Source organism: Flavobacterium ginsengiterrae (assembly GCF_039539785.1).
Taxonomy (GTDB): domain Bacteria; phylum Bacteroidota; class Bacteroidia; order Flavobacteriales; family Flavobacteriaceae; genus Flavobacterium; species Flavobacterium ginsengiterrae.
The window spans coordinates 173,015-230,685 of record NZ_BAABDU010000003.1 but is presented as its reverse complement, the minus strand read 5'-3'; the positions used below and the strand labels follow the sequence as shown (position 1 = coordinate 230,685).

51 protein-coding genes and 1 tRNA gene (2 of these 52 running past the window's edge) are annotated in these 57,671 nt (G+C 33.1%); 34 read left to right on the top strand and 18 right to left on the bottom strand.

Annotated features, from left to right (window positions below):
• A protein-coding gene (locus ABD859_RS03895; RefSeq protein ID WP_345140516.1) for a PD-(D/E)XK nuclease family protein crosses the window boundary here: on the top strand, positions 1-1,321 show its final stretch. The gene continues 1,442 nt to the left of window position 1, outside the view; 1,321 of the gene's 2,763 nt are visible here — the last part of the coding sequence; its start codon lies beyond the left edge, outside the window; its stop codon occupies positions 1,319-1,321.
• 428 nt (positions 1,322-1,749) lie between these two features.
• On the opposite strand, the gene ABD859_RS03890 is transcribed toward ABD859_RS03895, so the two are convergent.
• Complete coding sequence (locus tag ABD859_RS03890) at positions 1,750-1,893, bottom strand: hypothetical protein (protein ID WP_159436622.1); 144 nt, start codon at positions 1,891-1,893, stop codon at positions 1,750-1,752.
• Positions 1,894-2,175: 282 nt separating this feature from the next.
• Between ABD859_RS03890 and ABD859_RS03885 the strand changes: the two genes are divergently transcribed.
• Positions 2,176-2,496: a roadblock/LC7 domain-containing protein gene (locus ABD859_RS03885; RefSeq protein ID WP_345140506.1), complete on the top strand. Its 321-nt coding sequence runs from the start codon at positions 2,176-2,178 to the stop codon at positions 2,494-2,496.
• A 25-nt stretch (positions 2,497-2,521) separates the two neighbouring features.
• Entirely contained in the window at positions 2,522-2,896 is a 375-nt protein-coding gene (locus ABD859_RS03880) for a hypothetical protein (RefSeq protein WP_345140503.1), read from the top strand.
• A 79-nt stretch (positions 2,897-2,975) separates the two neighbouring features.
• Here the strand turns inward: ABD859_RS03880 and ABD859_RS03875 are convergent, their stop codons facing one another.
• Entirely contained in the window at positions 2,976-3,752 is a 777-nt protein-coding gene (locus ABD859_RS03875) for an alpha/beta fold hydrolase (RefSeq protein WP_345140500.1), read from the bottom strand.
• Positions 3,753-3,954: 202 nt separating this feature from the next.
• Between ABD859_RS03875 and ABD859_RS03870 the strand changes: the two genes are divergently transcribed.
• From ABD859_RS03870 to ABD859_RS03860, 3 genes are all read left to right on the top strand, one after another.
• Positions 3,955-7,476, top strand: coding sequence for a T9SS type A sorting domain-containing protein (locus ABD859_RS03870; RefSeq protein ID WP_345140497.1), 3,522 nt, complete (start codon positions 3,955-3,957; stop codon positions 7,474-7,476).
• Between the two features lie 205 nt (positions 7,477-7,681).
• Positions 7,682-8,038, top strand: coding sequence for a hypothetical protein (locus ABD859_RS03865; RefSeq protein WP_345140493.1), 357 nt, complete (start codon positions 7,682-7,684; stop codon positions 8,036-8,038).
• Between the two features lie 88 nt (positions 8,039-8,126).
• On the top strand, positions 8,127-8,645 hold the full coding sequence (locus tag ABD859_RS03860; RefSeq protein ID WP_345140491.1) for a ferritin: 519 nt from the start codon (positions 8,127-8,129) through the stop codon (positions 8,643-8,645).
• Positions 8,646-8,983: 338 nt separating this feature from the next.
• Here ABD859_RS03860 and ABD859_RS03855 read toward each other — a convergent pair whose 3' ends face one another.
• Complete coding sequence (locus ABD859_RS03855; RefSeq protein ID WP_345140488.1) at positions 8,984-10,276, bottom strand: aminopeptidase P family protein; 1,293 nt, start codon at positions 10,274-10,276, stop codon at positions 8,984-8,986.
• A gap of 329 nt (positions 10,277-10,605) precedes the next feature.
• Between ABD859_RS03855 and ABD859_RS03850 the strand changes: the two genes are divergently transcribed.
• On the top strand, positions 10,606-11,784 hold the full coding sequence (locus tag ABD859_RS03850; RefSeq protein WP_345140485.1) for a DUF5018 domain-containing protein: 1,179 nt from the start codon (positions 10,606-10,608) through the stop codon (positions 11,782-11,784).
• A 59-nt stretch (positions 11,785-11,843) separates the two neighbouring features.
• Here ABD859_RS03850 and ABD859_RS03845 read toward each other — a convergent pair whose 3' ends face one another.
• Positions 11,844-12,251, bottom strand: a complete 408-nt coding sequence (locus ABD859_RS03845; protein ID WP_345140480.1) for a helix-turn-helix domain-containing protein — start codon at positions 12,249-12,251, stop codon at positions 11,844-11,846.
• Positions 12,252-12,387: 136 nt separating this feature from the next.
• Between ABD859_RS03845 and ABD859_RS03840 the strand changes: the two genes are divergently transcribed.
• The 5 genes from ABD859_RS03840 to ABD859_RS03820 all read left to right on the top strand — a co-directional run bounded on the left by ABD859_RS03840 (position 12,388) and on the right by ABD859_RS03820 (position 17,553).
• Complete coding sequence (locus tag ABD859_RS03840) at positions 12,388-13,002, top strand: hypothetical protein (protein WP_345140477.1); 615 nt, start codon at positions 12,388-12,390, stop codon at positions 13,000-13,002.
• A complete protein-coding gene (locus ABD859_RS03835) occupies positions 13,003-13,614 on the top strand; it encodes a hypothetical protein (protein WP_345140474.1) in 612 nt (203 codons plus the stop codon).
• Positions 13,615-13,617: 3 nt separating this feature from the next.
• A complete protein-coding gene (locus ABD859_RS03830; protein WP_345140472.1) occupies positions 13,618-14,055 on the top strand; it encodes a GNAT family N-acetyltransferase in 438 nt (145 codons plus the stop codon).
• A gap of 838 nt (positions 14,056-14,893) precedes the next feature.
• Complete coding sequence (locus ABD859_RS03825; protein ID WP_345140470.1) at positions 14,894-16,171, top strand: hypothetical protein; 1,278 nt, start codon at positions 14,894-14,896, stop codon at positions 16,169-16,171.
• Positions 16,168-17,553 carry a hypothetical protein gene (locus tag ABD859_RS03820; protein WP_345140468.1) on the top strand — a complete coding sequence of 462 codons (1,386 nt, stop codon included), beginning with the start codon at positions 16,168-16,170 and terminating at the stop codon, positions 17,551-17,553. The genes ABD859_RS03825 and ABD859_RS03820 overlap by 4 nt, the downstream gene beginning before the upstream one ends.
• A 58-nt stretch (positions 17,554-17,611) precedes the next feature.
• Here the strand turns inward: ABD859_RS03820 and ABD859_RS03815 are convergent, their stop codons facing one another.
• The gene (locus ABD859_RS03815; RefSeq protein ID WP_345140466.1) at positions 17,612-18,973 is read right to left on the bottom strand and encodes a hydroxymethylglutaryl-CoA synthase family protein; all 1,362 of its coding nucleotides are present in this window, start codon (positions 18,971-18,973) and stop codon (positions 17,612-17,614) included.
• A gap of 355 nt (positions 18,974-19,328) precedes the next feature.
• Between ABD859_RS03815 and ABD859_RS03810 the strand changes: the two genes are divergently transcribed.
• From ABD859_RS03810 to ABD859_RS03790, 5 genes are all read left to right on the top strand, one after another.
• Complete coding sequence (locus ABD859_RS03810) at positions 19,329-19,994, top strand: succinate dehydrogenase cytochrome b subunit (RefSeq protein ID WP_345140463.1); 666 nt, start codon at positions 19,329-19,331, stop codon at positions 19,992-19,994.
• Positions 19,995-20,009: 15 nt separating this feature from the next.
• Positions 20,010-22,010 (top strand): fumarate reductase/succinate dehydrogenase flavoprotein subunit, encoded by a 2,001-nt coding sequence (locus tag ABD859_RS03805; protein WP_345140460.1) that lies wholly within the window; start codon positions 20,010-20,012, stop codon positions 22,008-22,010.
• A gap of 49 nt (positions 22,011-22,059) precedes the next feature.
• Entirely contained in the window at positions 22,060-22,806 is a 747-nt protein-coding gene (locus tag ABD859_RS03800; RefSeq protein WP_345140458.1) for a succinate dehydrogenase/fumarate reductase iron-sulfur subunit, read from the top strand.
• Positions 22,807-23,098: 292 nt separating this feature from the next.
• Positions 23,099-25,516, top strand: coding sequence for a hypothetical protein (locus ABD859_RS03795; protein WP_345140455.1), 2,418 nt, complete (start codon positions 23,099-23,101; stop codon positions 25,514-25,516).
• A gap of 328 nt (positions 25,517-25,844) precedes the next feature.
• Positions 25,845-26,426, top strand: coding sequence for a DUF6707 family protein (locus tag ABD859_RS03790; protein WP_345140452.1), 582 nt, complete (start codon positions 25,845-25,847; stop codon positions 26,424-26,426).
• Between the two features lie 140 nt (positions 26,427-26,566).
• Here the strand turns inward: ABD859_RS03790 and ABD859_RS03785 are convergent, their stop codons facing one another.
• Positions 26,567-28,870 carry a family 20 glycosylhydrolase gene (locus tag ABD859_RS03785; protein ID WP_345140449.1) on the bottom strand — a complete coding sequence of 768 codons (2,304 nt, stop codon included), beginning with the start codon at positions 28,868-28,870 and terminating at the stop codon, positions 26,567-26,569.
• A gap of 187 nt (positions 28,871-29,057) precedes the next feature.
• Between ABD859_RS03785 and ABD859_RS03780 the strand changes: the two genes are divergently transcribed.
• Positions 29,058-29,834 (top strand): DeoR/GlpR family DNA-binding transcription regulator, encoded by a 777-nt coding sequence (locus tag ABD859_RS03780; protein WP_345140446.1) that lies wholly within the window; start codon positions 29,058-29,060, stop codon positions 29,832-29,834.
• Here the strand turns inward: ABD859_RS03780 and ABD859_RS03775 are convergent.
• The 8 genes from ABD859_RS03775 to ABD859_RS03740 all read right to left on the bottom strand — a co-directional run bounded on the left by ABD859_RS03775 (position 29,831) and on the right by ABD859_RS03740 (position 40,513).
• Complete coding sequence (locus tag ABD859_RS03775; protein ID WP_345140444.1) at positions 29,831-30,901, bottom strand: dipeptidase; 1,071 nt, start codon at positions 30,899-30,901, stop codon at positions 29,831-29,833. The genes ABD859_RS03780 and ABD859_RS03775 overlap by 4 nt on opposite strands.
• 18 nt (positions 30,902-30,919) lie before the next feature.
• Complete coding sequence (locus tag ABD859_RS03770; RefSeq protein WP_345140442.1) at positions 30,920-32,035, bottom strand: D-TA family PLP-dependent enzyme; 1,116 nt, start codon at positions 32,033-32,035, stop codon at positions 30,920-30,922.
• Between the two features lie 3 nt (positions 32,036-32,038).
• Positions 32,039-32,686 carry a bifunctional 4-hydroxy-2-oxoglutarate aldolase/2-dehydro-3-deoxy-phosphogluconate aldolase gene (locus ABD859_RS03765; protein ID WP_345140441.1) on the bottom strand — a complete coding sequence of 216 codons (648 nt, stop codon included), beginning with the start codon at positions 32,684-32,686 and terminating at the stop codon, positions 32,039-32,041.
• Positions 32,687-32,695: 9 nt separating this feature from the next.
• Positions 32,696-33,727 carry a PfkB family carbohydrate kinase gene (locus ABD859_RS03760; protein ID WP_345140439.1) on the bottom strand — a complete coding sequence of 344 codons (1,032 nt, stop codon included), beginning with the start codon at positions 33,725-33,727 and terminating at the stop codon, positions 32,696-32,698.
• 257 nt (positions 33,728-33,984) lie between these two features.
• Entirely contained in the window at positions 33,985-34,452 is a 468-nt protein-coding gene (locus ABD859_RS03755) for a RidA family protein (RefSeq protein WP_345140438.1), read from the bottom strand.
• Between the two features lie 4 nt (positions 34,453-34,456).
• The gene (locus ABD859_RS03750) at positions 34,457-35,776 is read right to left on the bottom strand and encodes a GntP family permease (protein WP_345140436.1); all 1,320 of its coding nucleotides are present in this window, start codon (positions 35,774-35,776) and stop codon (positions 34,457-34,459) included.
• 17 nt (positions 35,777-35,793) lie between these two features.
• Positions 35,794-37,323: a SusD/RagB family nutrient-binding outer membrane lipoprotein gene (locus tag ABD859_RS03745; RefSeq protein ID WP_345140434.1), complete on the bottom strand. Its 1,530-nt coding sequence runs from the start codon at positions 37,321-37,323 to the stop codon at positions 35,794-35,796.
• A gap of 34 nt (positions 37,324-37,357) precedes the next feature.
• Entirely contained in the window at positions 37,358-40,513 is a 3,156-nt protein-coding gene (locus ABD859_RS03740) for a SusC/RagA family TonB-linked outer membrane protein (RefSeq protein WP_345140432.1), read from the bottom strand.
• Between the two features lie 234 nt (positions 40,514-40,747).
• Between ABD859_RS03740 and ABD859_RS03735 the strand changes: the two genes are divergently transcribed.
• Positions 40,748-41,515, top strand: a complete 768-nt coding sequence (locus ABD859_RS03735) for a nitrilase family protein (RefSeq protein WP_345140430.1) — start codon at positions 40,748-40,750, stop codon at positions 41,513-41,515.
• Here ABD859_RS03735 and ABD859_RS03730 read toward each other — a convergent pair.
• Positions 41,512-43,200 carry an Ig-like domain-containing domain gene (locus tag ABD859_RS03730; RefSeq protein WP_345140429.1) on the bottom strand — a complete coding sequence of 563 codons (1,689 nt, stop codon included), beginning with the start codon at positions 43,198-43,200 and terminating at the stop codon, positions 41,512-41,514. The two genes, ABD859_RS03735 and ABD859_RS03730, sit on opposite strands and share 4 nt — an antisense overlap.
• 171 nt (positions 43,201-43,371) lie before the next feature.
• On the opposite strand from ABD859_RS03730, the gene ABD859_RS03725 reads away from it, so the two are divergent.
• The 6 genes from ABD859_RS03725 (at position 43,372) to ABD859_RS03700 (ending at position 48,833) form a co-directional block, all read left to right on the top strand.
• Positions 43,372-44,376, top strand: coding sequence for a hypothetical protein (locus ABD859_RS03725; RefSeq protein WP_345140427.1), 1,005 nt, complete (start codon positions 43,372-43,374; stop codon positions 44,374-44,376).
• On the top strand, positions 44,336-46,705 hold the full coding sequence (locus ABD859_RS03720) for a hypothetical protein (RefSeq protein ID WP_345140425.1): 2,370 nt from the start codon (positions 44,336-44,338) through the stop codon (positions 46,703-46,705). Before ABD859_RS03725 ends, ABD859_RS03720 begins: the two co-directional genes overlap by 41 nt.
• Before the next feature lie 6 nt (positions 46,706-46,711).
• Positions 46,712-47,116: a methylmalonyl-CoA epimerase gene (gene mce / locus ABD859_RS03715; protein WP_345140423.1), complete on the top strand. Its 405-nt coding sequence runs from the start codon at positions 46,712-46,714 to the stop codon at positions 47,114-47,116.
• A gap of 146 nt (positions 47,117-47,262) precedes the next feature.
• Positions 47,263-47,336: transfer RNA gene (locus ABD859_RS03710), tRNA-Ile, on the top strand.
• A 217-nt stretch (positions 47,337-47,553) separates the two neighbouring features.
• Positions 47,554-47,964, top strand: a complete 411-nt coding sequence (locus ABD859_RS03705; RefSeq protein ID WP_345140421.1) for a helix-turn-helix domain-containing protein — start codon at positions 47,554-47,556, stop codon at positions 47,962-47,964.
• Between the two features lie 131 nt (positions 47,965-48,095).
• Positions 48,096-48,833 carry a hypothetical protein gene (locus ABD859_RS03700; RefSeq protein WP_345140419.1) on the top strand — a complete coding sequence of 246 codons (738 nt, stop codon included), beginning with the start codon at positions 48,096-48,098 and terminating at the stop codon, positions 48,831-48,833.
• 11 nt (positions 48,834-48,844) lie between these two features.
• On the opposite strand, the gene ABD859_RS03695 is transcribed toward ABD859_RS03700, so the two are convergent.
• Entirely contained in the window at positions 48,845-49,159 is a 315-nt protein-coding gene (locus ABD859_RS03695) for a peptidyl-tRNA hydrolase (RefSeq protein WP_345140417.1), read from the bottom strand.
• A gap of 116 nt (positions 49,160-49,275) precedes the next feature.
• Here ABD859_RS03695 and ABD859_RS03690 point away from each other — a divergent pair, with 116 nt between their 5' ends.
• Together ABD859_RS03690 and ABD859_RS03685 are read left to right on the top strand one after the other, a co-directional pair.
• Positions 49,276-49,692: a very short patch repair endonuclease gene (locus tag ABD859_RS03690; protein ID WP_345140415.1), complete on the top strand. Its 417-nt coding sequence runs from the start codon at positions 49,276-49,278 to the stop codon at positions 49,690-49,692.
• Positions 49,692-50,912 (top strand): restriction endonuclease, encoded by a 1,221-nt coding sequence (locus tag ABD859_RS03685; RefSeq protein WP_345140413.1) that lies wholly within the window; start codon positions 49,692-49,694, stop codon positions 50,910-50,912. Before ABD859_RS03690 ends, ABD859_RS03685 begins: the two co-directional genes overlap by 1 nt.
• On the opposite strand, the gene dcm is transcribed toward ABD859_RS03685, so the two are convergent.
• Complete coding sequence (dcm, locus tag ABD859_RS03680; protein WP_345140411.1) at positions 50,896-51,885, bottom strand: DNA (cytosine-5-)-methyltransferase; 990 nt, start codon at positions 51,883-51,885, stop codon at positions 50,896-50,898. The two genes, ABD859_RS03685 and dcm, sit on opposite strands and share 17 nt — an antisense overlap.
• Before the next feature lie 544 nt (positions 51,886-52,429).
• Here dcm and ABD859_RS03675 point away from each other — a divergent pair.
• Positions 52,430-52,642, top strand: coding sequence for a hypothetical protein (locus ABD859_RS03675; protein ID WP_345140409.1), 213 nt, complete (start codon positions 52,430-52,432; stop codon positions 52,640-52,642).
• 32 nt (positions 52,643-52,674) lie between these two features.
• Here the strand turns inward: ABD859_RS03675 and ABD859_RS03670 are convergent, their stop codons facing one another.
• Positions 52,675-53,265 (bottom strand): riboflavin synthase, encoded by a 591-nt coding sequence (locus ABD859_RS03670; protein WP_345140407.1) that lies wholly within the window; start codon positions 53,263-53,265, stop codon positions 52,675-52,677.
• A 57-nt stretch (positions 53,266-53,322) separates the two neighbouring features.
• Between ABD859_RS03670 and pdxA the strand changes: the two genes are divergently transcribed.
• The 6 genes from pdxA to accC all read left to right on the top strand — a co-directional run.
• Positions 53,323-54,372 carry a 4-hydroxythreonine-4-phosphate dehydrogenase PdxA gene (gene pdxA / locus ABD859_RS03665; protein ID WP_345140403.1) on the top strand — a complete coding sequence of 350 codons (1,050 nt, stop codon included), beginning with the start codon at positions 53,323-53,325 and terminating at the stop codon, positions 54,370-54,372.
• A 105-nt stretch (positions 54,373-54,477) separates the two neighbouring features.
• Positions 54,478-55,020: a YceD family protein gene (locus ABD859_RS03660; protein ID WP_345140400.1), complete on the top strand. Its 543-nt coding sequence runs from the start codon at positions 54,478-54,480 to the stop codon at positions 55,018-55,020.
• 9 nt (positions 55,021-55,029) lie between these two features.
• Complete coding sequence (gene rpmF, locus ABD859_RS03655) at positions 55,030-55,224, top strand: 50S ribosomal protein L32 (RefSeq protein ID WP_008465217.1); 195 nt, start codon at positions 55,030-55,032, stop codon at positions 55,222-55,224.
• A 172-nt stretch (positions 55,225-55,396) separates the two neighbouring features.
• A complete protein-coding gene (locus ABD859_RS03650) occupies positions 55,397-56,395 on the top strand; it encodes a beta-ketoacyl-ACP synthase III (protein WP_345140398.1) in 999 nt (332 codons plus the stop codon).
• A gap of 23 nt (positions 56,396-56,418) precedes the next feature.
• Positions 56,419-56,907 carry an acetyl-CoA carboxylase biotin carboxyl carrier protein gene (gene accB / locus ABD859_RS03645; protein WP_345140395.1) on the top strand — a complete coding sequence of 163 codons (489 nt, stop codon included), beginning with the start codon at positions 56,419-56,421 and terminating at the stop codon, positions 56,905-56,907.
• 85 nt (positions 56,908-56,992) lie between these two features.
• Positions 56,993-57,671, top strand: the 5' portion of a protein-coding gene (gene accC, locus ABD859_RS03640; RefSeq protein ID WP_345140392.1) for an acetyl-CoA carboxylase biotin carboxylase subunit. The gene runs 671 nt beyond the window's last position; 679 of the gene's 1,350 nt are visible here — the first part of the coding sequence; its start codon is at positions 56,993-56,995; its stop codon lies off the right edge, out of view.

The window sequence follows — 57,671 nt, the reverse complement described above, 5'->3', positions numbered from 1 at the left end:
GCATATTGATAATATTGACACACTTCATGCTATTTACAAACAAATTATTGATGTAGCAGAAGTTTCGTTTGAAGGCGAGCCTTTGCGCGGACTTCAAATTATGGGAGTTCTTGAAAGTCGTGTTCTTGATTTTGAAACTGTAATTGTTACTTCGATGAACGAAGGGAAATTCCCGGCAGGAAAATCCCAAAATTCATTTATTCCTTATGATGTTAAAAAAGAATTAGGTCTGCCAACTTTTAAAGAAAAAGATGCAATTTATACCTATCATTTTTATCATTTACTACAGCGTGCAAAGAATATTTATTTAATTTATAATACCGAAAATGACGGATTAGATGCCGGCGAAAGAAGCCGTTTTATAACGCAGCTTGAAGTCGAAAAAAAATCCAGACATAATTTGACTTTTGATATTTACAACCCAGTTCTGCCTTCTACGGCTTACCAGCCAATGGTCATTCCTAAATCAGAAGCGGTTATGGAACGATTAAAAGAAATTGCGTCAAAAGGGTTTTCGCCTTCGGCATTAACAAGTTATATTCGTAATCCTATAGATTTTTATTTTCAAAAAATCCTTCGTATTCGCGAGGTAGAAGAAGTAGAAGAAAATATTGCATTAAACACACTCGGAACTATTATTCACGAAACATTAAAAGCTTTATATGACCCTTTTGTTGGAAAGTTTATTTCTGAAACGGATATTTTAAATTGCTTTAAATTGCTGGATGATGAAGTTTTAAAACAATTTAAACTGGTTTACAAAGAAGGTGAAATTAAAAAGGGAAGAAATCTTCTTGCGTTTGAAGTAGCAAAACGAAATGTCTCTAATTTTTTGAAAATTGAATTAGAATCAATTAAAAATGGCGATGCGATTCAGATAATTGCATTGGAGAAAACTTTTGAACGTGAATTAACTCATCCAAAACTGCCATTTCCGGTTTTAATTAAAGGAAATGTAGATAGAATTGAACTTCGCAACGGAAAAATAAGAATCGTTGATTATAAGACAGGAAAAGTAGAAAAAGCCAATGTTGTACTTAAATCCTGGAATGGTTTAACACAAGAGCTTAAAAACGACAAAATCATTCAAGTGTTAGCTTATGCTTTTATGTACGAAGAACTGGCTGGAGAAACGCCAATTGAAGTTGGTATTATCTCTTTTAAAAATTTAAAATCAGGATTTTTGCCATTTGGATTTAAAGAAGAAAAAGACCTGGAAATTACGGTTTCTAAGGCTGTTTTAAATTCTTATGTTGAAGAAATTGTATTGCTTTTAAGCGAGATATTTAATATTGAAATTCCTTTCGAAGAAAAAATCTAAATCGTTTTTCTGAATTTTAAATAGTTTGCGATTATATTCTGTATTCTAAAAAAGCGATTTAAAAATTGGTGCGCTAAACAAAATAAGGGAATTTTTCAAATTTATATGTTTTATCTTACTCACTTTAGACATGAGCTTTTTAGTCGCTTTTTAAGAAAAAGTTCTGCTTTAAACTAAAAATGGAAATTGTTTAGTTTTCTTATCATTTTAGTTTTTTTGCTTCACATCTTAAATCAGGAATTCTAAAGGTTACACTTAAAAAATAAATTCTTTTGAAGCGAAGAAATATGACGGATATAAATTTTACTAAAAAAATGTAGTCCTGTTCTTTTAGCAGTTTTTTCTCTTGTTGAAGTTAAGATTCAGAACATAAAGGAAAAAGCTGCAATTTAGATTGAAAAATCATTGCAGCTTTTTGTAAGTGGTTTTTAACTAAATATTTTTTTGAAGAAACCTTTTTTTGCAGGTTCTTCTGAAATTGAAGCATTTATTGGTCCATTTTCAAAACGAAATCTTCTAAACTTCATCAATTTTACATTTAAGTCAAAACGTAATTCATCTACAGTTTTCATCGGAAATATTTTTTGCAAATTTAGAAAAAAGTTCTATTAAACTGACTCTCTGCATAAAGCGAAAGTATGTTTTGAATTTTATGAATTAAAATGTTTCAAATTTGAGTAAATATCTTTTTTCTGTTAAATTTTTTTAAAGATTTTCTTTTAAAAATTAGGTTTAATTATATGATAAATAAAAGTTACTCAGCTAGTTGTGTTTAAGGTTTTTTTTAACAAGTGTTTATGGAACAATTCTCTTTATTAAAAATAACTTTGACCTTCTTAAAAAATTAATGTTATATGATTGATTTAAATACACTTGTTGAAGAAACTGGAGCTGAGTCTGGAATTACTTTTAATATTGACGGAATTTTATTGGAATCGGTTAATTTAGAATATGACGGAAATGTTGCCGCAATGATTGGAATGATTTTGAAAATGTGTTTGGAAATGTCTGAAGATGTTAATAATGGTGACTTAAAACAAGTTATGATTAAAAATAATGACGGAATTGTAGTAGCAAACAAAAGCGAGGATGATAATTGCGTAGCATTGCTTTCTAAAGATATAAGTAAAATGGGACTTTTACTTAGAAAAATGGATACCGTTTTCAATAATTAATTTAAACCAATATTTTATATAAAACATGTCAGATTTTTTACAAAATTTTCAAAATGATTTAAAAGAGAATGTTCACGGATTTATTGCAGTTTCAGTAACTGAAGTTGAGACAGGAATGTCTTACTGCTCACTTTCTGTAAAATCAGATTTTGATCCTGAATTAGCATCTGCTTACAATTTAGAAGTTGTAAAAGCAAAATTGAATGCCATTAAAGCTTTAGGATTAGAACAAAAAATCAACGATATTTTAATTACATTGACGGATCAAATACACATTATAGATGTTTCTGAAGACGGACAGTATTTTATTTACTTAGCTGTCGACGCTAAAAAAGCAAATCTTGGATTAACAAGAGCTACTTTGGCAAAATTCAAAAAAGACATTATTACAAAATTATAATTTTTTGCCCCCACAATGAAGAAAAGGCTGTTTCGTAATTTTTCGAAATGGCCTTTTCTGCTTTTGGTATTTTCTGTTTTTACTCGAAGTAGTTTACTAAAATGGATTTCAACTCGTCTTTATTTTCTATCTGGCTCATATGTCCATCTTCAAAAGAAACTAATTTTACAGATGTATTTTGAGTTTGGGAAAGACTTTCTTCGTAGTTTAAAACAGGATCTTTTTTTCCTAAAATTAATAATACCGGAAAACGATTTTCTTTTAAAAGCCATTCACGATCTTTTCGAATTTTCATTCCTTCCAGCGATGCGATAATTCCCTGCAAAGGCGTTTTTAAAGCTTCGGTTTTTACTTTTTCGATTTCTTCGGTTAATCTTGTTCTGTTGTTTTCGCTGAATAAATTCGCAGCTGCCAAACTAACAAAACTTATATAATTTTGTTTTACTGCTTTTATGGCGCGGGTTCTGTTGAGTTTTTTTTCTTGGCTGTCTTCTTTTGAAGTTGAATTCTGTAAAACTAATTTCAGGATTTTTTCAGGATACAATTCGGCGAAAGCCAAACCAACATAACCACCCATTGAATGCCCCAAGATAATTGCTTTTTCGATTTTTAAATGTTCTAAAACATGATTGACAACATTGGCGTTTTCTTCCATTTCATGAACATAGCCTAAAGAATCAGATTCGCCGTGACCTAATAAGTCGATTGTAATAACACGGTTTTTTTTTGAAAAAAGATCGACATATTCTGTCCACATTTTTTTGTTTTCAAGAAACCCATGAAGTAAAACTACTGCAGTTCCTTCTCCAGAATCTGTAAAAGAGATATTAGTGTTTTTATATAGAATATTTTTCACGATAATAATTTTTACAAAAATAACTGTTTTGAATTTTTGAGCTTTATATAATGTTTTTAGATTTCTTTTTTAAAGCTATAATAGGAAATTTGAATTGCTAAAATATTGATAATGAGTCCTATGATGTGTAAAATATTTTTTGTTAAAACATGTTTAAAATTTATTAGTTTTACCAGATTTTTAATAATTAACCTACTAAAATATGAAAAGAACTTTACTCTGCTTATTCTTATTGTTTAATATTCATTTTTCATTTAGCCAGTGGGTTAATTTAGATACAGGTTTAACTGATAATTTAACCGGTGTAGTTTTCTTTGGTAATAATGGATTAGTATCTGGAGAAAAAGGCTTGTACTTTACAACTAATGGAGGTCAAGGTGCAGAGAGCTGGCAACAATTTAAAATAATTGATAATGCTGGTAATGCAATAATTTATGACAATACCAAATTTACACACTGTTATGCTGAGGATAGTGGTTCTGCTTCAACAGGAATTGTTTTTGCATGTGGACAGAATACACTAACAAGTCAGGCAATTATAATGAAAATAGAATTGCCAGCGCTTAAATATGAAATTTTATATGTTGGTGCAATCAATTCAAAACTAAATAATATTTCTTATTCCAGAATAAATGGTGAGTACGTTGCAGTAGGTAATAACGGGTTAGTTGTAACTTTTAATGCTTCTAAAATAAAAGATGCAGTGAAGCTGAGTGATGATGATTTTACTTCAATATCTTTCTATAATAGTAAATGTAAAATAGCTGCAAACGGAAAATTATTTTATTTTGAATATTTTGATAATAAGTATAATTTTCAGGAAATGAAAACGCCAAACTCGACTAACAACGCTGTAGCGTATGGAACGGGGCTATATAATAATGGCAGAAGTTATGCAGTTGGTGACAGATTTTTGCATTTCAATATTTACAACGAGCTTTACAATAATCATACAAACTATTATAATGGGGTATTAAATGCAAAATGTATCTCGGCAAATTCAGATAGTGAATACATAGGAACAGATCATGGTATTTATTATAATTATGGTAATAATGTTTTAGAATGGCAGACTACGTCATTAAATTATTCCATTAATTCTTTTTGGAAACAGGTGGCAAATGCTGCGATATATGCATGTGGTAATTCAGGTGTGATTTTAAAAACTGTTAATGGAGGAGGAGAACGCGTTCCTTATGTGAATATTTCATCTCTAACGGGAGTTTGTGTTGGCGATAATTTAAAATTAGATGGCATAAGAGGAGCAACTTCAAGTTGTAAATGGTTTGTAAACGATGTTCAGGTAAGTACTGTATGTGGAAGTGTTTTTTATAGTTTTAAAACAGCGGGAAATTACGATATAAAGTATATTGTAAAAAACAGTTATGGCATAGAATCTACCGATACCAAAAAGATTTATATAAGCCCAATTCCAATAATTAATCTTCCGGTAAAAATTAGTGATAATATTTTATGTAAAAGTGAATCAATAGATGTAGAGATTCAAAATTCTGAAGTTGGGGTAGTATATACCCTAAGAAGAAATGGAGATGCTGGATCTTATGGAACAAGCGGACCTGGTAATGGACATACAATTTCTTTTAAAAGTAATTTAATAAGCAAAACTGGAGATTATTATCTACAGGCAAAAAATGGAGATGCGGCTTGTTATAAAGAATTTAATGATAGAATTCATATTACAGTAGAACATACTCAGGCTGATTTTTATGCAGATATAATAAATGCAAATCCAGATGAAAAAGTAACATTTTATGAAAAAGCAATAGATGCACAAAATTATAAGTGGGATTTTTTACCTAATGCCTCCCTATTAACTTCCGGCTTGGCACAAGATAAGACAAGTTTTTCAAAAGAAGGTAATACAAAGATTGATCTCGAAGTTTGGTCTGATAATGGCTGCTATGATAAAATAGAAAAAGATGGACCTTATATTTATAAAGATTCAGAAACATCAAATAATTGTTGGGCACTCATAAATGACGGGGTTGATTCTCAGTGGAATGGATATGAATATGAAGGTAATTATGGATTAACTTCAACTGAGGATGGCTTTTTGGTTTCTGGAGGATTTAATGATCAGATATTTGATTCCAAGATTGGGGTAAAGCCTAACTTTAGAAATAAAATAGGAAGCTTTTTAACTAAGTATGACAGAAAAGGAGTTTTAAAATGGATGTTAAGTACTGAACATGCGCTGACAAATAGAGATAGAGATATTATATTTTCTTCTGTAGTTGATCATGATGGAAACATTTATATATGCGGTACACATGATGGTACATTTATAGATAATAAAGGAGAAAGAATAAAAGTCAGTGTTGTAACAGGGGCAAATGTAAATTACGGTTATATTATGAAACTAGATAAGCAAGGTAAACTTATCTGGATTTTAAATAGCGAGACAAGCGGCCCATTGGCAAAAAAACTATATATCGATAATGACAACAATTTAATTACAACAATTAATTTAAACTCTGCTTATACAAACCAATATCAGCTATATTTTAATGGTGTTAAGTCAACAATGATTAACCAGCCAATGGAAACAACACAAGCAGATAATTTAACATTGTTGAAAATATCACCTCTTGGTAATGTTATCTGGTACGCAGGAATTACTCTTTATCATGTTAATAGTGCAGGAATTGAGAGTCTCGGTATAGATAAGGATAATAATATTTATTTTGGAGGAAATTATGAATTTGATTTAAAATTGTATTCTGCAGGAAATAATGCAGCGCCCCAAGTATTGAAACGTTTTGCTGGATACGGTCAAAGAATGTTTTTAGTAAAATATAATAAGGATGGTATTCTTCAGTGGAAAACAAGAAGCAGTACAGAAAATAATGAAATCAAAAATAATGTGACATTTGGCTCAATGGTTACAGACAAAGAAGGAAATAATTATATTACAGGAAGTAATAATTGTACCAATGCAAATGCAATGCATGTTTTTGAAAATGCTGATGGTTCAATTACTCAAAATAATATTGGCAGTTTCTTTTTAACAAAAGTTAATTCTGCAGGAAAATGTGAATGGATAACGGGGAGTAAATATGCAAATAGCGGAGGAAATAAAATTATTAAAGACAATAATAAATTGCATATTATTGGAGGAATTTCAGAAACTGGAGATTTTATTATTGGTAATGGACAGAGCTATAAGCTGACAATGAGCAATTATGATTTCTTTATGGCAACTTATGATCTATCTGGCAATTTAAAAAAGATAACTGCAAATGGAGACAATCGAAATCATATTAATGTGCCTTTAATCAATATCTATGATTTCTTTAAAGCCGAAGATGGTTCATTTTATTTATGTGCTAATATGAGAGCAAATAATTATACAAGTTTTGGAAGTGTAATAACTACTAATGAAATAGATGGAACTGTAATTCATTTTAATGAAGATTGTGGAATTGTTAAGTATGAAAGTACATTGTCGACAGATGATTTTGTAAAAACTTCAAACGCTGTTGTTTATCCTAATCCAACTTCTGGAAAGATTTCAGTAGATCTGAAAAGTTATACAGGAGGAGGCACAATACAGCTTTATGATACTAACGGAACAAAATTAACAGAAAAGGTATTTTCTGATTCTTCAAAAACAGATCTTATGATTAACGGAAGTACCGGGGTTTATTTTGTGAAAATAAAAGCTGATGAAAAGACACAGACTTTTAAAGTTTTAAAGCAATAATGATACTTAAAAAAAAAATAAAAACGGTTTTCAGTAATGAAAACCGTTTTTTATTTTTTCTCATATCGAACCGTTCGTAATGCTAAAAATGACTCACAATCCCAAAGTTTTTTAGTTTTAAAAAAAATGTTATTTTAAATTAGTCTTAATTATGTATTTAATTCACTGAAATTATATATTTTTGCATCGTTATAATTTTATCAGAATGGCATTAGTTAGTGATTTGACCACCAAAGTATTATTTGAAACCGAAAAAGGATACAGTTACCAATGTGATTTGACCAATAGTATAATTATCAATTTTGTTGATACAGTGTCAAGTTATAAAATTCAGGATTTTTTGCTTTTTCAAAGAAAGGTTAATAACGTTGACATTCTTAATATGCTTTACGACTTGTCTGATAAGTCAGATGCGCAATTGATTGAAACTACCAAGAGAAATTTTTCAAGAAATCTTACAATCTGCGAAATAGTGCAGTTGAGAGAATTATTAAACGGAACAAAATTTACCCTGAATCTGCATTCTATGCTTTGCAATATGGTAAACGTAGAGCTTATTTAGATTCTTACTTAGATTAAATCCAAATTTTCAGGCACTTAGGACTCTTCCGTCTAATTTTAGTAATTTTACATTATTAAAATTTAAGACTATGAAAGATTTACTAAGAACTAGCACTTCATTAACTGAAGGCATAGAAAATATATTGAATTTACAGGCAAAATTAGAAAGCGACGCTTCAAACAAATATTTAGCTATGGCTGCATGGTTAGATAGAAACGGTTATGCAAATACAGCAGGATATTTATATAAGCAAGCTGAAGAAGAAAGAGAGCACTTTCTAAAAATCTTTAAATTCATTACAGATATGGGAGGGATTGCTGTTACGCCGTCTGTGGGAGAAGTTCAGCAAGAATTTGCTTCTTTTAGAGAAGTGTTTGAAATTGCTTTGCAAAACGAAATTGCAGTTACTCAGGCAATCAATAAAGTGGTTGCAAAATGTAGAGCTGAAAACGACTACGCTACAGAAGATTTCATGATGTGGTACGTAGCAGAACAAAGAGAAGAAGAGAAAAACGCAAGAAGAGCTTTAGAGCTTTTTGAGTTAATCAACGAAAATGAAGCTACAGGCAAATTCGAATTAGATGTGCAGATAGCAAAAATCGGATAATATTCGATTTGTAAATAAAATAAAAAGGGTTGTCTAAAGTAGACAACCCTTTTTATTTTACATATTTCTTTATTCCGTAGGAACATTTCGTCGGTAGAAAATTATAATGTTAATATGGTTTACGTTCCACAGGAACGTTTGGTTTTGATATCATTTTTAACAATTGAATGCATCAAACGTTCCTACGGAACGTAAATGCTGCGATCTTTATTTTTTTACCGACCAAACATTCCTAACGGAATGATAACTGTGATATTAAAAAATTAAACATTAAGTTTTCAATAAAATATTTATAAACAAAAAGAGCTGTCTAAAATCTAGGCAGCTCTTTTTTTTATTTATTCATTCATCAAAGTTTCAATCTCATCAGCTTCAACAGGAATGTTTCTCATTAAGTTGAAGGGTTCTCCTTTTTCCTGAACCACAACATTATCTTCTAAACGAATTCCAAATTTTTCTGCCGGAATGTAGATTCCTGGTTCAACTGTAAAAACCATATTTGGTTTCATTGGTTCGTGAAGCAATCCGTAATCGTGCGTGTCAAGTCCCATGTGGTGAGACGTTCCGTGCATGAAATACTTTTTGTAAGCCGGCCATTCTGGATTTTCGTTCTGAACATCGGCTTTGTCTAATAAACCTAGACCAAGTAATTCAGAAGTCATGATTTTACCCACTTCAACATGATATTGTTTCCAAAGTGTTCCTGGAGTCAACATTTTTGTAGCTTCGTTTTTAACTCTTAAAACGGCATTGTAAACCGCTTTCTGACGATCTGTAAAACGTCCTGACACAGGAATCGTTCTTGTCATATCGCTAGAATAATTCGCATATTCTGCAGCAACGTCTAATAATAATAAATCGCCGTCTTTACATTGTTGGTTATTTTCGATATAATGCAAAACATTCGCATTGTTTCCAGAAGCGATAATTGGTGTATAAGCAAAACCTTTAGAACGGTTACGGATAAATTCGTGAGCTAATTCGGCTTCAACCTCATATTCTGTAACATTTGGTTTTACAAATCCTAATAATCTGCGGAAACCTTTTTCAGTAATATCGCAGGCGTGCTGAATCAAATCGATTTCTTCACTTTCTTTTACAGAACGAAGTCTTTGTAAAATTGGGTTGCTTTTTGCCACATTATGTGCCGGATAACGCTCTTTCCACCATTTTACAAAACGAGCTTCGCGTGTTTCTGTTTCAACAGATGCGCGGTAATGTTCGTTAGTGTTGATGTACATCGTATCGGCATACGTCATCATTTCGTTCAAAACTTTATGAAAATCCTGTAACCAATAAACCGTTCTAATTCCCGAAACCTGAAAAGCGCGTTCTTTAGTCAGTTTTTCACCTTCCCAAACCGCGATATGATCGTTCGTTTCTCTTAAGAAAAGAATTTCTCTCTGGCTTTCGTAAGGCGCATCTGGAAACAAAAGCAAAACACTTTCTTCCTGATCTACACCACTTAGATAAAAAATATCTCTGTGCTGCGCAAAAGGTAAAGTACTGTCGGCACTAATTGGGTAAATGTCATTTGAATTGAACACGGCAACAGAATTTGGTTTCATTTCTGCCATGAACTTTCTGCGGTTTTTTACAAAAAGACCACTGTTTATTTGATGATATTTCATAATTATTTCATTTTTGAACTTCGAATTTCAAAATTACATATTTTAAATAAACAGCGTGAAATTGATTTACTAAAGTTTTCTTATTTATTGAGCTTTTGTTACAATGACATGCAGTTGAAAAGTTTGGTTTTTTCTTTGTGTATTAAGTAGAAGAATTGAGTGGTTAATTTTGCTGTTCTCAAATGAAAGATTATATCTATGATTTAAATAAATATTCCGGGAAACAATATGAATTTTATCTTCTTAATTTTGAATGAATACGGTTTCCCGTATAGAAATTGAATTGTAAATGATAATATTTGCAGCCAATAAACTAACTCTGAAAATTTATGAAAACTAAAATTACCCTATTTTCAACCTTCTTTTTTGTTTCTCTTTTAATGATATCCTGTGTTTCAGAAGTGAGTTTAAGTAAAGAAAATACAATTCAGTCTTTTACAATCACAAAAGGAGATATTACCAAAGAATTTTCAATTGAAGAAAATTCGATAAGCGGTATTGTTGAGAGTACATTTGAATTAGAAAATATAAATTTAAATATTTCGATCCCTAAAGGAGCAACAATAAGCCCAGATCCAGTAACGGTTAAATCTATTAATGGACCTGTTATTTTTATAGTGACGGCAGAAAATGGAGATGTCAAAAATTATAATGTAGATATAAAAAGAGAGCCAAGTACAGATAATTTCATCTTGGAAGTAAATGTAAAAACTCCAAATTTAGTATTAAGCACTGATATTAATAACGAAAACGGATTAATAACGAAAAGAATTCCTGAAAGCAATGATCTTAAAAATTTAAATGTTGAGTTTAAATTTTCAAAATATGCAACCGTAACACCGGACCCAAAAACGATTAAAGATTATTCTGAACCAGTAAATTTTACAGTTAAGTCTGAATCTGGTGCAGAAAAGATTTATGAAGTAAAAATAGAGCATATGAACACTAAAATATCAAGATCATGTACAGATACAAATGCATCAAAGTGGTTTGGCGGTGATAACAGAACTAATGCTCCAGATGATATATTACCTTATGATAGAAATGTTGGAACTGGACAAATAGTAATAGTTGATAAAAATTTAGTTCCTTCAGCTTTTAGTATTCACCTTCAAGAAGGATTTGCTTATTATGAAGGTAAGCAAAAGTATAATAAGCGAGTAACATTGAAATTAATTATCAAGGATTCAAATTTTAATATTTTAGCGACTACAACTACTGAAGTTTCACAGTCTTTTAATGGAGGTTTTATTCCATTTGATCTGCAAAATCTAAATCTTTATTTTGAAGCTAATAAAGCATATAGCTTTTATTGGTATTTAGTTGATGGAGATAAATTAGGTGTCTCCTCAGGCAGTTCAGCTGATACTAAAACTGGAAGTGGTTTCTGCTATAATAGTGGTTATGGAGGACAAGCCAGAATTAGCAGAAATAATAGCCTTGAAGATGCTAATGTTTGGTTTCAACATGAATGGCACTTTAATATAGCATTAGAAGGAAAAGAATAAAAACTAAAAAAATAAAAAACCGAAGTCCAATTGACTTCGGTTTTTTTATATCGTAAATTCTATTTTTTATCAAGTAACTTCTCCAAAAGCGCCACTTTCTCTTTTTCACTTTCAACCAAACGCTCATAAAGTTTTTCATTCTTTTCGATAATTTCAATAAGTTTATCTAAAGGATTAAAAGTGCAATTATGATTTTTGATAGAAGAAGAATCATTATGATAAGTATTCCCCATAATATTAAAAACAGCTTCTTCCGAAAAATTTCTAATTACTTCGGCAGGAACTCCTAGAGCTTCTGCAATTTTTTTTAATTTTTCATCGTCAACGCTTTCACTTCCTTCAATAATAGAGATCGATTGCTGATTTGTACCAATTGCCTGCGCAAGCGCTTCCTGCTTCATGTCTCTCAATTCTCTTATTCGGCTAATGTTTCTGCCGATATGTCTGGGTTTTGGTGTTGTGCTCATAATTCAAAGATATTTAAAAATTCTTTTATATTTTTAAGGATATTTCCTAAATGCAAAAATACAATTTTTCTGACTATTTGAGTTTGGTTTTGAAGATAGAATTGTGTAATCTTGAAGTAGACTTTATTGTGATAAAATGAAAGAACTTCTATTAGAAAGTAAAGGAATAAGAACCGACCAATATTTTATACCGCCTTTTGAGTTAAGAGAAGGAGAATTGGTCGTGATTAATCTGCATGGCGGACCTCATTATTATGAATTTAAAAGAATTCTTATTGATATACTGATAGGTAAAACTAAGACTGAGAATGTAAAGATAAAACGACCTCTGCTCTATGATAATTATTATAAAGAATCTAAATTTAGAAGAATATTTTTTCCCACGACAGTTGAAGCGTATTTAGAAAAAAATGCAAATTTAGAAAGTGAATTTATTCAAAAAATCTACAGTTTTCCTTGGGTAAATAAAAAGACAAAATTTAAAGAGTTTTATTGGGGATATCAAAAAGTAGTTTTTTTGTGTTCGACGCTTTCCAAAACAAAAGATATCGTTTTTGATTTGGCAGGTCAGCATCCAGAATCAGCAAAAATTAGTTATGAAATAGTGAAAGATATGGTGAGAAATGGAGGATCTGCTATATTAATAGATTCGGAGTCAGAATTTAAAGAGGAATGTGATGAATTTATAACTCTCGAATGGCTGGTGCCTTATGAAGAAGTATATAAAAAACTGAAATTTGAATATCTTTAAATGAATAGCGAAAACATAAAAATATTAAGAAGTAAAATTTCTATTCCTTTAAACAAAGCGATTGAACTTCTTAAAAAGAATAATGGCGACGTTGAACTTTCTGAAAAGGATTTTCACAATGAAAATATTATCGAGATCTGTAAAACGACCGATTGCGATAAAGAAACGGCAACAAAAGAATATCAAATTTGTAATTACGATGTGGTAAAAACTATAGAAAGAATTAATCAAAAACCTGTGAAAATAGAAACAGGAAAATATTCTGCTGAAAAAATTGGATTTGTTTTGTGGCCAGCAAATGAAGAAGGACACTTTTTTAAAACAGCAAAAAGAAATGATGCTTTTATTCCATGGCAGGATTTTGAGATTGTTATAACGGTTTTTGAATCAGTTTTTCCATTTCAAAATTATAAATATGATAGAATAGAAGACGGATTTGATAGGGTTGGTCATAATTTCTTTAATAAGAAAACAAGCGAAATTATCTTGGAAAAATTAAAAATCATTGAAGGAAAAGACGAACAGGAAAAAGCTTTTCTTGCAGAACTTATAAACTGGTTTGATGATAAATTAACGTATGCGCATCATATTATAGTTTATGGCAATTTATAGATTATGCAGTTAAACATCAACATAAGAAAAATCCAAATACAAGACCTAGACTTCGTCTACAAATCAATATGTGAACTCGAAAATGAAGTTTTTGATTTCGAAACATTCAAAAATATATTCATTGAAAATATTTCAAACCCCAATTATCTGTATTTAATAGCCGAAAGCGAAAACGAAAGTTTAGGTTTTATTACGTTTCATATTCAAAATTTACTGCATCATTGTGGTTTGGTAGGTGAAATTCATGAATTTTTTATTGATAAAAACCATCGTGGAAAAGGAGTTGGAAGAAAATTGATTGATGAAATAGTTCGATATTCAGAACAAAATAATTTAAAAAGCATTGAAGTAACCACAAATAAAAAGCGAGTAGAAAACGTTGCGATTTATGAAAACTTAGGTTTTACTTTGAGCCATAATAAGTTTACGATTTCTAAGTAATTTATATTTGAAGTAGTAAAAAAACAGTTTGAAAATTGAACAACCATTTAAAACACCTAATTTTCTTCTTTCTCGCTTTAGTTGCGATTGCGGGCGATTGTGTTTTAAATTCTCAGTCAAAATCGGCAGAATATTATCAATCTTCGCGAGTTATTGTAAACAGAGAGCTAGATTTTAAAAATTCTCGTGTATACAAAAACTCAAATTATTCTAAAAATCTGTAAAAATCTTCATCAAAACATAATTTCATTTATAAAGCAATTAGTTTTTGTGAATGAAATAATTACTTCTGGTAACTTCAAGAAAAGTTTATACACCGCTTAAGAAATTTCTTTTTCTGAGCTTTTATGCTATTTCATGGCATAAGATGATACTATAATGTCTAATCATTTATCATTTTAAAATGTATAAACAAACTCATAAAAAAGGTTTAGAACAATCTAAACCGCGACTTCATTGGTTAAAACGAAAAATTATATTAATAATGACAGCTTTCATGCTTGGAATGGCAAACGGAATGAATGTAGAAGATACAAGAATAAAAGGAAATCAAAATTATACGGAGCAACATAAAAAGGATTAATTTTTTGATACCTGCAGAGTTAGTTCTAAAAACCAAAGCCATCTGAGCTTTGGTTTTTTAGTTTAATCTATAAAATTTAGTTTTAAATTATTTTTTTATACGAAATATCTGCAAATCATGCAGTTGTAGAAACTGTTTTGTAAATGTTAAAATTGGCAGTACTTTCTTTCTTTAAAAATACGGTTTCCCTCAAAAAATGTTAAAATTTTTTTAATAGTTTTGGGCAATTTTCTTACATAGCCGATTAGTTTAATTATGGATAAAAAAACAAGATTTTTTAAAACTGTATTATTAGTTCAATTTATTCCAGCCCTTTTATTAGGAGTTTTAATTTTAATGAATTTTAGAAGTCAAAAGATTCTTAAAATCCGTGGACTTCATCCTTATGAATTCAATTATGGACATATCGCTCCCTTATTATTTTTTGGCATCGCTCTTCTAATAGGTATTTTGACATTGTTTTTCAAACCTCAGGAGACTGAAAACGTTGAAGAAGATACTCAGAAAATCATACGTCAAAAAAACTTCTGGAAATTTGCCTTTTATAGTAATATATTCTTTTTAACAATTATAGCGGTTTTCTCAATCGCTATTTATTTTAAAAAACCAATTGTAGTTCAAGAAGTTGTTTTCTTTTATAGTTTGGTTTTTTCGAGGCTGCTTTTGGTTGTTATTTTAAGTTTATTACTTGGTGCGTTTTTGCTCACGACAGGAATTTATTGGAAAACCAATAAAACAATGGGAGTGATTGTTTTTTTCTTCGGTTTTTTTATAGCTCTTGCGGCGTTTGCTTACGAAGTTGCTTTTGTAGATGAATTTATGAGTGCATCTTTAAGATATGATTATTATAAAGATTTAAAAAAATCTACTCCGAATGAAGTTGAAGAAACAGGAGATTATGAAGATGGTTATGATAATAATGATTATACCTATAAGGAACACGAATCTAAATTAATTGCTTCATGGAAATCACTGATTCAGGATTGGGGAGGCCTTGAGGGAAAATATGATTTTTATGACGTGAGGATTTTATTCAACAGAAGTATGGAAGATCATATTACTATTAATGATTACTACTATTTGGTACAGGAGATTGATGATTCGCGAGAAAAAAATCCTGAAGGACTTTATTCGTCATTTGAAAATTACCGTTCTGCATTCTTTAATCTTATTTCGCCGGAAACTTATCGCATGGCCAATTTTGATAAAATTGTTGAAGGACTTTTGTTGACTTATGATGATATTGGTTCAGATGATCAAAAATTAGAGGAGATTTATAATGCTATGAATGTTTCTAATGATGCTCCTGGACCTACTATGGAAGGATATTATGCTCAGTTTGAAAACAACTTCTCATTGTCAACAATTCAAAAGCTTCAGGATTATAAATTAACAAATGGTGACGGATTTAAAGATTCTGATTTAATGTGGTTTTATAGCTTTTGGGCAAGAAGAAACAATGAAGGAACGGCAAAAGATGTTGCCATAATTTTAAATGAAATAAAAGAATATTATAATAAAATACAAGAATGATAAAGTCATACAAAATAGTTCTAATAATTCAAACTGTAATAATACTGATTGGGTTTTTTGCATTCAAAAAATTCTATTATACAGATTACGAACAGATTTCAAGAGCTTTGGTAGTAATCTTTGGCTTTTTGGCCTTAGTCATATCGGCATTTTCTGTATTGATCCAAAGAATAATAGTTGGAGTTATTGATTCGGATTCGACAATTGAGGAAGTTAATAATCAGACGCCAAATGACAAATTTTGGAAAAATTCCTTTTTAATTAATATCATACTGGGGGTCTTAACTCTTATTATCTCTATTACTGGTCTTTGTTCAGAAATTGAGATAGGAGTTCAGAATGGTAATTTTGTGTTTGATTTTTTTTCTTCATTACTAATTTTAACTGTCTCTAGCATAACGATCGGCCTTTTGTTAAGAGTAAGGGAATCGATAAATGAAATAACAAAATTTTTTGGGTTTTTGATGGCGGTTATTTCAGTAATTATTTTTTCAGGATCTTTATTTGCCGTTTCAAGCGAATCTCTATGGGTGACTTCTTATAGTAGTGATAGTTTATATGGCATTGTCCACAATTTATTAAAAAAAGAAGATTCTCATATAGGGACATTACCTCAAGTCGCTGTTGTAGATGAATCTGCAGCCAGAGCAGATATAGAAAGAGAAAGTGAGGGCGAAGGTGAAAGAGAAGAAGCAGACTCTGATTATTACGGATTTAATGAGATGAGCTTTCCTGATGTTGAAACAGAAGGATATTTTAAGAATTTGTTTAATGATGAAAAATATGATGATGCCAAAGTTCAGGGTTTAGCAAAACTATTTTTATCGAATTTTTTGGCCTTAGAAAAAGGTAAATCATTTACAGGAATAAGAAAAGCTGCAGAAAGCGGTTTTTATTATGAAGAATATGATGAGATAAACAAAGTTGATAAGAAAATAAGAAGGAATTCAGAAGCAATTCGTAATACTTTTGATAGTTATAATGTATTGCTGTATGCTTTTTTATCTGAGAAAAACTACTATGATTCGAGTTTGAATGAAATGATCAACATGTTAATAACTAGCCATGATGATATTTATAACACTGAAAATCCTGAGCAATCTTTAGATAAAATTTATAAAACGATGATTTTCGGTTTAAAAAAAGAATTTCCTGAATATTATTTTGATAATTTAAGTTCGTTTGCATCTGAAAATGCTTTGAGTTCAATAAATAAAAATGCTAACATGAATTCAGATGATAATAATGGTTCTCCAGATTATAATTCAAAATTAAATACGGTTTGGTTTTATAGTTTTTGGGCAAGAAGATATAAAGAAAAAAATATCGATGTTGTGTATGAGATTTTAAAAGAAATAAAGGCACATTACGAAGATAATTGATAGTCATAAAAAAAAACCGAAGCTTAAACTTCGGTTTTTTTTATGACTGGAATTTTAACTAGTCAATCCATTTATAATATCTCGCGCCAATTAAAACTGGGATTTCTTTTTCGATTCTATCTAAAACCCATTCATGTTTTGGAGTTCTTACGCTTTGTTTTAGTTCTTTTTTGTGAAGACCTTCGTAAGTATTGAAATCAATTTCTACGCTTTCCGCTAAATTTTCAAAAAGCTTCACATTTGCTAAAGCTGATTTCCATTCCGGCTGAATTGTTCCTTCAAAAACTTTCGATTTCGATCCGCTTCCGTAAGCTAAGAAACCGAATTTTTCTCCGGCAACTTCTTTATTTGTATCATGAAAATGAGCCAAAGTCGATAATAATCCCATGAAAATAGAACCTGTGTACAGATTTCCAATTAAAGACGAAGCCAATTCTGCAGGTTGTAATTTCTCTGTTACAAAACTTCTATAATCATCAGATTTTGCAACTTCTTTAATTTTTGTCTGATAATCTGCAGGCGCAATATCATCGGCAATAATTTTTTCTGCACTGTCTAAAGCATAAATTTCAGACAACATTCTACGCCCTTGAAAAGAATACGGCAAGTGCATTACGATACTTTTCCAAGTATTATATAAAGTCTCAGTAGTATTTTTTAATTTTTTGAATGAAAAGTAAGCATTACGCGTACGATCCATATAACACTGATTTGAATACTGGCCATCAAAAACCGGTTGGTCTTTGTGAATTTCAATTTCAGCTTCTAAATTATCAAACCAAGAATCGTTGTTTGCGTTTTTAGTAATTTCTTCTTTAGAAATCGTTCTGTACGGTTTAAAGAAATCAAAAACACCTTTTGTGCTAGTTGCCCAATTGTCATCAAAAGCAATAATTTTAGGGTTTGAAGTCACTAACATCGCAATAGCTCCGGCACCTTGCGTATATTCTCCTCCAGAATTTAAATCGTATTTTGCAAAGTCACTTGTTACAACAATTGCTTTTTTAGTTGGATTCAATTTTACAAAATCAAGACAGTTTTGCAGTGCGTCAACACCGCCGATACAAGCAAAGGTAAAATCGACAACATCGCATTCGGCAAGAGAATCTTCGCCAAATTTCTGCTCCATTAAACTAATTAAGTACGAAGCAATTGGTTTCGAACTGTCGATACCGCTTTCTGTACCCACATAAATTCTACTGATTTCGTTAAGATTTATATTATTGTTCTGGATAAGTTTGGTTAAAGCGTTTGCTCCAAAAACAACAGCGTCCTGATGAACGTCTGGGAAAGTCATTTTAAGTAATCCAAGACCTTTTTCTAATTTTTCTGGTTCAATATTTCTGGCAGTGGCCAAGGTTTTTATGGGTAAATGTATGTTGGCTACATCAAAAGAGATAGCGTCAATTCCTGTTTTCATTCTTATTTTTTTGAGCCGCTAAAGGTAAAACTATGTTGTGGACTGACAATTTTTTACTTTGATAAAATTTAATCGATCCGACATTTTTGAAGAAATCAAATCAAAACTTTGAATAAAATAACAATATCATAAATTTTTGGTAATCTACTTAGAATTGAATTTTCTGTTATGACTTTAAAAAGCAATGATTTGAGGTTCTATAGTGAATTATTTTTTATCAGATAAAAATTTGTACGTAAAAATACGTAGAAAGATGCTATTTTAAAATCATTATAAATAACAGCGAAATGGTTGTAGTTCTTTTGTAATTGAGTTATTTTTGTCTAATTTTTTAAAACAAACTACTTAAACACTTATGGCACAATCTGCACTATTGAATGCTTCCATCTTAAAGAAAGTAGCTATGGCTCTTTCGGGAATATTCTTAATCACGTTTTTAGCGCTGCATGTTTCCTTAAATTTTATTTCTATTTTAAGTAAAGATGTCTTCAATGAGGCTTCTCACTTTATGGGATACAATCCGCTGATTCAATATGTAATGCAGCCAGTTTTGGCATTTGGAGTAATTTTCCACTTTGTAATGGGATTTATACTTACAGCTCAAAACAGCGCAGCAAGACCAATTGCATATGCTAAATACAACGGAGCGGCTAACGCTTCTTGGAGTTCTAGAAATATGATTATTTCTGGATTGGTTATTTTGGCTTTCTTAGGATTGCACTTTTATGATTTCTGGTTTCCTGAGGTTAGCTACAAATATATAGCTGGAACGGCGCCGGATGCTACAAGATATTATGGTGAATTAGTTCACAAATTTCATGACCCAATCCGTACAGGTTTATACTGTATCTCTTTTATTCTTTTAGGATTTCACTTATGGCACGGGTTCGGTTCATCTCTTCAATCAATGGGGATGCATAACAAATACTCTAGATTTTTAGCAAAAGTGGGTTACTGGTTCGCAGTTGTTGTTCCGGCTGCTTTCGTAATTATCGCATTATTTCATCATTTCAACCAATAATTAATATCAATTATAATGGCATTAGATTCAAAAATTCCAAATGGTCCTATAGCGGACAAATGGACAAATTATAAAGATCATATTAATTTAGTAAACCCTGCTAACAAACGTAATCTTGATATTATCGTTGTTGGTACAGGTTTGGCTGGAGGTTCGGCTGCGGCTACTCTGGCAGAGTTAGGATATAACGTAAAAGCATTCTGCTTCCAGGATTCTCCACGTCGTGCGCACTCTATCGCTGCACAAGGAGGTATCAACGCTGCAAAAAATTATAAAGGAGACGGTGACTCTGTTTACAGATTATTTTATGATACTGTAAAAGGAGGAGATTACCGTGCTCGTGAAGCAAACGTTCACCGTTTGGCTGAAGTTTCTGCAAATATTATTGACCAGTGTGTGGCTCAAGGGGTGCCATTGGCTCGTGAATATGGCGGGCTTTTAGATAACCGTTCTTTTGGAGGAACTTTGGTTTCTCGTACATTTTACGCACAAGGACAAACTGGACAACAATTATTGTTAGGAGCTTATTCTGCAATGAACCGTCAGATTGGTCGTGGAAAAATTAAAATGTACAACCGTCATGAAATGCTTGACATTGTAATCGTAAACGGAAAAGCGAGAGGTATTATCGCTCGTAACTTAATCACTGGAGAAATAGAAAGACATTCTGCTCATGCGGTAGTAATTGGTTCTGGAGGATACGGAAACGTATTTTTCCTTTCAACAAATGCTATGGGATCAAACGCTACAGCAGCTTGGAAAATTCATAAAAAAGGAGCGTTTTTCGCGAATCCTTGCTACACACAAATTCACCCAACTTGTATTCCGGTTTCTGGAGATCACCAGTCTAAACTGACTTTAATGTCTGAATCGTTACGTAATGACGGACGTATCTGGGTTCCTGCAAAATTAGAAGATGCTCAGGCAATTCGTGAAGGAAGAAAAAAAGCAACAGATTTATCTGAAGCAGAAAGAGATTATTTCTTAGAAAGAAGATACCCTGCTTTTGGTAACCTTGTACCTCGTGATGTTGCGTCTCGTGCGGCTAAAGAAAGATGTGATGCTGGTTTTGGAGTTAACAAAACAGGAGAAGCAGTTTACTTAGATTTCGCTGCCGCTATCGAACGTTACGGAAAAGAAGCTGCTCACGTAAAAGGATTGAATGAAAATGACAAAGCTTTAGTTACTAAATTAGGAACTGATATCGTGAAGAGTAAATATGGAAACTTATTCCAAATGTACTTGAAAATTGTTGATGAAGATCCTTACACAACACCAATGATGATTTATCCAGCGGTTCACTACACAATGGGTGGAACTTGGGTTGATTATAACTTAATGACTACAATTCCTGGATGTTTCTCAATTGGAGAGTCTAACTTCTCTGACCACGGAGCAAACAGACTTGGAGCTTCTGCTTTAATGCAAGGTTTAGCTGATGGATATTTCGTATTGCCATATACTATCGGAGATTATTTAGCTCCAGATATTAAAATGGGACCAATTTCTACAGACTTACCAGAATTCGTTGAAGCTGAGAAAGCAGTTGTAGATCAAATCAATAAATTTATCAATAACAACGGTAAACATTCAGTTGATTACTTCCACAAAAAATTAGGAAAAATTATGTGGAATAAAGTAGGTATGGCTCGTAACGCTAAAGGTTTAACTGAAGCTATCGAAGAAATTGCTGCTTTACGTGAAGAGTTTTATAAAGATGTAAAAGTTCCTGGAAGCGCTAACGAATTTAATCAGGAATTAGAAAAAGCAACTCGTGTTGCCGATTTCTTAGAATTAGGAGAATTGTTCGCGAAAGATGCTTTACACCGTAACGAATCTTGTGGAGGTCACTTCCGTGAGGAATACCAGACAGAAGAAGGAGAAGCACTTCGTGATGACGATAACTTTGCATACGTTGCAGCTTGGGAATACAAAGGAAAACCAAGTGACGCCGTATTACACAAAGAACCTCTTAATTACGAAAACATTAAATTAGTTCAAAGAAGCTACAAATAGTATTTGAAAAGTCTAGATGCTTTTTTGTAATACTTAAAACTTACACAAAATGAAACTTACATTAAAAATATGGCGTCAGAAAAACGCCCAAGATAAAGGAGGGATTGTAGAATATCCTATCGATGGAATCGAACCAGATATGTCTTTCCTTGAAATGCTTGACGTTCTTAACGAAGAACTAATCAACAAAGGAGAAGAGCCTGTAGCATTTGACCACGATTGTCGCGAGGGAATCTGCGGAATGTGTTCTTTGTTCATCAACGGTGAAGCACACGGACCAGACAGAGGTGTTACAACTTGTCAGTTACACATGCGTATGTTCAAAGATGGTGATACAATTTTTATCGAACCATTTAGAGCAAAAGCTTTCCCGGTAATTAAAGACTTAGTTGTTGATAGAAGTTCTTTTGACAGAATTCAACACGCAGGAGGATTTATCTCTGTAAACACTTCAGGAAATACAATCGATGCGAATACTATTCCAATTAACAAAGATGATGCAGACAAATCATTTGATGCAGCGGCTTGTATTGGTTGTGGAGCTTGTGTTGCAACTTGTAAAAACTCTTCAGCAATGTTATTCGTTTCTGCAAAAGTTTCTCAATATGCATTATTACCACAAGGTAAAGTTGAAGCGACTGACCGTGTATTAAACATGGTTCACCAAATGGATTTAGAAGGTTTTGGTAACTGTACAAATACAGGAGCTTGCGAAATCGAATGTCCAAAAGGAATTTCTCTTGAAAATATCGCACGTATGAACCGTGAATATTTAGCAGCGAGCTTAAAAGGATAAAGAATACAATTTAGTATATTTTAAAAAACGCATTCATTAATTTGAATGCGTTTTTTTGTTTTGGGCTGTTTCACAAAAAAATCTGTTGATTATTTTAAACCATGCCGCAATTTTTTTGTTGCATTTTATAATTTGAAACCAATAAGTATTCTCATTTTTTGATTTGTTATAGCTCAAATAATAATTTTAACGTGCAGATTTACAGCACAATGATTTTTGCTTTCTGTCTGGTTATTGTTTGAGAATGAAAAGATAAGTTTTCTATTATAAAGTAATCTAATGCTAAATATTTATGAAAAAGATTTTTGTATTAATTGCCATCTGCGCTTACATTTTTTTATCCTGTAAAAAAGATAAAGAAACCGGCGATAAAAAAATGGTTGCAGCGAATCAGAAAGATTCTACTGATATTAGTGATAATGGCTGGCCGAGACAAGCAGAAAATAACGGAACAAAACTCGTTTATTACCAACCGCAGATTGACAGTTGGGATGATCACAAAATAATTAAAGCCCGATTGGCTTTTTCGTTAACGCCAAAAGACGGCAAACAAGTTTTGGGTGTTGCCTCTGTTGAAGCTTCGACTTTAGTCGATAAAGATTCGCGAAGCGTTTTTTTTAAAGATATTCAGGTAACCGATGTTCGCTTTCCTGCGCTTGATGAAAAAAAGATTCCCGAAATGGAAAAACTATTTAAGGAAATACTTCCAAAAAGCGGTGATCCAGTTTCTGTAGATCGTATTCTGGCAGATTTAGACAAAACGACAAGTCCTGCAAAAGGAATCGCGGCGCAAAACAATCCGCCTCCTATATTTTACAGTTCCACTCCGGCAATTCTACTTATTGTGCAAGGCGAACCCGTTTTGGTTCCTATAGAAAAATCAGATATACAATATGTCGTCAATACAAACTGGGATTTGTTTTTTGATAAAGCGACAAGCGATTATTATCTGCTTGCCGAAGATGTCTGGCTTACGTCTAAAAAAGTCGAAGGAAAATGGACCAAAACTACTAAAGTATCAGATGGGTTAAAAAATTTGCCTTCTGAACAAAATTTCGACGAAGTAAAAAAAATGATTCCGCCTCCAAAATCGGGTGATGCCCCTCAGGTTTTCTTTAGTAAAGTGCCTGCAGAGTTGATTTTGGTAGAAGGTCCGCCAAAATTTGTTAAAATTCCGGGAACACAATTATTATATATTGATAATACCGAAAATGATGTTTTTGCAAACGAAGCACAAGGTCAATATTATGTGCTTTTGTCAGGAAGATGGTTTGGTTCTAAAAGTTTAAACGGGCCGTGGAGTTATGCGGGGAATAGTCTGCCGGCTGATTTTGCTAAAATTCCCAAAGATTCTCCTAGAGCAAGTGTTTTAGCATCTGTGCCGGGAACACAGGAAGCAAAAGACGCTGTGATGTTGGCGCAAGTTCCGACAACGGCAATCATCAATAAAGCCGATGCCGAAGCAAAAGCAAAAGTAACTTATGACGGGACACCACAGTTTAAACCAATCGAAGGAACAAAAATGCAATATGCCAGCAATACGCAGGAAAAAGTTATAAAAGTGGGCGATTTGTATTATATGTGTTTTCAGGCAGTTTGGTTTATGTCGACAACGCCAAATGGCCCTTGGAAAGTAACAGATTCTGTGCCGAAAGAGATTTATACAATTCCGCCAAGTTCGCCGGTGTATAACGTAACGTATGTAACGCAAAACGTAACCGATACCACTGTAGAAAGTAGTACAACGGCTGGATATTTTGGAGCGTTTATAATTGGTGCGACTGTTGGCGCGCTTTTAACTTATGGAACAGGATTTTATTATCCGCCTTATTATTATGGAGGTTTGTATCCAATTTATCGTCCTTGGCCATGTACGTATGGTGCTGGAGCTGTTTATAATCCGTGGACAGGAGGCTGGGCAGCCGGAAGAAGAGTGTATGGACCTTATGGATCTGCTGGTACTTCTGCATGGTATAATCCGGCAACAGGAAGATATGGTCGCTCGGCAAGTGTGCAGGGTTGGTATGGAGGCAGAACTGCAGCTGATTCTTATAATCCGTGGACAGGAAATTATGCAAGAACAGCACAAGGACATAATGCTTATGCTCAATGGGGACATTCGGCGGCAACAAATGGACACGATTGGGTTCAGACCGGGCATGTAACTACAAGACGTGGTACCGCAATTGGATATGAAACTTCCGGAGGGGACAAAGGTGTTATTACACATAGAAGAGGAGGAGGGACTACTGTTCATACTAATAATAACAATATCTATGCAGGTCACGATGGTCATGTATACAAAAGAGATGCAAATGGTAACTGGAGCCATTACAATAATGGAAATGGCGGGTGGTCGCAGGCAGGAACTCTGGGTGGATCGCAGCATAAGCTTGATAAAACTCAAATTAATACTCCGGATAGAGAATCTGGATTAGGAAATAAATCTTTAGGTCAAAATAATCGCCTTGGTGACCGTGCCGATAATATATCAAAACAAGATCGTACACTTGGAACACCCAATAAACCTTTAGGAGAAGCAGGCGGACAAAATGTAACCCGAGATCTGGATCATTTTGAAAATTCGAGAGCGCAGGGTGAAATGAGAAATCAAAATTTTCAAAACTTTAGAAACAACAGCAATTTTAGAAGCGGCGGTTTAGGCAGCGGCGGATTTAGAGGGGGAGGTGGTTTTAGAGGTAGAAGATAAACTGCTTTAAACATAAAAAAGGAAGACAGTTACAATTTGAAGTAGCTGTCTTTTTATATTATTAATCTGGTTTTAATTATTCGTAATACAACTGCGATTCCTTTATTTCTTGTTTTTCTTTTCCTTCCTGCTGTATAAAACAAGTTAAAGTTGTGCCGCCAATCTGGTCAAAATAGCTGATGTTGAGCTTATGAAAGCCTTTTCAAGTTTAGCAATTCCGTAAGTTGCTACTTAAATAATTTAGGTTTTTTTTTACATTTTTGATTTTGTATAGATGTACATTTGATCTTTATTATATAAAGGAAATATTTAAATTATCAGAATTATTATGATGGATTATATAAGCGATATTGAGGGTTTATGCTCAACGAAACTGGAAAAGACTATAGGAATAAGATTGTCAAAAAAGTTCTCGAAAAATAGTTGGAATGACCTTTCTGAATTGTCATTACTTGTTTATAGTTTTTACATAAATGGTAAAGAAAAGGAAATAGCCCCGATTCTAGATGAGGTTTCAAAAATTAAATTCTCTGGTAAATTTGACGTATGGACCCCAATCGCATATTGTATGGCTCTAAATTATTTTTTGGCAGCTTCAAAGTCAAAGAAAGATGAGATACACGATTCTATTTTGCAGCCTGTGAAGTATAAAGAGTTGAAATTTCCGAGTCAAGGCCAAGCATATCCTGAGGAGATCCTGAAGAAAAAAAGGCTCGAAATGGCAATTGATGGACTTGTTTCGGCAAAAAAAGATGGAACGAAAAGAGAATTATATGAGAGTCGAGTAAGTGTACTTTCGAATCTTCTTTTGATATTAGCGGTGAATAATGGAAAAGATTCTAAACTTGATGATGAGATTTTTAATCTTGTCGACATTGAAATCAAGGAAATTGACAAAAATGCAGTATAAATATTTTCCCTAAAACAATTGATGGAAATTTCATAATCTAATTTTAATTAATATTTTCTTCTAAATGATTAATGTAAAAATAGATTATAATAAAAAGAGAAAACGCATTCAATAGTTTATTGAATGCGTTTTTTAATGTTTTATTCGTAATAAAGCTGTGAAGCACTAATTTCCAGTTTTTCTTTTCCTTCCTGCTGTATAAAACAGGTTAAAGTTGTGCCGCCAATCTGGTCAAAATAACTGATGTTGAGCTTATGAAAACCTTTTTCGAGTTTAACCGCTCCGTAAGCTTCATTAAGCCAGTGTATGCCGTCGTTATTCACAACAAGCTCATCATCTATAAAAAGCTTCGATCCGTCGTCTGAAAGCGTCGAAAAAGTATAATTTCCCGTTTCTGGTATAAAGATATAACCGCTGAATTTTAAACCGATATATCGCTCTGTTTTTGATTTCCATTTTTCAGAACTTATTGTGCCTTCAAAAATTCCTGAATTAACAGGTTTCACTAATTCTAAATCCTGAGCCTGCTGAAATAACTTTCCAGTAAAGTATTCATATTTTAAACCTTTTTTCGCTGGTTTTGATGTTAATGCAGGTTTTAGTTCCGGATTTCGGACGATTATTTTATTAATAGAACTTCTTCTTCCGCTTGGGCTGATCTGTACCGTTTTTATTATTCTGAATTCTCCTTTCGGGATATTTATCGTTACAGGTTTGGTGTAAAGTTCAGCTGTTTCATCTGGATTATAGCCGTCAATATTATAAAAAATCTGTCCGTTTTTAATAATGGGTTTTAAATCCAAAACATATTTTGAAGCAATCAAGGCAGTTTCTTCGGAACCAAAGGGAGCTGGGACTTTATAAAGTCTTTTTTGTGATTCCAGTTTTTCTAAATGATGCGGTATTTGATTTAAAATAAAACGGTTATAGTTTTTATTTTGAGGTTCAGTCCATGCAATTTCAGATAAAGCAAATAATCTTGGATAAAGCATATAGTTCAACTTAGCCGGACTTGTTAAATATTCTGACCAAAGATTAGACTGTACTCCCATAATATATTTTTGTTCCTCAACAGTAAGACTGTCTACAGGGGTAGGATTGTAATTATAGATTTTTTCAACGGTTGTTAATCTTCCAATGGTAAGCGGTTCTTGAGGAGAATATCCCTGATTGTAATCTAAATAAAGAACCTGCTCTGGATTCATAATTACAAAATGTTTTTGTTTTGCAGCGCTGATTCCGCCAGATTCACCGCGCCATGACATTACAGCCGCGTTTGGCGCCAGTCCGCCTTCGAGCATTTCATCCCAGCCCAAAATTTGTCTTCCGTGGGCATTTAAGAATTTTTCAATTCGGGTTGTTAGATAACTCTGCAGTTCGTGTTCATCTTTTAAGCCTAAAGTCGCAATTCGTTTTTGGCAGTTTGGACATTCTTTCCATCTGGCTTTTGGACATTCGTCTCCACCAATATGAATATATTTACTTGGAAACAGCGCCATAACTTCGGTTAAAACATCTTCTAAAAAAGTAAAAGTTTCTTCTTTTCCGGCGCAGAAAATATCTTCAAAAACACCCCAATATTCTATAACTTTATAATTTCGTTCCGGAAAACAAGATAAATTAGGATAAGCTGTAACAGCTGCTGTTGCATGACCCGGCATTTCGATTTCCGGAATAATGTTTACATAATGCTCTTCGGCAAATTTTACAACTTCTTTTATTTCCTCCTGAGTATAAAAACCGCCGTATGGATTTCCATCAAAAAAATAAGGCGATCTTTCGAATTTATTTCCCACTAAAGTCTGCGCTCTTTTTGATCCGACTTCGGTTAGTTTTGGATATTTTTTAATCTCAATTCGCCAGCCCTGATCGTCTGTTAAATGCCAATGGAAATTATTTAATTTATAATAAGACATTTGTGCGATAAAATCTTTTATAACATTGACGGAGAAAAAATGGCGGCACACATCGAGGTGAAGCCCGCGGTAGTCGTACCTCGGCTCATCTTCGATGGTTAAAATAGGAAATTTTACTTCCTGATTTTTAGAATTATTAGGTAAAAGCTGCAATAAACTCTGAACAGCATAAAATAATCCTTCTTCACTTCCGGTAACCGTTATTTTTTTAGATGAAATATTGATTCTATAAGCTTCTTTTTTTAGAGAAAAAGCTGGTTTTTCTGCAATGAATAAAACTTCAATATTGCTTTTTTTATTTGACGCATTTGTATTTACAGTCGACTCAAAAATCTGTGCTGTTTTAAATTCTTTTGGACTGAATTTATTCTTCTCAAACAAAATTTTAATTTTTCCGCTTATGCGAATACTGTCGCCGGTTGTTTGAAACGAATTTGGTGCAGGAATTATCGAAATATTCCCGGAAGTACTTTGAGCATTTCCAAATGAACAACAAAAAATCAAAAACAGAAGGATACTTTTTTGCATGGCGGTTATTTTGGTTTTGTTAAACAAATTTAAGGTTTGTAAATTAGTCTGCATTTTTTTTGCAAAGGTGTTTTTTATGTAAATGTCTTTAAAATAGTGGAATTAACTTTTTAATTACTTTGTGTTATAATTTGTTTCGCAAGAATATTGCATTTATTGTTTACATTTGTTCAAAAAAAGAATTCGCATGAATAATGATAATGAAGTGGTTAATTATACCAAGGAAGAACGTAAAAATCTTATTTTAAAAGAGATTAACCTGCATACTCGCGTAAGTTTTGAAACTCTTTCGGCTAAATTATTTGTTTCAGAAGATACGGTTCGACGTGATATAAATGAACTTGAATCAGAATCTTTATTGATTAAAGTAAAAGGCGGCGCGATGACAAAAGCGTACCATCACTCTTCATCAAATCAAACATATGCAGGCGAATCAAAACAAATTATCGCACAAAAAACATTAGGACTTCTTCATGACGGAATGGTGCTGCTAATTGGCGGCGGTACAACTATTCGCGAATTCATTCGTTTAATTCCTAATGATTTAAACCTGACTATTTTTACCGTAACCGTTTTATCTGCTGTTGAACTTCTGGATAAGCCTAATGTTAAAATTATCATGATTGGCGGCAGCATTTCATCATACAGTCAAATGTGTGTGAGCGGCGATGTTTACAATCAGTTAGCTAATATTAAAGTTGACTTATTAATTCTTGGAACCAATGCTTTAGATATTGAAGGCGGTTTCTCTGATTCTGACTGGGAAACGGTTCAGGTAAAAAAAGCAATGATTCAGGCTTCAGAAAAAACAGCGATTCTTACTATTTCTGAAAAACTGGATACGGTTCTAAAAATGAAAATTGCCAATTTATCTGAAGTAGATTACGTAGTAACAGAAGTTGATCCTGCTGACGAAAAATTACAAGCATATAAGAAGGCAGTTCCAAGTTTAGTTTTTATTTAATCCCAGTTTTTTACTAAAAAATTAATCCAGTTCTGGTGAAAGATTTTATCTAAATCTTCATCTGAATAACCATGGTTTTTAAAAATCAGAACCAATTTTTGTAAATCAGCAATGGTATTTAAATCATACGGGCATTGTTCCGTTCCAAAAGCGCCGTCAAGATCTGAACCAATGCCAATATGATTCGCGTTTCCTGCCAGCTGACAAATATGATCCATGTGTTTAAAAACGGTTTCTAAATTGCAGTTTGTTCCCTGCGGAGTAGAAACGCCTCTTTCCCAATTCGGAACCAGCATCCAGGCATCTAAAGCGCCTCCAATAACAGCTCCTCTCGAAATTAAAGCTTTTATCATCTTGTCACTGTACTGGCGGTTATGATCTACAAGGCTTCTGCAATTATTATGACTTGCCCAAACCGGACCATTAAAATGATCTAATGCCTGCCAGAAAGCATCGTCGCATAAATGTGTCGCATCCAGAATAATATTTAAACGTTCCATTTCTTTTAATAAATCAATTCCGTTTTGATTCATTTTTCCCGTTGCGTCAGTTCCGTTTGCGTAGCGTCCGGGACCGTAATGTGCAGGGCCAATAGCGCGTAATCCGTAATTATATGCTTTTTCCAAATATGAAATATCAATTATAGAATCGGCGCCTTCTAAACTCAAAATATAACCAATAGGTTTTTTATCGTTTGGTGTTCCGTCGTTCCATAAATCAATTTGTTTTAAAAGCGATTTTTTATCTGTAATTGGGGTTATTTCTCCTGCTTCTTCCATGGCTTTGTACCACGTAAGCTGTCCCTGCGTTTGCGCCCAGGCTTGTTCTGGCGAATTCCATCCCGGAATAATACTGTCTGGTTTTACAAATCTGGCAATTTGAGTCGCTACGACAATTCCAATATTACCGCGGCGCAAATCCGGAAAAGAAACCGTTGCACGTTCGCGGTCTGGTTTGTCATTCATTCCTTTTTCTAAACTGCGCAGAGTAGGAACATCATTTCTTAAATCACGATTCCATTCCATCGCATTCATGCTCAGGTCTAAATGGGCGTCTATTATAAACATATATTTTGACTTAAATTTTTATATACTAATTTCTCTGCTTCGGGCGGCAACAAGCCACTTATCACAAATTTGATGTCCTTTATTTACCACCTGAACAGAATCGTACAAGGCACAGGTTGGGCAGACGTGATAGGGAAGTGCGTAAATTGTGTCGCCAACAGCATATTTATTTTCTCCCTGATTTTCTAAAATTAAATGTTCTTCTGAATGCGCTGTCGGAATCAGATTAACGTCATTTAAAATTACCAATCGTTTATCGATAGGATTTTCAGAAGAAACGGCTTTGTAGCCAATGTCAATGCACAATGTTGAAGCTGTTGGTTTTGAAATTACCGTTCCCACAATTGCCAAAGCCGGTTTAAATTTCTGTTCCGGTAAATGAGACTGATAATTAAAATCCCAGAAAACAAAAGTTCCCGGACTGCATTCTACATTTTCCTGTGTGGCATAAAACGGAAAAGTATTAGAACCTCCGGCAACAATTTTTAATTCATAACCCAGTTTTTGTTCCAGAATTTCTGTTTTTTCTTTTATTTCGATAAAAGCTTTCGAAGCTGTTTCTGTTCTTTCTTCAACACTTCCTTTTAAATGACCATCGTAAATGTGAAAACCTTCAAAATGAAGATTTTTTAATTTCATGATTTTATCTGTCAAAGCCGTCCAGTTTTCTGAAATCGAAAATCCGGTTCTGTTCATTCCGGTATTCAAATCCAGATAAATGTTCAGTTTTAGATTGTTTTCTTTGGCAGTTTCATTTAAGGCTTTCGCCGATTCCAGATTATCTGTAATAGTCGAAAACTTAATACTTGAATATTTTTGAATCAGCGCAATCCATCTTTCTTTTTTAATGCCAACGGGCTGATAGGCGAGAAGAACATCTGGAATTTCATGAATTGCAGCAAGTTCAGCTTCGGCAATTGTGGCGCATTTTATTTTTTTGATATTGTAAATTTTAAACAATTCCAGAATTTCGCCAATTTTATGGGTCTTGATATGAGGTCGTAATTTTTGGGTATCACCATTTACTGAACCAATAAGACGTTCAAGATTAAACCGGATACGATCTTCGTAAACGGCTAAAAATGGCGTATCAATTAAGATATCAGATTTAATTTTCCACCAATTTTCTTCCATAACTTAGTTTCTTGTTTTTTCTACTACTTCAATTAAATTTTGAAATGCCTGTAATGCCTGCTCATAATTTAAATTTAAAAGCATTTCTTTTGAAAATAAATTAGAACCAATTCCAACACAGACAACGCCGGATTTAAACCATGATTTTAAATTGCTTTCTTCAAGAGTTACACCTCCTGTAGGCATTATTTTTAAATCTGGGAAAGGAGCTCTAATAGCTTTTACATATCCCGGTCCTCCAATTTTATCGGCAGGAAAAAGCTTTACAACTTCGGCGCCTAATTTATTAGCGTGAAGGATTTCGTTTAATGTTGTCGCGCCGGGCATCCAGTAAATGTTATTTTTTAAGCAATAAGCTCCAATTTCGGGATCGGTATGCGGACAAACAATACAATCTGCTCCAAGCTGATGATAGGTTTCGGCTTCGGCTAAACTTAAAATGGAACCAACAGCAATTTTTACATCCAGATTTTTTTCTTTTCTAAAGCTTATCATTTGCGTAAAAACTTCTTTTGAATCTTCTGCACGAGCAGCAAACTCGATAATTTTTATGCCAGCATCAGCCGCCGATTGTAAAACTATTTGGGCTGTTTGGATATTGATTTGGGTTACTAACGGAAGTACGCCCTGTTTTTTTAAAATGCTGTACATATTTTCTTTTTATCTGTTAATTCTATTACTTGAACCGTTTTTAATAAAATGGCTTATTTCGTCGAGACTGGCAATAGCAAAATCTCCGTGAATACTTTGTTTGATAGCGCCGCAGGCTGTTGCCCATTCTATACATTCCTGACCAGATAATTTATTAGATAATCCGTACAATAATCCGGTATTAAACGCATCGCCAGAACCAATCTGGTCTGTTACAATATGTATTTTGTGTTCTGATGTTTCGTAAAAACGGTCTTCATGGATTAAAATACCTTTGTATAAATGCGCGAGCCCGTCTGATTTTCTAAAACTCATAGCCAGTGTTTTTAGAAAAGGCATTTTTTGTTTTAACAACTCGAAAGTTTTTTGAAAACGATCTGCGTCCGATTCGTTTTTATTGGTTTTAATTCCGAAATAAATTTCAACGGCGTCAAGATCAGCAACGGTAATATTACTGTATTGCAGTAAATCAGGCATTATTTCAGATGGATGTTTTCCGTACTGCCATAATTTTGAGCGATAATTAAAATCAGATGAAATAGGGATTCCTTTTTTATGAGCTGTTAAAATGGCTTCTTTGCAGGCAAGACCCGCTTCGTTTGAAACTCCAGGACTTATTCCTGACCAGTGAAAATGAGTAACATCTTCTAAAACTTTTTTCCAGTTAATCTGATCTTTTTGAATGGTTGCAAATGATGAGTTGCTGCGATCATAAATAACCTGCGACTGCCTGATTTGATTTCCGGATTCTACAAAATATAAGCCCAGACGTTCTCCGCCATAAACACATTTTGAAGTATTTACTTTGTATTTCTGAAGTTCGTTTAAAGCCAGCTGCGCTAAATCGTTTTGAGGTAATCGGCTTATATAATCGGTTTGAATTCCGAGCTGTGAAAGTAAAACACAAACATTGGCTTCGGCTCCGCCTACATGAACTTTTATTTCATCTGCCTGCGTAAACCGGTTTCCATTGGCAACATTCATCCGAAGTAATAATTCTCCAAATGCCGCAATTCTTGTTTGTGAGGTATTTGTATTCATAATAATATTTTTTTAGCCACGGATTAAAAGGATTAAAAAGATTTTTTTGGATTGCGTTTAATTCTTCTGTCACGAATTACTCGAATTAGCTTAAATTAATTCGTGAAAATTTGTGAAATTAGCGGTGGAAAAACATGATTTAATCCTTTTAATCTGTGGACTATAATTGAAAAAGCAGCCACAGACTTTCGGATTAAATTATTTTCCTTAACCAATACAGATTACTCTTTAATCGTTATTTTCTGCGGCATATATTTTTACCATAATTCGAAAACGGCTTCGACTTCAACGGGAATATTATCCGGTAATGATCCCATTCCTACTGCGCTTCTTACTCCAATTCCGTTTTCCTGTCCCCAAACTTCTGCAAACAATTCGCTGCAGCCGTTTATAACATACGGATGTCTTAAAAATTCTTCGTTACAATTTACCATTCCCAGTACTTTTATAACTCTTTTTACTTTGTTCAGACTTCCAAAGTTGGTTACAATGGTAGAAAGCATGGTTAAGCCAACTTGTCTTGCGGCCAGTTTTCCTTCTTCAATATCCATATCGTCGCCAATTCGGCCAATGATTAAAGATTTATCGTCGCGTACAGGGCCGTGACCAGAAAGATATAAATATTTACCATCAACTAAATAGGGTTTATATATACCAAGAGGCTCAGGTGCCGGAGGTAAGGATAAGCCAAGTGCTTCAAATTTTTCTTGTGGTAATAAATTCATGATATTAATGTATTATAGAGTTTAAAATAAAAACGAAAACAATTCCTAAAACAGAAACTAATGATTCCATGACGGTCCAGGATTTAAAAGTATCTTTTAGACTGATATTAAAATATTCTTTGAACATCCAGAAACCTGGGTCGTTTACATGCGAACACATTAAACTTCCTGCGCCGACTGAAAGTACCAATAGATTTGGGTCAAGTCCGGTTGTTTGCAGCAACGGAAGCAGAACGCTGGCCGTCATTAATCCGGCTGCTGTAGCAGAGCCAACACAAACGCGAATTATCGCAGCCATTATCCATGCCAATAAATAAGGATGAATGTTTATTTGTGTTAAGGCGTCTACTATAGTTTCATTTACGCCGCTTACAATCATAACTTCTTTTAAACTGCCTGCACCGCCCACAATTAAAACAATCAAGGCAACATCTTTTATAGCAATGGCGTAATCATCCATTACAGAAGTTATGCTTCGGTTCATTTTGATTCCTAAAGTATAAGTACAGATAAGTAATGAAATCAGCATAATCATGCTGGGTTCGCCTACGGTTTTGCAAATGTTTAATGCGGTTTCATTTTTTGTGAAAAAAGGTACTATTGAAGTGATCGTTAATCCGAAAACCGGAAATAATGCAGAAAATAAACTAAGCGAAAAGCCAGGTAGTTTCCCGTGGTTTACAACTTCTTCGGTATTCAGGATTTCATGATCAGATTTTGACTTGATGTTTTTAAGCAAATTTGAAAATAACAAACCCGCAATAAAAATGGTTGGTATTGCAATTATAATTCCGTAAACCAAAACAAGACCAATATTGGCATTTAAAATACTGCTTAAAGCCATTGGTGACGGATGTGGGGGCAAAAAACCGTGTGCTACTGAAAGCGACGCCAGCATTGGAATTCCCAGATATACTTTTGACAGTTTGAACTGATGGGCTACTGAAAAGATTAGTGGTACTAACAAAACAAATCCAACACTATAAAATAGAGGTATCCCAACAATAAATCCGGTAATCATTAAGCCGAGTCGAACGTATTTTCTGCCCGTCCATCCCATAACAGTTTTGGCAATGACATTTGCGGCGCCTGATGAAACGGTAAGTTTACCAATACAGGTTCCAAAAACAATAATCAAAGTAATAGATCCTAACATTTCGCCTAAACCTTTTTGAACAGTTTGCGGCAAAGTGTTTATTGGCAGGCCTAAAAAAAGACCTGCTAATAAAGCTGTTATGATAAAGGCAATAAAAGGATTAATTTTAAGCCAGGCTATCTGAATGATTAAAAACGCAATGCATGCCGTAAGAATTAAAATGCTCATTTATCTTTTTTATAATTTTATTTATCCCACCAAATTTTTGTTGTAAAACTGTCTTCGCCCTGATGCTTAACTGCTTCTGCTAAGTTAGCTGAATTGACTGAATATTCGCTGGTTGGATATTTTAAACGTCTTGGTATTGTGCCGTTTGTAACATTTCCAGGGAAATTTACTGGTGTTAAAACCGGATAACCGGTTCTTCTCCAGTTGGCATACACTTCTTGTTCGTCTACAAATAATGCAATGTAAATTTGAGTATGAATCTGGTTCATTTTTGATTCAAACGATCCGGCTGTATTGTATGGATTTGCTGTTAAATAAGGCGTGGCATCTGTAATCGCATACGGTGCACCATAAATTCCCATGTTTAAGAATGAAGCTTTTACACCTTTTTCATATAAATCTTTATCAGTTTCATTTGTGTACCAGCCTCTCGCTGCAGCTTCTGCTAAATAAAAATTTGTTTCGGCATTGCTGATTAACACCAGCGGTGCATCATATTTAAAAACCGTACTTTGGTTAGGTTCAGAATATGTTCCTTGTTCTGCGGCATTTGGAGCTGTTTTTGTTCCGTTAGGGAAACCTTTTTGTACAGCAAGTGAAGTATTTTGAACATTTCCCTGCCAAACTCCGGCGTAAACACTAATTCTAGGATCGGCAGTTGACTGCATTAAATCAATAAAGGTTTTAGCTAATTTACCGCCTTCAACATTTTTTTGCCCGAATGATCCCGCTGTAAAATCCTGTCTTCTGGAATCCAGACCAACCGGATTTCGGTTAAAATCGTTTGGTCCGTCAGTATATTTCATAATGGCATTATCACTTCCGTTTAGGATTACACCTCCTGCAATTGCTTTGGTTACCCATGTTTGAGACAAAGCAGGATCAACTTTAGATAATCTTAAACCTAAACGAAGCATTAATGAGTAAGAGAATTTCTTCCATTTAGCAACATCACCGTCATAAATAAAATCAGATTTTCCAAAACTTGGTTTTGCCGGATCTAATGCTGTCGCAGCTTCATCTAATTCTTTTAATAAATCTTTGTAGATGAATTCCTGTGTATCATATTTTGGAAGGAAAACCTGTGTACTCGTTGCTTTTGCTGCTTCGGTATACGGAATATCGCCATATAAATCCGTTATTTTATGATATAAATAAGCTCTCCAGATTCTGGCAATATTAAGTCGGTTGCTGTCGTTTGGATTATTTTTTACGGCGTCAATTACTATTTGTGTTTCATTTACGCCTGTTGGATATGCCTGATTAAAATAAGCAGAAAAATAAACTTCGTTGCTTAAATATTTATCTCCAACACCAGATGCTTCTTTGTAAGTTGCATAATGCTGCAACATACCGCCGCACTCCAAAATATTAATTAAAAAATAGTTGTTGTTTAAACCATCAAGCTGTGCTTTGCTGAAAACAAAGTTTGGATTTGGTTTATCTACTGAGTTTGGGTTTGTGTTGATTTCTTCAAAATCATTGGTACAGGATGCCATACTTCCTAAAAGTATTCCTGTGATATATAAAATGGTTAACTTTTTCATGTCTTTTAATTTAGAAATTAGAAATAAAGCGAGTTTAAAATTTAACATTTAAACTTAAACCGAAACTTCTGGTTTTTGGCACTCCAAATTGTTCAACACCTTGTGCGTTTCCAGCGCTGAATACAGATTCCGGATCTACGTTTGGTGTTTTCTTATAAAGAATGAATAAGTTTCTCGCGACAAATGAAATTGAAGCTCCCTGAAGTTTTGACAGCCCTTTTATTTTTTCAACTGGTAACTGATATCCTAAAATAATTTGTCTTAATTTGATAAAACTCGCATCATAAACAAATGTTGATGAAATGTTTCTTAAACCATCATAATACGTTCTTAAGTTTTCCGGAGCAATAACCATGTCTACCGGATTTCCGTTAGTATCAACACCTTTTATTGGTAAACCGCTTTCACGACCTTCAAGAGTTAATTTTGTTAATCCCATACGAGTTCCGTACAAATCAGTTCCAGAATATAGGCTTCCTCCAAATTTACCATCGATTAAAAAGCTGAATGAAATGTTTTTGTATTTGAATTCGTTGCTGATACCTGCTGCCCAAGGATGAACTCCCTGACCTAATTCTTCAAGCGGACCTTGTGCTATAGTTGCTGTTCCGCCGCTTACATTGTAAACGGTATTTCCGTTAACATCTTTGCGAGGTCTGTATCCTTTGATAATACTATACGGACGGCCAACATCACTTGTAATCGTAACATATCCGTTTACAGAAGTTGCCATGGTAATAGAACTTAGCTGATCTGTAAGTGCTTCAACAGTGTTTTCGTTATACGAACCATTGATGCTTGCATCCCAAGAAAAATTTTCTGAATTAATGATTTTACCGCTTAGTAAAAATTCAACTCCTTTATTTCTCATTTTTCCAAGATTCAATAATGCAGTATTTGATCCTGAAGCATTAGAAATCGTGGTTTCTACAATATCGTTTGTTGTTGCGCGGTTGTACCATGCAAAATCAAGATTCAAACGGTTATTAAAAAATCCTAAATCAGTACCAACTTCAAAAGTTGTAGAAGTTAACGGACTTAAAGTTGGATTAGGAACTCTGGAACTTGTAGGCTGTTGTAATTGCTGTCCGTTATGTCCTCCCTGAATCATCGAAAAAGATTGGTTTAACGCATACGGATCCGGAGTTGCACCTCCAACCTGAGCCCATGAAGTTCTTAATTTAGCAAACGAAACAAATTCAGGCATTTTTAAAATATCCGAAACAATAATACTTGTTCCTACAGATGGATAAAAAACCGTGTTGTTGTCTTTTGAAAGTGTAGAAAACCAATCCTGACGACCTGTAAAGTTTAAGAAAACAACATTTTTATAATCTAAATCTACAGCGCCATAAACTGAGTTTGTTTTCGTTTTTCCGTAAGGATAAGTGTAAGCAAGCGTAGATAAATTGGTTACAGCATAAAAATCATCCAGTACAAAATTTGATCCTTCAAATCTTGTTTCGTCTCTAAGACTTGTTCTTGAGTTAACTCCAAGTAATGCATTTAAAGAAAAATTCCCATAAATGTTTTTCTTGGTATAATTAAGAATAGCTTCTGTATTTAAATTCGATAATCTTGTTTTCTGTCCTTGTGCATATCCAACAGGATTGTTTAAAGTTGTTTTTGGAATGTATCCAAAGAAATCATAATCTGTGTAATCCTGACCAATTCGTCCCTGAAGAAATAATTCTGGTGTAAAGTTTAACTTTACATTCAACATTCCTATAAAGCGATTTTTTGTGTCATTGTTTTTAATTTTATTGACAACAAAATAAGGGTTTGTAGCTACTGCAACTGGGTTCCATGCTTCTTCAATACCATTTTCATCATATCCTGGAGCAAGGTTTCTAATGTCGACAGTATTGGCAATCATATACGTTCCCCAGTTTGGATTTGCCTCCGCGTCAGAAACGGTAACTCTGTTATTTGATTTTTCCGTATTGTACTGAGCTACAACATCAAATTTTAACCAGTCCGTCATGTTTACATTTCCGGCAATATTTACGCTTTTTCTGTTAAAATCAGAATTTGGAACTACAGATTGATTATCTGTATTTGAAAAAGACAAACGTCCAGCGGCTTTTTCATTTCCTCCAGATAAAGCAATAGAATTGATAAAAGTGGTTCCGGTTTCGTAGAAGTTTTTAATATTATTTTTTTGCGGCGAATAAGGTCTTGCAACACCATCAAACTGAACTACATCGCTTCCGTCCATTTTTGCTCCCCACGACCAGCGTCCTGCAGCAATTGCTTCTGACTGATTAATTGGTTTTTTTCCGTTAGATCCAGAACCATATTCATATTGCCAGTCGGGAATAATTGAAGGTGTTTCAAAAGTAAACGAAGTATTATAATCAACTCCAATTCCCTTTTGTGCAGAACCTCTTTTTGTCTGAATCAAAATAACTCCGTTTGCTGCATTGGCTCCATAAAGTGCTGCTGCAGTTCCTCCCTTTAAAACTGTGATGGTTTTAATATCATCAGGATTTATAACCGAAGTTCCGTCACCGCGGTCTACGTTAATTCTGGTTGAACCCGGACCATTTCCAATTCCCGGTAAATTAAGCTGTGTGTTGTCAATTGGCAAATCGTTTACTACATACATCGGCTGGTTATTTCCGTTTAGAGAACCATTTCCTCGTATTACAACACGGCTGGATCCGTTTGGTCCGGTTGCGGTGCTGCTTACGTTTACACCGGCAATTTTTCCCACTAAGGCATTGGCAATATTGGTTTCTTTGGCTTTTGTAAATTCAGTTCCTTTAAGTTCTGTTACGGCATAAGCTACAGCTTTAGTGCTTTTTTTAACTCCAAGAGCCGTTACTAAAACCTGATCTAATACATTTTCGGCAGGTTTTAAACTAATTACTAAGTTCGTAGTACGGTCTAAATTAAATTCTAAAGTGCCGTAACCCATATAAGAAATAACAATTTGTTTTTCGTTTTCGGGAACACTTAATCTAAATTTCCCAGTTTCATCTGTTATAGTGGCTATTTTATTATTGCTTTTTGCATAAATCGTTGCGCCTGCAATTGGCATTCCATCATCCTGACCTATTACCTGGCCAGTTATCTCCATCTGATTGCTGTTTTGTTCAAAGACATGCATTTTAATTGCAGCTTCTTTTGCATTTGCCGAGAAGATTATCCCCCCAATAAATACTAATGAAATGAGCTTTGTTTTCATAATAGTTTGGTTTTCATGTTTTTTTTGGTTTTTATTGGCGAATCAAATATATAGATTTATTTTTCTCGTTTGCATTTTTTTTGCACAAAATGCATTTTTTTTGCAACAAAATTTCCGCAGCCATTTTTATAATCTAAAAAAGATGAGGTTTTAAAAGGGGTTTTGAGAAAAATTTGCAGAATGTGCTTTTTTTGCAGAAATCAATTTTTAGCTGAAAATTCGTATTTTTGGAATATGAAAATTGCACTTATCCAATCAGATCTTCATTGGGAAGATATTTTACAGAACAGAAAAAACTTCGAATTGAAAATAAATCAAATCGATGCAGAGGTAAATTTGATTGTACTTCCGGAAATGTTTTCAACCGGTTTTACAATGAATCCGTCTGCTGTAGCAGAGACCATGCAGGGTGAAACTGTTTTGTGGATGAAAAAAATGGCACAGCAAAAAAAGAGTGCTATTACAGGAAGTCTTGTGATTACAGAAAACGGGAACTATTATAACCGAATGTTTTTTGTATTTCCTTCGGGAGAAATACAGCATTACAATAAAAGACATTTGTTTTCATTGGCTGGTGAAGATAAATTCTATACTGCCGGAACTCAAAAAGTAATTGTTGAATATTTAGATTGGAAAATCTGTCTGCAGGTTTGTTACGATTTAAGATTTCCTGTTTTTGTGCGAAATGTCGAAAACTACGATTTGCTTTTGTATGTTGCCAACTGGCCAAAAGTGCGCACAAACGCTTGGGACGCACTCCTGAAAGCGCGCGCCATAGAAAATCTAAGTTATGTCGTGGGTGTAAACCGAGTAGGTTTAGATCATCATGATTACGAACACACAGGTCATTCGCAGGTTGTAGATTTTTTAGGGAATTACATTTTAGAACCACAAGAAACAGAAGATGTTTTTGTGGTTGATTTAGATAAAAATGAAATGCTGGAAACCAGAAAAAAACTTGATTTCCTGAGCGATAAAGATGTTTTTGAAATTAAAATTTAGAAAGCTTTACGTTTCTTTTCGTCGTCTTTTCTCTTTTTTAAATCTTCTTTTTTCTCGACGTCAGGATTAAATGGAACACTTAAATCAATGGTTTCATTAACGTCCCAATTGGTTCGTACGTCGATCTCACGCTGGAAATAAAATACTTCTTCGGCATATTTTTTCTCAAGGAAATTACCGGTGTCGTACATTTTATTTTTGTTATCGTCATAAATAACTCTTATCGTAAACTGCGCCGGCACCATTAAATTAAATTCAATTTGAGTTTTTCCTTCAGAATATTCGCTGGCAAGAATATCGTCTCCTTTCTTATTGGTTATTTCAACAATAATAGGGAAACGTTTTACATTTTTTAAATTCACTATTAAATTTCCGTAATCAGCCGGTTCTTTTGTACTTAATTTATATGATAAAGTATCATTTGTCTTTTCGTAGAAGTCAGTCAATGCACCCGGAAAAAAGGTAAAGTTGTATTTCTCAAGAGGTTCTTTCTTGAAATCTACATATAATTTCTGTTCAAATTCGTTGTATTCAGTCGTAAAATCTACCGCTGTAGAGTCTTTGTTTACTAATTTGATTTTCGATTTATCAAACTTAACCAAAGGCGTTTCTGTTTCTAAAGTAAATCGGTCTCTAAAATTTATAACACCGTTTTGAACCGCTTTAATGTTTAAAGTGTCCTTTTTCTGATCTTTAATTTTAAAAGTGAATTTTTTATTATAAGTATCTTTTGAGACTTCCAGAGATAATGAATCTGCCTTTAGAGGTTTATACCAAATTTGAAGCGAATCTTTTTTAGGAAACTGTGTTACAATAGTTTCTAAAGTTTCGCCATTGTTTTTAAGTACAATGTTTGGTTTGTTGTTTTTGAAATTCTGTTTGCCTTCATACGGAAGCAATAATCTGTTTCCTGATGCCTGAATTGGTTTAAATGTTTTTAAAGGAAGTGTTTCTTTAAATAATTCCAGTTCAAATATAGTGTCGTTTGGAACAGTTATAAAATGTTTTATAAAACCAATTTTATCATCCTTTGGATTATATTTATTATTACTCGCTTTGTCTTTTAAAGCCACTAAAAGGTATTTCCCTTCTTTTAAGTTTTCAAACTGAAAAGTTCTCATACTATCCAGTGTATTGGTAACATAGCGGGGAAACTCTTTGTAAATAACAGAATCTTTGTATTTGTCATTAGCTTCATAAAGCATGACAGAAACAAAATTATCTACATTTTTGTTGTAAGCATCTTTAATTTTTCCGCCTAGTTTAAGAGAATCGATATAAGGTCCTGTAGAAAAAATATACTTAAACTGGTTTAATGCATTTCCTTCGTTATTATCTGCAATACTTTCGCCAAAATTAAAACTGTAAGTAGTATTTGGCTGCAGTGTGTCTTTAATTTTTATGTTGATAAATTTGCTTACTCCGGTTGGCGTAATTACCGGTTCATATTTCATTGGAGGAGAAATAATCAGCTGTTTATTAAGATTCTTTAACTTGATATATTCATCAAATACCAAATTAATTTCGTTTCCTTTAAAATTTGTAGTCAGGTTTTTTGGAGTGCTCGAAACCAAAACCGGTGCCAGAGTGTCTTTTAATCCGCCGGTAATGCTGCCTCTTTTAGCGCAGCTTATCATTGATATTAAAACAATAAATGAAATATATTTTAAAGCGTTTTTCAACATGATAGGTTTTCTAATTTGATTGCACAAAATAACAATTATATTTGCTTTAATTGAAATTTTTTATCCATTTATTAGGATTTGGCACAATAGATATTTTTATGATTTTTAGATTTCAAAATGGCTCATACGATATAATTTCTTACTTTTGAATTAAATTAATATCACTTCGTTTTGGTTAAAAGATTTTTTTTAGGTTTATTGTTTCTTTTTCTGGCAGCTTGCAGTAAAAATGAAAAACCTGTAATTTCTTTTTACTATTGGAAAACCAATTTAAAATTTTCAGAAACAGAGAAAACTGCTCTAAAAGATAATGAGGTTCATAAACTTTATGTTCGTTATTTTGACATCGGGCTTCATCCTCAAACACAAAAGCCATTTCCGCTAAGTCCAATTCATTTTTACGAAAATGTGCAGGAGCTTGAGATTGTTCCGGTTGTTTTTATTCAAAATAAAGTGATGCTGCAAAAAGATCTGAACGTTCAGGATCTTGCTGAGAAAACAATTCATTTGATTGCCGAAATTAATTCCAAAAACAAAATAAATTACACTGAAATCCAAATAGACTGCGACTGGAGTTTAGACAGTAAAAACAATTATCTTCAGTTTGTTGAACAGGTTAAAAAGCTTTCAAAAAAGAAACTTTCCGCTACAATCAGGCTTCATCAGGTTAAGTATTTCAAAAAAACAAAAATCCCCAATGTAGATAACGGCGTTTTAATGTTTTACAATATGGGATCAATTGCAAACGACTCGTTAAATTCAATTTACAGCAGGAAAATTTCAGAAAAATATCTGAAAAGTTTAAAAAAATATCCGCTTCATCTTGATTATGCACTGCCTATTTATTCGTGGGCAATTCATATTAGAAATGAGAAAGTTTTAGGACTTCGGTCAAAACTGAATTTTGAGGCACTTAAAAAAGATAAAAACTTCGAACAGATAAGCCCAATATTTTTTAGAGTAAAACAATCTAATTATAAAAACGGTGTTTATTACGAAGAAAATGATATTTTAAAAACAGAAACCATTTCTCCGTTAGATTTAAAAGAAATGGCTGAAGACTTAGACGATAATAAAGCGCAGTCTCCAAAAGAAATTATATTTTACGATTTAGACGAATTCAATTTAAATAATTATGAAAAGAATATTTTTAAGCAAGTTGTTTCTTGGTTTTAGTGCCGCTTTCCTTTTTGCCTGCGGAATAATTTATGCCTGCGCAGATGGTGACTGGGATTATCTTGGAGCATATAATTCAAATTTTACTCCGGAAACTTTTGCAGACAAATCCTATTCGCCATTGTTTTTAACTGGCGGTATTTTCTACGGAATTGGGTTTGATACCCAGCATAATTCCCGTTTTAACAAAGACATAAAATCAGATTGGGCAGATTATCTTAAAGGAAAAATCGATACAACAACAGTTAATTATTTCCTGATTGGAGACGAAAAACCAGCTTATTACTATTCTGATGATAAAAAGACAATTAAAAACAAAGAAGAGATAACAGATCTTCATGTGTATTATAAAAACAAAAAAGATAATGCAACATCTTTAAAATGGGGAAAAAAGATGCCTTTAAAAGATGAAAAAGTAAAAAGCTTTGTTGAGTTTTTATATCTGGCACAAAAAATAGAAACAGTTTCAATTAATACAGATTATTGGAGCTATGATCCTGTTGTAGAAAAAACTTTTGATGATGCTAAAATGATTCAGTCAATTGAAAATGTCTACAACACGATTTCAGATCCGTTTTTAAGAAACAGATATTGGTTTCTAACAATGAAAGCTCGTTTTTACAGCAAAGACAAACAAAAAGCAATTGACTTTTTTAATAAAACAGAAAGTTCTGTTGCTAAAAACACATTGTATTACCGTGCTTTGGCATATGTTGCAGGGATTAATTATAAGCAGAAAAAATATGCTGTTTCAAACTATTTGTATGCTCAGGTTTTTGATAAATGTCCGGAATTAAGAGTCGTTACGGCTTATAGTTTCAAACCAAAAAATGAAACCGACTGGAACAAAGCGCTGACAATGGCAAAGAATAATAAAGAAAAAGCGGCGCTTTGGGCAATTCACGGATACTATAAAGATGATAAACAGGCAATCGAAAAAATATATGAATTAGATCCAAAAAGCGAACATTTAAATTATCTGGCAACACGATTAGTAAATAGACTTGAACAGGATCTTAATAATTCTTTCAGTCAAAATAATCAGGATTATACCAAACCGGCCATTAAACAAAGCGTAAGCGAAAATAAAACATTAAATCAATCTAAAATTGATAAAAGCGCTTTGGATTTAATTGCGAAAATTTCGGCTTCAGGAAATACAGACAGACCTTATTTATGGGATATGTCTCTGGGGTATTTACAAACTTTAAAAGGAGATTATACGAATGCCGATAAGAATTTTGATAAAGCAGTAAAAACGCTTCCTAAAACACAGCTGGCGGGCTATCAAATTCGATTGTTGCGTTTTGTCAATAACCTGAGCAAAATTGATAAATTGGACGATACTAATATAAAAACAGTTTTAGCCGATTTGAATTGGATTTATTTCGATTTGGCTAAGACTTATAAAGGAAATGAATTCCGTTATCAAAATGCTTATCAATGGAGTAAAAATTATCTGGCCGCTTTGTATAAAGCAAAATCGAATACGGTAATGTCCGAAATTTTTAACGAATCTCGTTATGGTTATTGGGGTGATGGAAATTCTTTTTATGATAACGAAAAAGATTTATTGGCAATGAAAGCCTTTTTGGAAAAGCCAAACAAAACAGAAATTGAAAAAATTGGAACACAAATTTACAGTTTAAAACTGAAAGACATCAATAATTTTCAGGCGGTTCAGGCGACTTTCAAAAATAAAATTCCGGAAGCGATTGAGTTTATGAAACAAGCAGATTCTGTGCAGTATTATAAATTTTTAGGAAATCCGTTTAATGGAAGTATAAAAGATTGTCACGACTGCGACCATACGGCTTATCAAAAAAGAAAATACACTCAAATGGATTTTCTGACAACGATTAAAGATATGCAGGACAAACTGGCTAAAAATGAAGATGTTTATACAAACAGTTTATTGTTAGGAAATGCATTTTATAATATTTCGCATTTTGGAAATGGCAGAACTTTCTATGAAATCAGCATTGTAGGTTATGGCTCAAGTCCATATTCATTTAGAGATAAAATGAAAACAATGATTACTGATAACAGTGTTTCAAAAATGTATTATCAAAAAGCATTGCAGGCAGCGACAACTAAAGAACAAAAAGCAAAATGCGTGTATTTGATTTCAAAATGCGAACGAAATGAATATTACAATAATAAATACAATAGTGTAAAAAGTTATTGGCAGATTCAGGATGATGGAGTTAATTTTATCGCTTGGAATGGATTTAAAACTTTGAAAAAAGACTATTCAGATACTAAATATTATCAAGATGTAATTGCAGAATGCGGTTATTTTAATGCCTATATCAATCAATCTAGATAAAATCAAATGGTGAATAAAATAGAACATATTGGGATTGCCGTAAAAAACATGGACGATGCAAATGTATTGTTCGAAAAAATGCTTGGCGTTCCTTCTTATAAAATGGAAGCAGTAGAAAGCGAAGGCGTGCTGACTTCGTTTTTTCAGACCGGAAATAATAAAATTGAACTTTTAGTGGCAACAAATCCTGAAAGTCCAATTGCCAAATTCTTAGAAAAGAAAGGCGAAGGAATTCATCACATTGCTTTTGATGTTGATGATATCGAAGCCGAGATTTCTCGTTTAAAAAAAGAAGGTTTTGTGCTGATTAATGAAATTCCGAAGAAAGGAGCCGATAATAAACTGGTCGTTTTTCTGCATCCAAAGAATACAAATGGCGTTTTAGTCGAACTTTGTCAGGAAATAAGATAAAAAATGACAAAATTTTATTTTAAATAATCTGTTGAAAATCAATTGTATTTTTTGAGCTGAGGTTTCAAATTAAAATTAAATCAAAATCATATCAAAAAATATTTGGTGTGAACGAAAAATAGTAGTAATATTGCAACCTCTAAACCGGTCCTATAGCTCAGCTGGTTAGAGCACCTGACTCATAATCAGGTGGTCCCTGGTTCGAGCCCAGGTGGGACCACTTCTTTAGGAACATAAAGCCTCTGCAGAAATGCGGAGGCTTTTTTGTTTTTATGGCAAGGATTTATTTAAATCTAATTCAATTATTTAGAGATAATAGTTTGTTCGGGATATGAATAATATCTGACAAAATAACGTTTTGCAGGATATTTTTCTATCTTTGAAAATCAGATCTAAACGGCTTTATCTTTTGAGCTTTTAGGGAATTAATATTCATTATGGAACAGAAAATACATCAGGGAAGAAACGTAAAACGTTTCAGAGAAATGCTTAACATAAAGCAAGAGGCATTGGCTTATGATTTAGGAGAAGAATGGAATCAAAAGAAAATTTCGATGCTGGAGCAGAAAGATGTAATTGAAGAAAATCTGCTGAAACAAATTTCTGCTGTGTTGAAGATTCCTGTTGAAGCTTTTCAGAATTTTGATGAAGAGCAGGCGGTTAATTTGATTTCATGTAATTTCTCGGATAATGCTATGTTCAATAATAGAATTGAAGTTTTTAATAACAATCCGATTGAGGAAATCAAAAAACTTCATGAAGAAAAAATTGCTTTGTTTGAGCGAATGCTGAAAGAGAAAGATGAAATGATGTCAATGCTTCAAAAACTAATAAATAAACAATCTTAGAAATAATTCATTCAAAAAAAAGCTCAGCTAATAGTTGAGTTTTTTTTGATCTGTTCTTTTTATTGTAGTATTATTCTGGTATAAAATATCTGCTTTTATATTGCTTTTAAAGATTGTTGAATAAGTAAATCATGAAATTAAAGAAAGAGGATAATGGTTATTTTATTACTTCAAAAAAAAGTTTTGAAGAAAGTATTGTGAATTCTGCTTTTGTAAAACAAGCTTTTGATTTTGCTTATGAAATGGTTTATGGAGACGGATTTCATCGAATCAAAAGATCGGGCGGACAGTTAAACCGAACACCGCTGGAGATTTTTCAAAATACTTTTCAGGGAAAATTAGCAGAAATTATATTGCATGAAAATCTAAAACTCCAAAATATCGAAGTTGATGAACCGGATTTCAGCATTCACGGAAAAGGAATTTGGGATGAAACTGATTTAAAAGCAAACGGAAAATTTATTTGTGTAAAGTCGGCTGCTTTTTTCTCGAATCTTTTTCTTTTAGAAACCAAAGATTGGAATTCAGAAGGAATGTATATTCCAAATCATGATATTTCCAAAATCGCCGTTTATGATTTTTTTGTTTTGGTGAGAATTAAGCCTGATATAAAAAATGTTTTAAAAGGAATTTCTGAAACTAAAGAAAATTTATGGCAGGAGATTCAAAAAACAAATTGGTTTTATGATATTCCGGGTTGTTGTTCCTTAAAAACAATTCAGCATGTTATTAAAAATCAATATATTATTCCAAAAAATGCTTTGCTGAATGGTAAAACAAAAATGGATGCAGAGAATTATTATATTCAATCTGGAGATTTGCATCATTTGGACCGTTTGTATTCTGATCTAAAGCAAAAAACGGTTTAAAATTGTAAAAATTAGTTGTTTTTTGGTGTCCACATTTTTAAAAACTTAAACATTTTAGAATATTCTTCTCTTGGAGAAAAAACAATACAAACTTCTTGATTGTCTAAAGAAGATTCTGTTAAGATTAAATTCTCGAGTTCATTTTTGGCATTTTCAAATTCCTTTTCGTTCACACTGCAGACCACTTTTTTAAAAATTCCATTTATCCATTGCTGCATATTTTCGGTATGTTCGAATTTTCTAAAACACGCCAGCGATGCATGCGCTGCAATAACAGGAACGAGTTTATCGGGAACATTCTGTTTTACTAAAATATACATTTTCATACTTGGAGCTGGGTTTTGTGAAAAAACGAAAATACCAAATTAGTTTTTTTGAAAGGAAAATATTTAAAAGAAAATGAAGTATCTTTAAGGTTCAAGACAAATTTAATCTTAAAGAAATGGATAATTTAACTCCCGAACAGAGGAGGAAAAATATGCAGGCGATAAAAAGCACGAATACCAAAGACGAAGTAAGGCTTGCAAAAGCTTTATGGAAATTGGGTTATAGATATCGCAAAAACAACAAAAAGATATTTGGAAAACCAGATCTGACTTTTGCCAGTTATAAAATTGCTATTTTTATTGACAGCGAATTTTTTCACGGAAAAGATTGGGAAGTACAGCAGCTTCGAATTAAATCAAATCGCGAATATTGGATTCCGAAAATCGAACGAAATATGAAACGCGATATTGAAGTCAATGAACATTTGCTTTCAAAAAATTGGAAAGTTTTACGATTTTGGAGCAAAGAAATCCAAAAAGAATTAGAATCTTGCATCGAAAAAATTAGACAAGAAATCGAACTTTCAAAATAATGTTTCTAGAAACTCAAACGAATCAAAATATCGAAAACTATACAAATGCTTTAAAGGCGATTGGCGCATTTTCGAATTTGTTTAGTTCTTCAGATAAACCTTTTATTCAATATAGAGTTGCTGAAAATGCCTTTTGTAAAGCATTTGGGGCAGATAATTTAGCGCGTGCCGATGTGGCGTATGATGCCATTATTGACGGATGCGGTGTCGGAATTAAAACATTTGTATTGACAGGAAGTTCCAAAATTGAAAAAGTAGCCGAGTTTAATTCGCGAAGTTCTGAGTTAAGAATACTTAATGGTTTAGATCTGGCTAATAAACTAGCTGATTTTAGAAATGAAAGAATTTCGTTTGCAGACCGACTTTATAATACTCAAAACCGAGTGTATCATATTATCGGACGTGATAAATTCTTAATTAAAGTTTTTGAAACCTCTTATGATTTAATTGATAAAACTTCAATTGAAATTCTTGAAGAAACTAAAAGTTCATTAAAATTTAAAGATGCTTTAAACGAGTACAATTTTAATTTTTCGAAAAGCGTTTTAATGAAACGCTTTGTAATTCCTGAAAACTGTCTCGAAATTCCTGTCGAAATATTAGAAGAACCTATTAATGTTCTTTTGAATTTAACTTCGGATTTAGGAAATAAGGTTGGTTTTGAAAAAGAAAAACTTCAAAATGCAATTGGTTTATTGACAGAAGAAGAATTAATTCCGTTTGTAGATTATATCATTCTGCCGTTGTATTCTCCCGAAGCCAAAAAGAAATTAAAAGAGCCTATTGTTCCTGAAAAAAGCCAGCTCAATCAATGGAACGCGGGCGGTAGAAAAAGAGATCCAGGTGAAGTTTATATCGGAATACCTTCAAAAATAAGAAATAACGCTCCAGATTTTTTTCCAGAGAAAGATGTTGTTTTTAATCTTAAAATTCCAAACGGAAATATTCTTTCTGCAAAAGTTTGTCAGGACGGAAGTAAAGCTTTAATGACCAATCCAAATAAAGCTTTGGCCGATTGGATGCTTCGTGATGTTTTAATGCTTCAGGAAAACGAAATTCTGACGTATGACAAACTTAGAGAAATAGGTTATGACAGCGTTAAAATCACAAAATCTACTAATGATGATTATTTTATAGATTTTATGAAGTTGGACGAATATGAATCTTTCCTAGAAAAAATACCAGAAGCCGATGACGGACAGTTTAAGCTTTTTCTTTAGTTTTTTTCGCCTTTTTAGATTCTACTTTTTCAAGGACCTTATATATTTCAGATGCCAATCTTTGAATTACGGGCATACTTACTGAATTTCCCGCTTGTTTGTATAAATGAGAATTGGAAATCGCAGGAAGTTTAAAATCATCTGGAAAACCTTGAAATCTAAAACATTCTCTTGGAGTTAATTTTCTAAAACCAAAATCGGTTGTGATAAGTGGTACGTTATGTCCTCCGGTTCCCATATTGGCGGTTAAAGTAGGGCAAACGCTAGATTTATTTTCTCGAACATATTGTCTTCTAAATTGATAAATACGATTTTTGTTTACAATAGACTCTTTCAGCATATTGTACATGTATTTATCTTCGTGATAATAAAATTTATCATCAACTTTTTCTTCAGAAATTAGATCTTTGATGGATTTTGTTAAGTCTTCTTTTTCAGGAAAATGAAACTCGAATTTATCATCTTTGATATAATCTTTATCAAAAGCAACAATAAAAATTCTTTCTCTGTTATGGGGAATGTTACCGAAATCTTTAGTGTTTAATACAGCGCTGTCAAAAGTATAATCGCGTTTTCTGATTTCGTTCTCGATTACTTTGATGGTATTTCCTTTATCGTGTCCTTTTAAATTCTTTACATTTTCAAGAAAAATGACATTCGGACGCATTTCGTCTACAAAATCTAAAATTTTAAAAAAATGATTTCCTCTACTGTCTTCAAAACCTTTTCTATAACCCGCAACCGAAAATGGCTGACAAGGAAAACCAGCTGTTAAGATATCTATTTTTTCAAGAGCCGTAACGTCTAAAGCCATTACATCGCCTTCAATAAGATTATGTTCGAAATTGTTTTTATAAGTAATGCAGGCATTTTTGTCAAATTCATTTGCCCATTCTAATTCAAATCCGGCATTTTTAAAACCCATGCATATACCGCCTACACCTGCATACAAACTTCCAACTGTTTTTTTCATCTATTTTGCCTGATTTATTGAATGACCTTTTGAGGTTCTTATTTTAATTATGCAAATATATTAATTCGTAAACACTTGTTCGCAGCGGTAGTTTAAAAAGAAAATTTTAGATTCCTGATAAAACTAAAAATTACAGTTCTTTCTGACTTATTTTGAAATTTTAAAATTTTTGAAAAAAAAATATTTGTGATATTTTTAAAAAATTACAAAATATTGAAAACTAAAGTTTAATTTTATAACGGCATGAATTTTAGATAACAAACAAGAGTAATTGCCCGTTTAATAAGGTATTAGACAGACTTGCAAAAGAAGAATCGTGTTTGATATTTGTTTATTCCAGCATTAAAAGCATTACAGAAAAACCAAATCAGAATACAATACGTATGTTAAGGTTGTAATGTCTTTTTAGTTTTAAAGTTGTTTTTTTCTAAAAATCATATATTTTTGCCAAAGAATTTCTGTAAAAGAATCTTTTTTATGAGAAATTTCTACAAAAATATTTGCCGGAATTATTAGTAGTATTGATTATCAGCGCCCCAAGTTTATGAAGATCATAAGAATTATTTTTTTAGTATTTTTTCTAGTATTGAATGTGTCAAATGTTTTGGCTGAAGATCCGCCTTGTCCTGGAGGTTGTGATCCTGAAACTCCATTAGAAGGGCCAATAAATGAAGATCTGCCTTATTTAATTGTTGCTGGTTTAATACTGGGTTCAGCGGTTATATATCGAAATAAAATAAAAAAAGCTTCAATTTAATTGAAGCTTTTTTTATGCGAAGAAATTTCTTTCTATTTGTTTATAGAATAAAGTCTTGAAATATATTTTCCAACAACATCAAATTCTAAATTGATTTTTGTTCCCACTTTAAAATCTTTAAAGTTGGTATGCTCAAAAGTATAAGGTATTATCGAGACGCTGAATTCATTTGTTTTAGAATTTACAACAGTTAAACTTACCCCGTTAACGGTTATAGAACCTTTTTCGATGGTAATGTTGTTAAGGTTTTTGTCGTATTCAAAAGTGTAATTCCAGCTTCCGTTTGCTTCTTCTATTTTAGTGCAGACTCCTGTTTGATCTACATGGCCTTGAACAATATGTCCGTCAAGACGATCGCCAAGCTTCATTCCTCTTTCCAGATTTACAACGTCATTTACTTTCCAGTCGCCAATATTGGTTTTTAAAATCGTTTCTTCAATAGCGGTAACGGTATAAAATGAGTCTTTTATAGCGACAACGGTAAGGCATATTCCATTATGCGATACACTTTGGTCAATTTTTAATTCATTCGTAATTGAGGAGTCAACTGTAACATGTAAGTTGTTTTGATCTTTTTGTATTTCGTGAATCCTTCCAAGGGTTTCAATAATTCCTGTAAACATTGTGGTTTTATTTTACTAAATTTGCACATCAAAATTAGTAATAAATAAGCTGAGCTCATGAATAAAAAAGCAGAAAATATAATTGTTGGAATTTCAGTAGGAGATTTAAACGGTATTGGAAGCGAAGTTATATTGAAAACATTCGAAGATTCTAGGATGTTGGAATTATGTACACCAGTTATTTTCGCAAATGCTAAAATACTTTCTTTTGTTAAAAAAAGTTTTACATCTACCGTTCAGTTTCATGGTGTAGATAAATTAGATCAAATTATTCCCGGAAAAGTAAATGTTTACAATCTTTGGAAAGAAGGAGTAGATATTAACTTTGGAAAAAATGATGAAAAAATAGGCGAATATGCAATTAAGTCATTTGTTGCAGCAACCAAAGCTTTAAAAGAAGATTTGATTGATGTTTTGGTTACGGCACCAATCAATAAATATAATATTCAGTCAGACAGTTTTAAATTTCCGGGGCATACAGATTATTTAGCTCAGGAGCTGGAAGGAAATGCGCTGATGATGATGGTTCAGGATAATTTAAGAGTAGGTCTGCTTACTGATCATGTTCCGTTAAATGAAGTTTCTTCTCATTTAACAGAAGAATTGATTGTTAGGAAAATCGAAACAATTAAAAAATCTTTAATCCAGGATTTTAGTATCGTAAAACCAAAAATTGCTGTTTTAGGTTTAAATCCTCATTGCGGAGACGGCGGCGTAATTGGAAAAGAAGATGATTTAGTTTTAAAACCGGTTCTGAAAAAAATATTTGACAGCGGTACTCTTGTTTTTGGGCCTTTTTCTGCTGATGGATTTTTTGGCAGCGGACAATACGAGAAATATGATGCAGTTGTAGCGACATATCACGATCAGGGATTAATTCCGTTTAAAACATTGTCTTTTGGAAAAGGAGTCAATTATACTGCGGGATTAAACAGAGTGAGAACCTCACCGGATCATGGCACAGGTTACGATATTGCAGGAAAAGATATGGCAGATTTCAACTCGTTTAAAGAAGCGGTTTATCTTGCGATCGATATTTTTCGCTCGCGTAATCAGTATGAGGAGATTAGCCAAAAACCTCTAAAAATAAAAGAAAAACAGATATAAACAAAAAAAGGTGAATAAGATTATTAGATTTACAATAATTTTATATCTTTGCACCCCAATTCAGATATGTAGTTTTGCAGCTGAATTAAAAAAAATGATGTTGAGATGAGCAAATCAAAAGAATTTTTAATTCCTTTCGTAGGATTAAAGCTGGGAAAACACCATTTTGAATATCAAATAGATAACACGTTCTTTAAGGACTTTGATTATGATGAGTTTCAAAGTTCGGATATTAAAGTGAGTTTGGTTTTCGAAAAGAAAAGCAACATGTTAGAGTTAGAATTCAAACACAAAGGAACGGTAAATGTGCCTTGTGATTTAACTGGCGAAGATTTTGATTTACCAATTAAAGGCAAAATGAAATTGATTGTTCGTTTTGGAGATGAATTCAATAATGATAATGAAGAATTGTTGATTTTGCCGCATGGAGAACATGAAATAGATGTAGCGCAATACATTTATGAAATGATTGCACTATCAGTTCCCCTAAAAAGAGTTCATCCGGGAGTTAAAGACGGGACATTACAAACCGAAGCTTTGACAAAACTGAATGAATTAAGCGTAAAAGAACAAAAGGAAGAGAGTAAACAAGAAGAAGATATTGACCCGCGTTGGGAAAAATTAAAGAAACTATTAACGGATAAATAATATAGTAAAATGGCACATCCTAAGAGAAAAACCTCGAAAACAAGAAGAGATAAGAGAAGAACACACTATAAAGCTACTGTAGCTCAAATCGCTACATGTCCTATTACAGGTGAAGCACATTTATACCACAGAGCTTACTGGCATGAAGGTAAAATGTACTACAGAGGGCAAGTTGTTATCGATAAATCTGAAGCGGTTGCTTAATACGTTTTTGTAAATTATACTAGAACTCTCACATAGTGAGAGTTTTTTTTGTTGGTTATAATTTTTGTTTTTTAAGAAAATACAGGCAAAATCGTTTTGATTTTTTTTGTAATTTTCGAGTCTTTTAAAAATTTTTCAAATACTAATATTTGAAAGGAAATAATAGAATATAATGAATACAATCACAGCCGCAATTACCGCTGTTGGAGGATACGTTCCTGACTTTGTTCTTTCAAACAAAGTATTAGAAACTATGGTCGATACCAATGACGAATGGATTACCACTCGTACCGGCATTAAAGAAAGAAGAATTCTTAAAGATGCTGATAAAGGAACATCATACCTTGCTATTCAGGCAGCAAAGGATTTAATAGCTAAAGCTAATATCGATCCTCTTGAAATTGATATGGTTATTATGGCAACTGCAACACCAGATATGATGGTGGCTTCTACAGGAGTTTATGTTGCAACAGAAATTGGAGCTGTAAATGCATTTGCATATGATTTGCAGGCAGCGTGTTCAAGTTTCTTATACGGAATGTCTACAGCAGCAGCTTACGTACAATCCGGACGTTATAAAAAAGTACTGTTAATTGGTGCCGATAAAATGTCATCAATTGTAGATTACACTGACAGAGCTACTTGTATTATTTTTGGTGATGGAGCAGGAGCTGTTCTTTTTGAACCAAATTATGAAGGTTTAGGTTTACAGGATGAATATTTAAGAAGTGATGGTGTTGGACGCGATTTTCTTAAAATCCCAGCAGGAGGTTCTTTAATTCCGCCTACAGAAGAAACTGTAAAAAACAGACAACACAATATTATGCAGGATGGTAAAACAGTTTTTAAATATGCTGTAACCAATATGGCAGATGCCAGCGAATTAATCTTGCAAAGAAACAATTTAACTAATCAGGATGTTGACTGGTTGGTGCCTCACCAGGCAAATAAACGCATCATCGATGCAACCGCAGGAAGATTAGAACTTGAAGAAGATAAAGTGTTAGTAAATATCGAAAGATATGGTAATACAACTTCAGGAACTCTGCCATTAGTATTGGCTGATTTTGAAGATAAACTCAAAAAAGGAGATAATGTTATTTTTGCTGCTTTTGGTGGTGGATTCACTTGGGGATCTATTTACTTAAAATGGGCTTACGATAAGAAATAAATTAAAACTAAAATCGAATCATTATGGATTTAAAAGAAATTCAAAACCTAATCAAGTTTGTAGCAAATTCGGGTGTTGCAGAAGTGAAGTTAGAAATGGATGATGTAAAAATCACTATCAGAACAACTTTAGAAGGGAATGTTACAGAAACTACTTATGTACAGCAATTACCAGCTCAGGCTGCATTGCCACAAGCTGCACCGCAGGTAACTGCTCCTGTAGTTGTAAATGTACCTGCTGAAACTCAGGCTCCAGCCGCTGATAATTCTAAATATGTTACTATAAAATCACCAATCATTGGAACTTTCTACAGAAAACCATCTCCAGACAAACCAGTTTTTACTGAAGTTGGAAGCACAGTTTCAAAAGGTGACGTTCTTTGTGTAATTGAAGCAATGAAATTATTCAACGAAATTGAATCAGAAGTTTCAGGTAAAATTGTAAAAATTCTTGTTGACGATATGTCTCCAGTTGAATTTGATCAGCCTTTATTCTTAGTAGATCCATCATAATTTTTAAAAATTCCAATAGACAAGTCACAAAATCCAATGAGTTGGAATTTGGAGATTGGAATTTGTAATTTTTAATTTAAATAAGATGTTTAAAAAAATATTAATTGCGAATAGAGGAGAAATTGCACTTCGTGTAATTCGTACGTGCAAGGAAATGGGTATTAAAACTGTAGCAGTTTATTCTACAGCCGATGCAGAAAGTTTGCATGTTAAATTTGCAGACGAAGCGGTTTGTATTGGTCCTCCTCCAAGTAACTTATCGTATTTAAAAATGTCAAATATTATTGCTGCTGCAGAAATTACAAATGCAGACGCAATACACCCAGGATACGGTTTCCTTTCTGAGAATGCTAAATTCTCAAAAATTTGTCAAGAGCACGGAATCAAATTTATTGGTGCAGCTCCTGAAATGATCGACAGAATGGGAGATAAAGCTTCTGCAAAAGCTACAATGAAAGCCGCAGGAGTACCTTGTGTACCAGGTTCAGACGGATTATTAGAATCTTATGAGCATGCACAAAAAACAGCAGCAGAAATTGGTTATCCAGTTATGATGAAAGCTACTGCTGGTGGTGGTGGAAAAGGAATGCGTGCCATCTGGAAAGAAGAAGAGCTTTTAAAAGCTTGGGAAAGTGCACGTCAGGAAGCTGCTGCCGCGTTTGGAAATGACGGAATGTACATGGAGAAACTTATTGAAGAACCACGTCATATCGAAATTCAGGTTGTTGGAGATTCTTATGGAAAAGCATGTCACCTTTCTGAAA

Coding starts and splice junctions, on each gene's coding strand:
- ABD859_RS03805 (WP_345140460.1), top strand. CDS start 20,010: ATGGCATTAGATTCAAAAATTCCAAATGGTCCTATAGCGGACAAATGG.
- ABD859_RS03750 (WP_345140436.1), bottom strand. CDS start 35,776: ATGAGCATTTTAATTCTTACGGCATGCATTGCGTTTTTAATCATTCAG.
- ABD859_RS03865 (WP_345140493.1), top strand. CDS start 7,682: ATGGCATTAGTTAGTGATTTGACCACCAAAGTATTATTTGAAACCGAA.
- ABD859_RS03855 (WP_345140488.1), bottom strand. CDS start 10,276: ATGAAATATCATCAAATAAACAGTGGTCTTTTTGTAAAAAACCGCAGA.
- ABD859_RS03735 (WP_345140430.1), top strand. CDS start 40,748: ATGAAAATTGCACTTATCCAATCAGATCTTCATTGGGAAGATATTTTA.
- ABD859_RS03775 (WP_345140444.1), bottom strand. CDS start 30,901: ATGTTTATAATAGACGCCCATTTAGACCTGAGCATGAATGCGATGGAA.
- ABD859_RS03885 (WP_345140506.1), top strand. CDS start 2,176: ATGATTGATTTAAATACACTTGTTGAAGAAACTGGAGCTGAGTCTGGA.
- ABD859_RS03755 (WP_345140438.1), bottom strand. CDS start 34,452: ATGAATTTATTACCACAAGAAAAATTTGAAGCACTTGGCTTATCCTTA.
- ABD859_RS03785 (WP_345140449.1), bottom strand. CDS start 28,870: ATGCAAAAAAGTATCCTTCTGTTTTTGATTTTTTGTTGTTCATTTGGA.
- ABD859_RS03660 (WP_345140400.1), top strand. CDS start 54,478: ATGAGCAAATCAAAAGAATTTTTAATTCCTTTCGTAGGATTAAAGCTG.
- ABD859_RS03815 (WP_345140466.1), bottom strand. CDS start 18,973: ATGAAAACAGGAATTGACGCTATCTCTTTTGATGTAGCCAACATACAT.
- ABD859_RS03705 (WP_345140421.1), top strand. CDS start 47,554: ATGGAACAGAAAATACATCAGGGAAGAAACGTAAAACGTTTCAGAGAA.
- ABD859_RS03770 (WP_345140442.1), bottom strand. CDS start 32,035: ATGGAAGAAAATTGGTGGAAAATTAAATCTGATATCTTAATTGATACG.
- ABD859_RS03870 (WP_345140497.1), top strand. CDS start 3,955: ATGAAAAGAACTTTACTCTGCTTATTCTTATTGTTTAATATTCATTTT.
- ABD859_RS03825 (WP_345140470.1), top strand. CDS start 14,894: ATGGATAAAAAAACAAGATTTTTTAAAACTGTATTATTAGTTCAATTT.
- ABD859_RS03740 (WP_345140432.1), bottom strand. CDS start 40,513: ATGAAAACAAAGCTCATTTCATTAGTATTTATTGGGGGGATAATCTTC.
- rpmF (WP_008465217.1), top strand. CDS start 55,030: ATGGCACATCCTAAGAGAAAAACCTCGAAAACAAGAAGAGATAAGAGA.
- ABD859_RS03845 (WP_345140480.1), bottom strand. CDS start 12,251: ATGAGCACAACACCAAAACCCAGACATATCGGCAGAAACATTAGCCGA.
- ABD859_RS03810 (WP_345140463.1), top strand. CDS start 19,329: ATGGCACAATCTGCACTATTGAATGCTTCCATCTTAAAGAAAGTAGCT.
- ABD859_RS03760 (WP_345140439.1), bottom strand. CDS start 33,727: ATGAATACAAATACCTCACAAACAAGAATTGCGGCATTTGGAGAATTA.
- ABD859_RS03890 (WP_159436622.1), bottom strand. CDS start 1,893: ATGAAAACTGTAGATGAATTACGTTTTGACTTAAATGTAAAATTGATG.
- ABD859_RS03730 (WP_345140429.1), bottom strand. CDS start 43,200: ATGTTGAAAAACGCTTTAAAATATATTTCATTTATTGTTTTAATATCA.
- ABD859_RS03780 (WP_345140446.1), top strand. CDS start 29,058: ATGAATAATGATAATGAAGTGGTTAATTATACCAAGGAAGAACGTAAA.
- ABD859_RS03790 (WP_345140452.1), top strand. CDS start 25,845: ATGATGGATTATATAAGCGATATTGAGGGTTTATGCTCAACGAAACTG.
- dcm (WP_345140411.1), bottom strand. CDS start 51,885: ATGAAAAAAACAGTTGGAAGTTTGTATGCAGGTGTAGGCGGTATATGC.
- ABD859_RS03690 (WP_345140415.1), top strand. CDS start 49,276: ATGGATAATTTAACTCCCGAACAGAGGAGGAAAAATATGCAGGCGATA.
- ABD859_RS03650 (WP_345140398.1), top strand. CDS start 55,397: ATGAATACAATCACAGCCGCAATTACCGCTGTTGGAGGATACGTTCCT.
- mce (WP_345140423.1), top strand. CDS start 46,712: ATGGTGAATAAAATAGAACATATTGGGATTGCCGTAAAAAACATGGAC.
- ABD859_RS03765 (WP_345140441.1), bottom strand. CDS start 32,686: ATGTACAGCATTTTAAAAAAACAGGGCGTACTTCCGTTAGTAACCCAA.
- ABD859_RS03685 (WP_345140413.1), top strand. CDS start 49,692: ATGTTTCTAGAAACTCAAACGAATCAAAATATCGAAAACTATACAAAT.
- ABD859_RS03700 (WP_345140419.1), top strand. CDS start 48,096: ATGAAATTAAAGAAAGAGGATAATGGTTATTTTATTACTTCAAAAAAA.
- ABD859_RS03800 (WP_345140458.1), top strand. CDS start 22,060: ATGAAACTTACATTAAAAATATGGCGTCAGAAAAACGCCCAAGATAAA.
- ABD859_RS03670 (WP_345140407.1), bottom strand. CDS start 53,265: ATGTTTACAGGAATTATTGAAACCCTTGGAAGGATTCACGAAATACAA.
- ABD859_RS03880 (WP_345140503.1), top strand. CDS start 2,522: ATGTCAGATTTTTTACAAAATTTTCAAAATGATTTAAAAGAGAATGTT.
- ABD859_RS03795 (WP_345140455.1), top strand. CDS start 23,099: ATGAAAAAGATTTTTGTATTAATTGCCATCTGCGCTTACATTTTTTTA.
- ABD859_RS03820 (WP_345140468.1), top strand. CDS start 16,168: ATGATAAAGTCATACAAAATAGTTCTAATAATTCAAACTGTAATAATA.
- ABD859_RS03675 (WP_345140409.1), top strand. CDS start 52,430: ATGAAGATCATAAGAATTATTTTTTTAGTATTTTTTCTAGTATTGAAT.
- ABD859_RS03830 (WP_345140472.1), top strand. CDS start 13,618: ATGCAGTTAAACATCAACATAAGAAAAATCCAAATACAAGACCTAGAC.
- ABD859_RS03720 (WP_345140425.1), top strand. CDS start 44,336: ATGAAAAGAATATTTTTAAGCAAGTTGTTTCTTGGTTTTAGTGCCGCT.
- pdxA (WP_345140403.1), top strand. CDS start 53,323: ATGAATAAAAAAGCAGAAAATATAATTGTTGGAATTTCAGTAGGAGAT.
- ABD859_RS03745 (WP_345140434.1), bottom strand. CDS start 37,323: ATGAAAAAGTTAACCATTTTATATATCACAGGAATACTTTTAGGAAGT.
- ABD859_RS03840 (WP_345140477.1), top strand. CDS start 12,388: ATGAAAGAACTTCTATTAGAAAGTAAAGGAATAAGAACCGACCAATAT.
- ABD859_RS03835 (WP_345140474.1), top strand. CDS start 13,003: ATGAATAGCGAAAACATAAAAATATTAAGAAGTAAAATTTCTATTCCT.
- accB (WP_345140395.1), top strand. CDS start 56,419: ATGGATTTAAAAGAAATTCAAAACCTAATCAAGTTTGTAGCAAATTCG.
- ABD859_RS03860 (WP_345140491.1), top strand. CDS start 8,127: ATGAAAGATTTACTAAGAACTAGCACTTCATTAACTGAAGGCATAGAA.
- ABD859_RS03695 (WP_345140417.1), bottom strand. CDS start 49,159: ATGAAAATGTATATTTTAGTAAAACAGAATGTTCCCGATAAACTCGTT.
- ABD859_RS03850 (WP_345140485.1), top strand. CDS start 10,606: ATGAAAACTAAAATTACCCTATTTTCAACCTTCTTTTTTGTTTCTCTT.